General features: G+C 39.5%; 59 protein-coding genes and 1 tRNA gene (2 of these 60 running past the window's edge). 35 read left to right on the top strand and 25 right to left on the bottom strand.

Going from position 1 to position 57,671, the window contains the following annotated elements; translation table 11 throughout:
* The 8 genes from HWV58_RS18440 to HWV58_RS18405 all read left to right on the top strand — a co-directional run.
* On the top strand, positions 1 to 388 hold the 3' portion of the coding sequence (locus HWV58_RS18440) for a hypothetical protein (RefSeq protein ID WP_175635493.1). 101 nt of this gene lie to the left of the window's left edge; only the last 388 of its 489 coding nucleotides appear in the window; its start codon lies beyond the left edge, outside the window; its stop codon occupies positions 386 to 388.
* Between the two features lie 20 nt (positions 389 to 408).
* Positions 409 to 1,074: a hypothetical protein gene (locus HWV58_RS18435; protein ID WP_175635492.1), complete on the top strand. Its 666-nt coding sequence runs from the start codon at positions 409 to 411 to the stop codon at positions 1,072 to 1,074.
* Complete coding sequence (locus tag HWV58_RS18430) at positions 1,055 to 1,849, top strand: sensor histidine kinase (RefSeq protein ID WP_175635491.1); 795 nt, start codon at positions 1,055 to 1,057, stop codon at positions 1,847 to 1,849. The genes HWV58_RS18435 and HWV58_RS18430 overlap by 20 nt, the downstream gene beginning before the upstream one ends.
* A gap of 111 nt (positions 1,850 to 1,960) precedes the next feature.
* Positions 1,961 to 2,614 carry a response regulator transcription factor gene (locus tag HWV58_RS18425; RefSeq protein WP_175635490.1) on the top strand — a complete coding sequence of 218 codons (654 nt, stop codon included), beginning with the start codon at positions 1,961 to 1,963 and terminating at the stop codon, positions 2,612 to 2,614.
* Positions 2,615 to 2,874: 260 nt separating this feature from the next.
* Positions 2,875 to 3,180 carry a hypothetical protein gene (locus HWV58_RS18420; protein WP_175635489.1) on the top strand — a complete coding sequence of 102 codons (306 nt, stop codon included), beginning with the start codon at positions 2,875 to 2,877 and terminating at the stop codon, positions 3,178 to 3,180.
* A gap of 59 nt (positions 3,181 to 3,239) precedes the next feature.
* Positions 3,240 to 3,794 carry a hypothetical protein gene (locus HWV58_RS18415; protein WP_175635488.1) on the top strand — a complete coding sequence of 185 codons (555 nt, stop codon included), beginning with the start codon at positions 3,240 to 3,242 and terminating at the stop codon, positions 3,792 to 3,794.
* Positions 3,795 to 3,796: 2 nt separating this feature from the next.
* Positions 3,797 to 4,606 (top strand): hypothetical protein, encoded by an 810-nt coding sequence (locus HWV58_RS18410; protein WP_175635487.1) that lies wholly within the window; start codon positions 3,797 to 3,799, stop codon positions 4,604 to 4,606.
* Positions 4,603 to 5,022: a thiol-disulfide oxidoreductase DCC family protein gene (locus tag HWV58_RS18405; RefSeq protein WP_175635486.1), complete on the top strand. Its 420-nt coding sequence runs from the start codon at positions 4,603 to 4,605 to the stop codon at positions 5,020 to 5,022. Before HWV58_RS18410 ends, HWV58_RS18405 begins: the two co-directional genes overlap by 4 nt.
* A gap of 15 nt (positions 5,023 to 5,037) precedes the next feature.
* Here the strand turns inward: HWV58_RS18405 and obgE are convergent, their stop codons facing one another.
* Together obgE and HWV58_RS18395 are read right to left on the bottom strand one after the other, a co-directional pair.
* Positions 5,038 to 6,033 carry a GTPase ObgE gene (gene obgE, locus HWV58_RS18400; RefSeq protein ID WP_175635485.1) on the bottom strand — a complete coding sequence of 332 codons (996 nt, stop codon included), beginning with the start codon at positions 6,031 to 6,033 and terminating at the stop codon, positions 5,038 to 5,040.
* 158 nt (positions 6,034 to 6,191) lie between these two features.
* Complete coding sequence (locus tag HWV58_RS18395) at positions 6,192 to 6,782, bottom strand: adenylate kinase (protein WP_124558751.1); 591 nt, start codon at positions 6,780 to 6,782, stop codon at positions 6,192 to 6,194.
* A 414-nt stretch (positions 6,783 to 7,196) separates the two neighbouring features.
* Between HWV58_RS18395 and HWV58_RS18390 the strand changes: the two genes are divergently transcribed.
* Together HWV58_RS18390 and HWV58_RS18385 are read left to right on the top strand one after the other, a co-directional pair.
* Positions 7,197 to 7,763, top strand: coding sequence for a hypothetical protein (locus HWV58_RS18390; RefSeq protein WP_175635484.1), 567 nt, complete (start codon positions 7,197 to 7,199; stop codon positions 7,761 to 7,763).
* A 143-nt stretch (positions 7,764 to 7,906) separates the two neighbouring features.
* Positions 7,907 to 9,562 (top strand): alpha/beta fold hydrolase, encoded by a 1,656-nt coding sequence (locus tag HWV58_RS18385; RefSeq protein WP_175635483.1) that lies wholly within the window; start codon positions 7,907 to 7,909, stop codon positions 9,560 to 9,562.
* Positions 9,563 to 9,731: 169 nt separating this feature from the next.
* Here the strand turns inward: HWV58_RS18385 and HWV58_RS18380 are convergent.
* Positions 9,732 to 9,805, bottom strand: a tRNA-Arg gene (locus tag HWV58_RS18380).
* A 338-nt stretch (positions 9,806 to 10,143) separates the two neighbouring features.
* A complete protein-coding gene (locus HWV58_RS18375) occupies positions 10,144 to 11,046 on the bottom strand; it encodes an SDR family oxidoreductase (RefSeq protein WP_175635482.1) in 903 nt (300 codons plus the stop codon).
* A 161-nt stretch (positions 11,047 to 11,207) separates the two neighbouring features.
* On the opposite strand from HWV58_RS18375, the gene atpD reads away from it, so the two are divergent.
* From atpD to HWV58_RS18275, 20 genes are all read left to right on the top strand, one after another.
* Positions 11,208 to 12,710 carry a F0F1 ATP synthase subunit beta gene (atpD, locus tag HWV58_RS18370; protein ID WP_124557927.1) on the top strand — a complete coding sequence of 501 codons (1,503 nt, stop codon included), beginning with the start codon at positions 11,208 to 11,210 and terminating at the stop codon, positions 12,708 to 12,710.
* Between the two features lie 75 nt (positions 12,711 to 12,785).
* A complete protein-coding gene (gene atpC, locus HWV58_RS18365) occupies positions 12,786 to 13,031 on the top strand; it encodes an ATP synthase F1 subunit epsilon (RefSeq protein ID WP_175635481.1) in 246 nt (81 codons plus the stop codon).
* Positions 13,032 to 13,090: 59 nt separating this feature from the next.
* Positions 13,091 to 13,924, top strand: coding sequence for a hypothetical protein (locus HWV58_RS18360; RefSeq protein WP_175635480.1), 834 nt, complete (start codon positions 13,091 to 13,093; stop codon positions 13,922 to 13,924).
* Positions 13,925 to 14,435: 511 nt separating this feature from the next.
* Positions 14,436 to 15,326: a branched-chain-amino-acid transaminase gene (gene ilvE / locus HWV58_RS18355; RefSeq protein ID WP_175635479.1), complete on the top strand. Its 891-nt coding sequence runs from the start codon at positions 14,436 to 14,438 to the stop codon at positions 15,324 to 15,326.
* A 277-nt stretch (positions 15,327 to 15,603) separates the two neighbouring features.
* Positions 15,604 to 17,283 carry a dihydroxy-acid dehydratase gene (gene ilvD / locus HWV58_RS18350; protein ID WP_175635478.1) on the top strand — a complete coding sequence of 560 codons (1,680 nt, stop codon included), beginning with the start codon at positions 15,604 to 15,606 and terminating at the stop codon, positions 17,281 to 17,283.
* A gap of 45 nt (positions 17,284 to 17,328) precedes the next feature.
* Entirely contained in the window at positions 17,329 to 17,898 is a 570-nt protein-coding gene (locus HWV58_RS18345) for an ORF6N domain-containing protein (protein ID WP_175635477.1), read from the top strand.
* Between the two features lie 21 nt (positions 17,899 to 17,919).
* Positions 17,920 to 19,668 carry a biosynthetic-type acetolactate synthase large subunit gene (gene ilvB, locus HWV58_RS18340; RefSeq protein WP_175635476.1) on the top strand — a complete coding sequence of 583 codons (1,749 nt, stop codon included), beginning with the start codon at positions 17,920 to 17,922 and terminating at the stop codon, positions 19,666 to 19,668.
* 92 nt (positions 19,669 to 19,760) lie between these two features.
* Positions 19,761 to 20,399 carry an acetolactate synthase small subunit gene (gene ilvN / locus HWV58_RS18335; protein WP_175635475.1) on the top strand — a complete coding sequence of 213 codons (639 nt, stop codon included), beginning with the start codon at positions 19,761 to 19,763 and terminating at the stop codon, positions 20,397 to 20,399.
* 117 nt (positions 20,400 to 20,516) lie between these two features.
* A complete protein-coding gene (locus HWV58_RS18330) occupies positions 20,517 to 20,897 on the top strand; it encodes a glyoxalase superfamily protein (protein ID WP_175635474.1) in 381 nt (126 codons plus the stop codon).
* Between the two features lie 4 nt (positions 20,898 to 20,901).
* Positions 20,902 to 21,363 carry a DinB family protein gene (locus HWV58_RS18325; RefSeq protein ID WP_175635473.1) on the top strand — a complete coding sequence of 154 codons (462 nt, stop codon included), beginning with the start codon at positions 20,902 to 20,904 and terminating at the stop codon, positions 21,361 to 21,363.
* 96 nt (positions 21,364 to 21,459) lie between these two features.
* Positions 21,460 to 22,941 carry a ketol-acid reductoisomerase gene (gene ilvC, locus HWV58_RS18320; protein WP_175635472.1) on the top strand — a complete coding sequence of 494 codons (1,482 nt, stop codon included), beginning with the start codon at positions 21,460 to 21,462 and terminating at the stop codon, positions 22,939 to 22,941.
* Positions 22,942 to 22,997: 56 nt separating this feature from the next.
* A complete protein-coding gene (gene leuC / locus HWV58_RS18315; RefSeq protein WP_175635471.1) occupies positions 22,998 to 24,404 on the top strand; it encodes a 3-isopropylmalate dehydratase large subunit in 1,407 nt (468 codons plus the stop codon).
* A gap of 108 nt (positions 24,405 to 24,512) precedes the next feature.
* Positions 24,513 to 24,794 carry an antibiotic biosynthesis monooxygenase family protein gene (locus HWV58_RS18310; protein WP_175635470.1) on the top strand — a complete coding sequence of 94 codons (282 nt, stop codon included), beginning with the start codon at positions 24,513 to 24,515 and terminating at the stop codon, positions 24,792 to 24,794.
* Positions 24,795 to 24,882: 88 nt separating this feature from the next.
* A complete protein-coding gene (locus HWV58_RS18305) occupies positions 24,883 to 25,644 on the top strand; it encodes a methyltransferase domain-containing protein (protein ID WP_175635469.1) in 762 nt (253 codons plus the stop codon).
* Positions 25,645 to 25,790: 146 nt separating this feature from the next.
* A complete protein-coding gene (gene leuD, locus HWV58_RS18300) occupies positions 25,791 to 26,375 on the top strand; it encodes a 3-isopropylmalate dehydratase small subunit (RefSeq protein ID WP_175635468.1) in 585 nt (194 codons plus the stop codon).
* Entirely contained in the window at positions 26,375 to 27,844 is a 1,470-nt protein-coding gene (locus HWV58_RS18295) for an ATP-binding cassette domain-containing protein (protein ID WP_175635467.1), read from the top strand. The genes leuD and HWV58_RS18295 overlap by 1 nt, the downstream gene beginning before the upstream one ends.
* Before the next feature lie 64 nt (positions 27,845 to 27,908).
* Complete coding sequence (gene leuB, locus HWV58_RS18290) at positions 27,909 to 29,000, top strand: 3-isopropylmalate dehydrogenase (protein ID WP_175635466.1); 1,092 nt, start codon at positions 27,909 to 27,911, stop codon at positions 28,998 to 29,000.
* Between the two features lie 10 nt (positions 29,001 to 29,010).
* A complete protein-coding gene (locus HWV58_RS18285) occupies positions 29,011 to 30,171 on the top strand; it encodes a 2-isopropylmalate synthase (protein ID WP_124557912.1) in 1,161 nt (386 codons plus the stop codon).
* Between the two features lie 312 nt (positions 30,172 to 30,483).
* Entirely contained in the window at positions 30,484 to 31,734 is a 1,251-nt protein-coding gene (gene ilvA / locus HWV58_RS18280; RefSeq protein WP_175635465.1) for a threonine ammonia-lyase IlvA, read from the top strand.
* 159 nt (positions 31,735 to 31,893) lie between these two features.
* Positions 31,894 to 32,241: a cupin domain-containing protein gene (locus HWV58_RS18275; protein WP_175635464.1), complete on the top strand. Its 348-nt coding sequence runs from the start codon at positions 31,894 to 31,896 to the stop codon at positions 32,239 to 32,241.
* Between the two features lie 125 nt (positions 32,242 to 32,366).
* On the opposite strand, the gene HWV58_RS18270 is transcribed toward HWV58_RS18275, so the two are convergent.
* On the bottom strand, positions 32,367 to 32,927 hold the full coding sequence (locus tag HWV58_RS18270; protein ID WP_175635463.1) for a DUF4230 domain-containing protein: 561 nt from the start codon (positions 32,925 to 32,927) through the stop codon (positions 32,367 to 32,369).
* A 136-nt stretch (positions 32,928 to 33,063) separates the two neighbouring features.
* On the opposite strand from HWV58_RS18270, the gene HWV58_RS18265 reads away from it, so the two are divergent.
* Positions 33,064 to 33,477, top strand: coding sequence for a YajG family lipoprotein (locus HWV58_RS18265; protein WP_175635462.1), 414 nt, complete (start codon positions 33,064 to 33,066; stop codon positions 33,475 to 33,477).
* Between the two features lie 10 nt (positions 33,478 to 33,487).
* On the opposite strand, the gene HWV58_RS18260 is transcribed toward HWV58_RS18265, so the two are convergent.
* The 14 genes from HWV58_RS18260 to hemA form a co-directional block, all read right to left on the bottom strand.
* Positions 33,488 to 34,480, bottom strand: a complete 993-nt coding sequence (locus HWV58_RS18260) for an ABC transporter ATP-binding protein (protein WP_175635461.1) — start codon at positions 34,478 to 34,480, stop codon at positions 33,488 to 33,490.
* A gap of 169 nt (positions 34,481 to 34,649) precedes the next feature.
* Positions 34,650 to 35,435 (bottom strand): outer membrane beta-barrel protein, encoded by a 786-nt coding sequence (locus HWV58_RS18255; RefSeq protein ID WP_175635460.1) that lies wholly within the window; start codon positions 35,433 to 35,435, stop codon positions 34,650 to 34,652.
* Between the two features lie 72 nt (positions 35,436 to 35,507).
* On the bottom strand, positions 35,508 to 36,257 hold the full coding sequence (locus tag HWV58_RS18250) for a hypothetical protein (protein ID WP_175635459.1): 750 nt from the start codon (positions 36,255 to 36,257) through the stop codon (positions 35,508 to 35,510).
* Positions 36,238 to 36,807, bottom strand: coding sequence for an RNA polymerase sigma factor (locus HWV58_RS18245; protein WP_175635458.1), 570 nt, complete (start codon positions 36,805 to 36,807; stop codon positions 36,238 to 36,240). The genes HWV58_RS18250 and HWV58_RS18245 overlap by 20 nt, the downstream gene beginning before the upstream one ends.
* 394 nt (positions 36,808 to 37,201) lie before the next feature.
* Positions 37,202 to 38,359, bottom strand: a complete 1,158-nt coding sequence (locus HWV58_RS18240) for a hypothetical protein (protein WP_175635457.1) — start codon at positions 38,357 to 38,359, stop codon at positions 37,202 to 37,204.
* A gap of 134 nt (positions 38,360 to 38,493) precedes the next feature.
* Positions 38,494 to 39,048, bottom strand: coding sequence for a CopD family protein (locus HWV58_RS18235; protein WP_175635456.1), 555 nt, complete (start codon positions 39,046 to 39,048; stop codon positions 38,494 to 38,496).
* An 86-nt stretch (positions 39,049 to 39,134) separates the two neighbouring features.
* A complete protein-coding gene (gene hemE / locus HWV58_RS18230; RefSeq protein ID WP_175635455.1) occupies positions 39,135 to 40,160 on the bottom strand; it encodes a uroporphyrinogen decarboxylase in 1,026 nt (341 codons plus the stop codon).
* A gap of 193 nt (positions 40,161 to 40,353) precedes the next feature.
* Positions 40,354 to 40,869: a hypothetical protein gene (locus HWV58_RS18225; RefSeq protein ID WP_175635454.1), complete on the bottom strand. Its 516-nt coding sequence runs from the start codon at positions 40,867 to 40,869 to the stop codon at positions 40,354 to 40,356.
* Positions 40,869 to 41,573: a response regulator transcription factor gene (locus HWV58_RS18220; protein ID WP_039477978.1), complete on the bottom strand. Its 705-nt coding sequence runs from the start codon at positions 41,571 to 41,573 to the stop codon at positions 40,869 to 40,871. Before HWV58_RS18220 ends, HWV58_RS18225 begins: the two co-directional genes overlap by 1 nt.
* 8 nt (positions 41,574 to 41,581) lie before the next feature.
* Positions 41,582 to 42,448: a sensor histidine kinase gene (locus HWV58_RS18215; protein ID WP_175635453.1), complete on the bottom strand. Its 867-nt coding sequence runs from the start codon at positions 42,446 to 42,448 to the stop codon at positions 41,582 to 41,584.
* A gap of 149 nt (positions 42,449 to 42,597) precedes the next feature.
* Entirely contained in the window at positions 42,598 to 43,968 is a 1,371-nt protein-coding gene (gene hemL, locus HWV58_RS18210) for a glutamate-1-semialdehyde 2,1-aminomutase (protein WP_175635452.1), read from the bottom strand.
* Positions 43,969 to 44,145: 177 nt separating this feature from the next.
* Entirely contained in the window at positions 44,146 to 45,114 is a 969-nt protein-coding gene (hemB, locus tag HWV58_RS18205) for a porphobilinogen synthase (protein ID WP_175635451.1), read from the bottom strand.
* A 206-nt stretch (positions 45,115 to 45,320) separates the two neighbouring features.
* Complete coding sequence (hemC, locus tag HWV58_RS18200; protein WP_175635450.1) at positions 45,321 to 46,901, bottom strand: hydroxymethylbilane synthase; 1,581 nt, start codon at positions 46,899 to 46,901, stop codon at positions 45,321 to 45,323.
* 397 nt (positions 46,902 to 47,298) lie between these two features.
* Entirely contained in the window at positions 47,299 to 48,531 is a 1,233-nt protein-coding gene (gene hemA / locus HWV58_RS18195) for a glutamyl-tRNA reductase (protein WP_175635449.1), read from the bottom strand.
* Between the two features lie 396 nt (positions 48,532 to 48,927).
* On the opposite strand from hemA, the gene HWV58_RS18190 reads away from it, so the two are divergent.
* Together HWV58_RS18190 and HWV58_RS18185 are read left to right on the top strand one after the other, a co-directional pair.
* On the top strand, positions 48,928 to 49,755 hold the full coding sequence (locus HWV58_RS18190) for an alpha/beta hydrolase family protein (RefSeq protein ID WP_175635448.1): 828 nt from the start codon (positions 48,928 to 48,930) through the stop codon (positions 49,753 to 49,755).
* A 12-nt stretch (positions 49,756 to 49,767) separates the two neighbouring features.
* Positions 49,768 to 50,217: a UPF0158 family protein gene (locus HWV58_RS18185; RefSeq protein WP_175635447.1), complete on the top strand. Its 450-nt coding sequence runs from the start codon at positions 49,768 to 49,770 to the stop codon at positions 50,215 to 50,217.
* On the opposite strand, the gene HWV58_RS18180 is transcribed toward HWV58_RS18185, so the two are convergent.
* The 6 genes from HWV58_RS18180 to HWV58_RS18155 all read right to left on the bottom strand — a co-directional run bounded on the left by HWV58_RS18180 (position 50,214) and on the right by HWV58_RS18155 (position 56,693).
* Entirely contained in the window at positions 50,214 to 51,488 is a 1,275-nt protein-coding gene (locus tag HWV58_RS18180; protein WP_175635446.1) for a mechanosensitive ion channel family protein, read from the bottom strand. The genes HWV58_RS18185 and HWV58_RS18180 overlap by 4 nt on opposite strands.
* An 81-nt stretch (positions 51,489 to 51,569) precedes the next feature.
* On the bottom strand, positions 51,570 to 53,546 hold the full coding sequence (gene ispG, locus HWV58_RS18175) for a (E)-4-hydroxy-3-methylbut-2-enyl-diphosphate synthase (protein WP_175635445.1): 1,977 nt from the start codon (positions 53,544 to 53,546) through the stop codon (positions 51,570 to 51,572).
* A 52-nt stretch (positions 53,547 to 53,598) separates the two neighbouring features.
* Positions 53,599 to 54,213, bottom strand: a complete 615-nt coding sequence (locus tag HWV58_RS18170; RefSeq protein WP_175635444.1) for an RDD family protein — start codon at positions 54,211 to 54,213, stop codon at positions 53,599 to 53,601.
* Between the two features lie 86 nt (positions 54,214 to 54,299).
* Complete coding sequence (locus HWV58_RS18165; RefSeq protein ID WP_175635443.1) at positions 54,300 to 55,286, bottom strand: LiaF transmembrane domain-containing protein; 987 nt, start codon at positions 55,284 to 55,286, stop codon at positions 54,300 to 54,302.
* 5 nt (positions 55,287 to 55,291) lie between these two features.
* Positions 55,292 to 55,984, bottom strand: a complete 693-nt coding sequence (locus HWV58_RS18160; protein ID WP_175635442.1) for a PspC domain-containing protein — start codon at positions 55,982 to 55,984, stop codon at positions 55,292 to 55,294.
* A gap of 19 nt (positions 55,985 to 56,003) precedes the next feature.
* On the bottom strand, positions 56,004 to 56,693 hold the full coding sequence (locus HWV58_RS18155; RefSeq protein WP_175635441.1) for an SDR family oxidoreductase: 690 nt from the start codon (positions 56,691 to 56,693) through the stop codon (positions 56,004 to 56,006).
* A gap of 147 nt (positions 56,694 to 56,840) precedes the next feature.
* Between HWV58_RS18155 and HWV58_RS18150 the strand changes: the two genes are divergently transcribed.
* Together HWV58_RS18150 and HWV58_RS18145 are read left to right on the top strand one after the other, a co-directional pair.
* Positions 56,841 to 57,575 carry an MlaE family ABC transporter permease gene (locus HWV58_RS18150; RefSeq protein WP_124557884.1) on the top strand — a complete coding sequence of 245 codons (735 nt, stop codon included), beginning with the start codon at positions 56,841 to 56,843 and terminating at the stop codon, positions 57,573 to 57,575.
* Positions 57,575 to 57,671, top strand: partial view of an ABC transporter ATP-binding protein gene (locus HWV58_RS18145; RefSeq protein WP_124557883.1) — the beginning only. It continues 656 nt past the right edge of the window; only the first 97 of its 753 coding nucleotides appear in the window; its start codon is at positions 57,575 to 57,577; its stop codon lies beyond the right edge, outside the window. The genes HWV58_RS18150 and HWV58_RS18145 overlap by 1 nt, the downstream gene beginning before the upstream one ends.

Below are 57,671 nucleotides of genomic sequence, written 5' to 3'. Positions count from 1 at the left end.
TGTATTCTGCTATTTTTTTCCCGATACCGATAAAAAAGACAAACCTTTACAGCTGATTGCTTACGGGTACATGGCCGACACCAACCAATACAGCAGTTATTTCGACAAACTGGACGTGTACAACAATAGCGCGCTTGATTTGAGTGGCCCAATCATCATGAGTAATAACATCATTTCTCTGGCCAATATCCAATTACTCATTAACAACCCTGATGTAAATGGCGACAAACCCGATTACCTTGTATTTATCCCCAATGTAGCGCAAGGACATGTGTTCTACAACGTAAAAAGATTTAAAAGAATTGATACCGGAGATGTAGAATTGCTGTACAACAGCGATTTCGACCCAATTGAAACCAACCCTTCACCACCAGCAACAATACACTAATGCAATAACCCTCACCTCAGATGCTAAAAATATTCCAATTTGTTCTCGATTGGTCTGAAGTATGGGCATTACTAATCCCAATAACCATATTAATACTTAAAAAACAACCAGCAAAACTTACGCTGGTTGTTTCTTATGTATGGGCTGCATTGATCATTAACCTGGCAATAGATCTGGTTTGGAAATTCAGGATACTGTTGCCAGCGGCATACAATTCAAATAATTTTCTTTACAACCTGCATTCAGTAGTGCGTTTTTATTTGTTCAGTGCTTTTTTCATCCACCTCCATCAGCCTTTTCTGGTTATTGTTAAAAAGATTGTACTTATCGGTTTTACACTTTTTATTATTGTCAACTTTACTTTTTTCGAAAACTTTTTCGATTACTGGAAATTCAGCAGCCGCTTACTTTCTATCGAAGCCGCGCTCTTGCTTTTTTATGTATTACAATATTACCTGTTTAAAATAAACGATAATGTAGGCACAAAGATTACCAATAATGTTTTTTGGATCGTTACCGGACTTGGCATTTTTGTAGCGCTCAATTTTTTCATCTTTCTGCTTTACAACGAGCTTACTACGCGTTTTCAGAGCTTTGCCATTAGCTTATGGAGCGTTCATAATATATCGTACATTATTTTCAACCTGTTTTTAGCCAAAGGTTTTTATGAATCAGGAAAACAATAAAATCACCCTGATGCTGATGGCAGGCATAGCGGCCATGCTGATGCTTTTTATCAGCATTTTACTCATTTTCATTTTCATGCAACGCAAAAAACTTCAGTATAAAATGAATTTGCAGGCCCTGCAAAATGCACAGAAAAACCAGTTAATAGCAGCAGCGGTAAGAAGCGAAGAAATGGAAAAGTTACGCATTGCCGAACAACTGCATGATGAAGTTGGAGCTATTCTTGGGGCATCGAGCTTGCATTTTTATGGAATTAACTTAGATCACTGCGACGAAACAAGCAAGGAAATGTATGCCAAAAGCAAAAGTTTGCTCGATGAAGGAATCAGCAAGATCAGGGGCATATCGCATAACCTGCACTCCAACATCTTACAGGAACTGGGTTTAAAAGAAGCAATTGGCCACTTTTGCGGTAAAATTGGCCAGAGCAGTTTAATCAACATCAGTTTAGATCTTCAGGATAAGCATGGCACCAAAGCCACCCCGAACGACATCAGCATTTACAGGGTTGTTCAGGAGTTGCTCCATAACATTACCAAACATGCCAAAGCCAATCTCATCCACATTCGCTCTGCCACTGTAAGCCACCACCTGATCTTTACCATTACACACAACGGGAACGGCCTTACGCAAAATCAGTTCGAAGAACTCAGGTATATTAAAAACGGTTTGGGCTTGAAAAACATCCAGAACAGGATGATCCTGCTGAAAGCCTGTCTTAAATTTTCGCAGCATGCCGACCGCTACCTGATTGAATTAAAGATACCTGTTTAAGGGCATTTACAAAATGACATATAATTAATACAATTAAGTAGTATTACAATGTAATTTATGCGGTCGGTTTATAAAAAAATAACTAATTTTAAATGATTAAATATAATTACAATGCCTAAGATAAGGATAGCTATAGCAGACGATTACAGCATTTTTAGAGATGGTTTAAAAGTTGGTTTTACCCGCGATAAAAATCTTGAAGTGATATTTGAAGTATCAGACGGATACGAACTGATGCAACAACTCGAAGAAGTGCAACCCGATGTGATTTTGATGGACCTGAAAATGCCCGGAATGGATGGGATTGAAGCCATTAAGCTAATCAGGAAAAAATATACAAGTGATCTCAAAATACTGGTAGTTACGATGTATGACGATGTGAAATTCATCATTCACCTGATGGAAAACGGCGCTAACGGCTATCTTCTAAAAAATACCGATCCAAAAGAAATCAGAAAGGCCATTTATTCGGTACATGAAAGCGGCTATTATTTTAACGATATTGTAACCAAGGCCCTGCTCAGGAAGCTGACCATTAAAAGTCCCTCCAAACTCTCACTCAACCAGACTATAGAATTTTCGGAACGCGAACTCGACGTGCTAAAAATGATTTGTAATGAAAAAACAGCCAGTGAAATCGGCACTGAACTTTTCTTAAGTCCACGGTCTGTAGAAGGCATCAGAATGCGCATAATAGAAAAAACCGGTGTACGCAATACCGCCGGATTGGTGATGTTTGCCATTAAAAATGGTGTAATAGATTAGTTGCACCTCATTTTCCCTTCCTTCCTTCCTTCCTTCCTTCCTTCCTTCCTTCCTTCCTTCCTTTTCATATCCCCTTCCTTAATATTGCTAAGGCAAACCTTCACTTTACCCTACTAACTACGTAGAAATACTCTATTTTCTGATTGAGTATTAGCACGCTGGTATAAAAACCATTGCCTTCCGAACTTTACGTTGTGCAAACGAAGCTTCAAAACCAACGCACATAAACAATTATTTATTTACCTCAAAAAGAAAACAAAATGGCAAAGTCAGGTTTATCCAAGGCAGAACTAGCAATCCTTGATGCATTAATCGCCGATTTACAAGGCGACAATGAAATTGTTGAAGCAAATTCAGCAGCTCCCCTGTTTATTACAGCAATAGCACGTACTGCTGTAAAAGCAGTAAAAGTAACCGTTAGAGCTACCCCGGTAGTTACACAGGTAGTAGAAGCAGTGGGCGCAGCAAATGCGTTGAACGAAGCTGAAATCAGCGATCTTTCTAAAGAGGCCAACAATGGCTTATCGTTAGAAAAACTGATCGAACTCCGTAAAAAATTCAATTAATTATTTAAGGAGGGCAGTGAGACTGTCCTCCTTTTTTCTCCAATCTATTTTTTGAAAAAATGATGATGTTGAAATTAACACCTACGGCCATTTACGAAATTGTAATAACCGTTTTCCTGGCCTGCTGGTTCTTAGCCACCATATTATGCCAGTTTAAAGAAACCAGGATATCCTGGTTCATCAGGTACAAACTCGACCTCTTTAACCTGATTCCTTTGTGGACATTTTTTGCTCCCCATCCAGGCAAAAGAGACTATCACCTGCTATTCAGGGATAAGATATCAGATGAAAATTATACCGAATGGCAGGAAATGGACATTACCGAAGAGCGCACATTCTGGTCATGGTTATGGAACCCCGAAAAACGCGATAAAAAGATTTTATCAGATGTGGTGCAGAGCCTCGTTTCGAGCATACCATCCTACCGCGAAAGAACAGGCAATTTAAATTTACTCATGTTCTCTACCCCCTATATTATTGTGCTGCATGCCGTTAGCAATTACAAGCGACGTACAGCGGACTGCTACCGCCAGTTTATGCTGGCCGAATCGTCGGGTTATCAAAAAGAAACAACCCCGTCACTCATCCTATTATCTGTTTTTCATCAAATTTAGCCATGATTTTATTTAACAACATATCGCAAATTGTATTGATCATACTCAGCGTGGGTTTACTGATCTCTACCTTAGAATACCTCAAAAAAGTTCAGATATTTTCTCCCAACGGGCTGTTATCCTGGAATGTAATGCAGCTAAAGTGGACGAAAGAGAACCAAATACCTTTTCTGAAACCATTGTTTAAACTGTTCAGCGTGCCTGGCCTGGCCATGCTGTTTTTCATCAGGTGCTTACTCATAACCGGATTGTTGTTTTTTCCTTTACAAAGCACGATTGGATGGGTATTAATCAGTTTATTAGGCCTTAGCCTGCTTCTTGCTTCACTGGTTACCCATTACGGAAGCGATGGTTCTGACCAGATGAGTATGCTGATTATCATTACCCTTATTTTATGCAATATGCCAGTGCTCGCAACGAGCAAATTAAGAGATATCGGACTTTGGTTTATTGCCCTGCAGGCTTGCCTTTCGTACGCTGTTGCAGGCATTGCCAAACTGGTTTCGGCCGAGTGGCGTTCGGGAACAGCAATTAAAGATGTGTTTTCTACCAAAACCTACGGTTCGAAAAAGGCTACGCTCTTCCTACAAAAATATCCGGCAGCCAACCTTTTCTTGTGCTGGAATGTGATTATTATGGAAACTATATTTCCGCTATGCCTGTTTTTACCCTGGCCATTTGCGCTGATATTTCTGGTATGGGGATTTATCTTTCACTTTTTCACGGCAGTAATTATGGGACTAAACTCTTTCTTTTGGGCCTTTATGGCAACCTATCCGGCAATTTATTTTGTTAACCACCAAATTTCATGACAGCTGTTTTAAATACACCGAAAGATATTATTCTGTTTGATGGGGTATGCAATTTCTGTAATCGCTATATCAATTATGTTATTGCATACGATCATCGCAACAAGTTTCATTATGCGCCTTTACAGGGCAGTACTTCAGCGATGTTAAGCAAAATGCATAAAACCGATTTTGAAAAGTTCAACAGCATTATAGTGGTGAGGGAAAACGGGTTTCTTACCCAATCGAAAGCAGTACTCTATATCCTGAAAAATCTGAATACCTGGTGGTCGCCATTAATCAATCTGGCTTATCTGATTCCGAATATTGCAAGGAACTGGCTGTACGAAGCCTTCGCTAAGAAACGTTATACCTTTTTTGGACGAACAGCAAGCTGCATGCTCCCGACTGAAGAAGTTAGGAGCAGGTTTTTAACCTAAAATGAAAAGCAGTGTTTAGCCTTCAATGGCTTTCCAAAGCATATCTTTTAGCTCCAGGATATTCTTTTCTGCTACCGAAGAAATAAAAATAGAAGGTATTTTAGGCAAATCCTGTTTCATTTCAGCCATCAGTTCTTCATCAAGCATATCCGATTTCGTGATGGCCAACACATGGGGCTTTTGCATTAATTCGGGGTTGTACGATTCAAGTTCGCGCTTCAGAATTGCGTATTCTTCTTTTATCGAACGACTGGTATCGGCCGGAACCATAAAAAGTAACACCGAATTACGCTCAATATGACGTAAAAAGCGGTAACCTAAACCTTTACCTTTCGAAGCTCCCTCAATAATCCCCGGAATATCGGCCATTACAAATGATTTGCCTCCCCTATAACTCACAATACCCAGGTTAGGCACAATGGTAGTAAAAGGATAATCGGCAATTTCGGGCTTTGCTGCAGAAACTACCGAAAGTAAGGTAGATTTTCCTGCATTCGGGAAGCCTACTAAACCAACATCGGCCAAAACTTTCAATTCCAGAATGTTCCAAACCTCCTGGCCTTGTTCGCCTGGCTGCGCAAAACGCGGTGTTTGCTGTGTTGCACTTTTAAAGTGCGCGTTACCCAATCCACCACGACCACCAGCCGTTAAAATTTTGGTTTCGCCGTCTTTAGTAATCTCAAAAAGCACTTCTCCTGTTTCTGCATCACGTGCAATTGTTCCAAGGGGTACTTCTAATATTTCGTCTTTACCCTGCTTACCAAATTTATGCGAACTACCGCCTGCGCCACCATCTTCGGCAATAATGTGCTTGCGGTATTTAAGGTGCAACAATGTCCAGATATGGATACTTCCTTTAACGATAATGTGACCGCCACGGCCGCCATCACCACCATCGGGACCACCCATTGATGTTAAAATATCACGATGTAAATGTGCCGAACCCGCACCGCCTTTACCAGAACGGCAACAGATTTTTACATAATCTACGAAATTTGAACCCTGTGACATATTATTATTGTTGAAAGTTTTAATGTTTTAACGGTGCCATAACAGTTTCCGCTAAAATTAAAGAGTTATAACGTTTTAACATTATAACTCTTCTTATGTTTTTATACTTGAGCACCGAAATAATCCGGCACTTTATTCTGATGTTGCTTTGCAGCTATTTATTTAACCTCAATACCGCTGCTGAACTGATCGATCACCTCGCAAAGGTTGCTGTAAATGGTTTCAATTTCACCAATACCGTTCACTTTGCTCAATTTACCTTGTTCTTCGTAGTAAGGTAAAACATGGATAGTTTTATCGAAATATTCTGAAATCCGTTTTTTTAGTTTTTCAGCATCATCATCCGGCCGGCCACTTACTTTGTGACGTTCTGCTATGCGCTTTGTCAATTCATCCTGATCAACATCCAAAGCAATAACACCTGCAATTTTGCTTCCTTTACGCTCTAAAAATAAATCAAGTTCTTTTGCCTGAGGAACAGTACGTGGAAATCCGTCAAACACAAATCCTTTTGCATCAGGATTTTTATCCACCTCTTCTTCAAGCATTGCAATTGTAATTGCATCAGGAACTAATTCTCCATCTGCCAGCAACTGACTTACTTTTTTTCCTAATTCGGTTTCACCTTTAACGTGTGCTCTAAAAAGATCGCCTGTTGAAACGTGTACCAACTGATATTTTGCAATCAGCTTTTCAGATTGGGTGCCTTTACCCGCCCCCGGAGGGCCAAAGAGTACTAAATTAAGCATTCAGGTTGTTTAGGTTGTCTTCAAAATTAAAAAAAGCCTTATTCCTATGGCTCTATCAAAAATAACGTACAGCTTAGTTAATAATCAATTAAATAACTCTGCACATTCGAGGCTGCAAATATATAATTATTAATTTAGATGCCATTTATAATTGACAATTTATTTAAAAAAGAGCTGTTTTAATGACATTTCTCTTATCCTACAAAGATTCTTGTGCCATTTTTATATTTTACAGAATATTCTTTAGTGTGCTTGCGCTACCAGCCAAATAATCGGCTCCACTTTTAACTAAATTTTCGAATATTTATACCACAAAACGACTTTATTTTAACAAAATTTAAGTTAAAATTGGTAAAAATAGTTAAACTAAGTTAATAGTCGGATTAATAACTAAAGGCTTCTTACTTTGGTTTTATGAAAACTAAAAACATACTCCTCGCTATCCTTATCCTACTGATAAGTATAGACAAAATCCAAGCACAGGACACCCTGATCAGAAATTCAGTTTATGTCTCACCATTTGTTGGCCTTAACACCAATTTGAAAGCACCTGTTTACGGAGCTGAAGTAGGTTACGAGTTTAGGCTCAACCAAAAATGGGGCTTTACCGCCGGGATAAATATTGCTTACACACAAAAAAATTATCCTGCTTACGGCTCCGTAACACCAAAACAAAAATTTTTACAGAATGCCATGTTTGGTGGTGCCAAATATTACCTCGGAAAGTTCTACATTTCAGCTGAACTGGGATACGAAGACGCTTACAGAACCAATACCTCAAAAGATGCGGCTACAGATGTAAGCTACAGTTATGGAACCTATGCCACCAATAGTCTTTACCAGGCTTATGGTATCGGCTACCAACTCCCCCTAAAAAAGGGCGATAATCTCGAGTTCTTCGCAAAAGCAGCCCACGCTAACCAAAATACAAACTGTGTTATTGGCTTTAGGTATAGCTTCGGTCTGTTTAGAAGAAAATAACTGTTTTGGCATTTGTGCTAAACCTTTAAAAACAAACAACTATTTTGACGATTCAGTAAGTTGATTCAAAATCACAGGTGAATATCTTAAAAAAGTAAGAAGACGATGCAACCGTTAAACCAACCGTACCGTCTTCGCTTTATATGAGAAACATCACTCACCTTTTTAAAAGGCTGCTTTTAACATTAGCAGCCTTATCTATATTTTCGAATGTTAAGGCGCAACGTATTTTAACAGGGAGTGTAAAAGATTCCCAACAACATCCGATCCCATATTGCTCAATAGGCATCAAAAACAGCAAAATTGCCACCGTTGCTGACGAAGATGGAATCTTTAAACTGGTTATCCCAGACAGTCTGGCAGGCAGCAATGTAATATTCAGTGCGATAGGTTTTATCGATCAACATCTTCAGTCAAACGAATTTAAACCGGGAATAGTCATTACACTTAAGGAAAAGATATACGATATGGCCGAAGTGGACATTAAAGCAAGTAAACTGAAAGAGCGGGTTATAGGGCAGCAATCAAGGCCTATGATCACTTTCTCTAAAATGTTTGACCAGAACGTTCCAAGTATAGAACAGGGAAATATTTTTGAAATATATGACCGAACACTGCTTAAAGCCTATAACTTCTACATCATGCCCAGCTCCAGGTTCTCAGATATTACTTTAAAGCTTAATATTTACACGGTAAAAGATAATCTGCCCGACACTAACGTTTTACATAAACACATTACCTATCGGACCACCTCTACAGGCTGGCAACATATAGACCTTGCCACTCATGGGCTCAATTTTGATGGATTGGAAAAGATTGCTGTAACGCTACAACTGGTAGCTTATATACCAGACAGTAACAACAATTTTGTTTTTGGGGTTTCGGCAAAGAAAACGATAGCCAAAGACTTGCTATTCCGATATCAAAGCCAGGGAAACTGGGAAAGTAATGCCGGAACTTTCATTGCCAACCTTGATCTTAAATACAGCAACGAACGAAAGAAATTACTGCAACAGGACAAACCTGTAATAGCTGAAAAACCAGAGATAACGATGCTGGCCAGTTACTATCGTTATAAACAGGCGGCTGCAGAAAGTGGTTATGGCAAAAATAAAAAGGGTAAATACATTGATCTGGGAGATGCCCGAATTTATACAGAGGAATATGGTAAAGGCGAACCATTGGTACTTTTGCATGGCAACAACGGAAGTATAGCGGATTTCTATCGCCAAATCCCTGTTTTCGCAAAACACTTCAGGGTAATTGCTATCGATACGCGGGGACAAGGTAGAAGTACCGACTTATCGACCGGAGCCTATAGTTACGATGGCTTTGCTAACGACCTGCATAAAGTACTTACTATGATGGAGCTAAAAAAAGTGAATATAGTAGGCTGGAGTGACGGAGGCAATACTGCTTTGAGCTTTAACCTTAAACATCCGGAGTTGGTTAATAATATTGTAACCATAGGCGCTAACTTGTCCCCTTCGGGCGTATCAGATAGTTTGTTAACTTCATTCAGAAACCAGCTTGGAGCACAAACCCTACCCAAAAACCCTCGGCTGATCAGCCTGATGCTAGAACAGCCCAATATTGCCACAAAGCGATTACAAGAGATCACCAATCCTGTATTGGTTATTGCAGGAAGCAACGACGTGATTAAACCTAAGCACACCAGGCTCATTGCAGCAAATATTGGCAAATCTGAGTTACAAATTATCCAAAATGCGACACATTATGTGCCTTTTGAAAAACCGGATCAGCTCAATAAGCTTATCCTTGATTTTTTGAATCGTTAATTAACATGGTTTTAAGTGCTTAATCTGCTATCCGTGTGGACTGTTTATGATGAAACTGGCATCTACCGGATAGCTAACAGCGATCCTAAAGCCAATTAAATAATTGAAAATAAATCCTTTATGGATTATATAGAAAACAAAAAAGGAGAATTTTTCAATTCTCCTTTTGTGCACTTGTAGGGATTCGAACCCCAAACCTTCTCATCCGTAGTGAGATGCTCTATCCAATTGAGCTACAAATGCGTTTCCGTATCGTTAACGGACTGCAAAGGTATAACTTGACATTTTAATTTCCAACTATTTTCACAAAAAAAATCTTAAATTTTTATTTAAAAATATTGCTCAATGCAGCTAAAAAGCAATTAATCACTTTAAAATCAGCCAATTCAGACACATCTTTAAAGCTTAAAAAAAGTTTCTTTTTTATTCTTTAGCTATCGCCAACATGGCAATTTTAGAAACACCTTCCCTTCCGAACTCTGTTTTATTATCAAAAAACATAATTTACCAATTAGGGTCAGGAAAGATATCACCTGTTTGCAATCATATTAAACCAATTACCTAATAACCAGCGAACCAACTTATTTCACCATCTGTTGCTCCAAAATCCTTAGGCCTTCTTCAAAAGAATGCGGATTGTAACCTAAATCTTTAATTGCCTTATCCAAAATGAAACCCGTTTTAACAGGCCGTTTAGCCGTTTGGTTTAAACTAGCTGAACTGATCTCTTGCAGAAAAGATTTATCGAGCGACCAATAATCGGCAACCTTGCGTACCAAATCTGCAATACTCATATAATCTTTACCAGAAATATGATAAATCCCCTGAGCACTTTTCTCAACAGCCAAAATGCAGGCTTCAGCTAAATCTTCGGCAAGGGTGGGCATCCGCCATTGATCGTTCACCACATTAATCGGCGATGCTTTCTCTAAAGCACCTTTCGCCCAAAGCACAATATTGCTTCTGCTCATATCATTGCTTATGCCATAAACCAAAATCGTCCTGATAATTCCCCAATGTGCTTTCGATTGCCTCAGCAAATCTTCGGCTAAAACTTTCGATTCGCCATAATAACTTACCGGGTTTACAGCATCCTCTTCTTTATACGGGCCATCGGCACCATCAAATACAAAATCGGTACTTAAATGAACCAGCTGAATATTTTTTTCTTCACAAACAGATAACAAGGTTTGAACCGCATCTACATTAAGTTGATGGCAAATTTCCTTATTGGCCTCACAGGTATCCACATTAGTCATAGCGGCGGTATGAATAATCGCATCTGGCTTATATTTTTCGATAACCTGCCTAACTTGCTCCGGATTGAGAATATCCATTTCAGCGTATTCGTATCCATCTATAACAGGATAACGGTTTACTCCCTTCGAAGTCGCAATCAGTTTTACCCTGCCTTCGGCAAGAATTTTTTCGGTTATTTTCTGCCCTAAAAGGCCATTACTACCCGTTGTTAAAATGGTTTTCATCCTTACTATTTAAGCCTCGAAATTATCTATAATAATACTGTTAAAAAATTTTATAATATATATTTAAAATTCAGTAAGAATAACTTAACTTTGCCAACCGAATTGGAGCCCTTACAAACAGCTTTAATTCATTGACTGTAATAAATTTACTCACAACAGATATGCCTAACTTAGGAAAAATAGCACAAATTATCGGCCCAGTGGTTGACGTTAGCTTTGCTGATGATGCCCATCTACCTAAAATTTTTGATGCGTTAGAGATAACGAAAGAAAATGGACAAAAAATTGTTTTAGAAGTTCAACAGCACTTAGGTGAAGACCGTGTACGTGCAATTTCAATGGACTCTACTGACGGTTTAGTTCGCGGTATGAAAGTAGTTGATACTGGCGCTGCGATTAAAATGCCAGTTGGCGACCAGATTAAAGGTCGTTTATTTAATGTAGTTGGTGAAGCGATTGACGGTATCAACGCAGTTGATAAAACCGACGGTCGTCCTATCCATGCAACTCCTCCTAAGTTCGAAGATTTATCTACCGAAACTGAAGTACTTTTTACTGGTATTAAAGTAATCGATTTATTAGAGCCTTATGCAAAAGGTGGTAAAATTGGTTTGTTCGGTGGTGCTGGTGTAGGTAAAACGGTATTAATTATGGAGTTGGTAAACAACATCGCTAAAGCTTATGCTGGTTTATCAGTATTCGCAGGTGTTGGTGAGCGTACCCGTGAAGGTAACGATTTACTTCGTGAGTTTATCGAGTCAGGTGTAATTAACTATGGTGATGATTTCTTGCACTCAATGGAAAAAGGTGGTTGGGATCTGAACGCAGTTGATACTGAAAAATTAAAAGAATCAAAAGCAACATTGGTTTTCGGTCAAATGAACGAGCCTCCTGGTGCACGTGCACGTGTTGCCTTATCAGGATTAACTGTTGCTGAATATTTCCGTGATGGTGATGGTGAAGGCGCTGGAAAAGATATCCTTTTCTTCGTTGATAACATCTTCCGTTTTACTCAGGCAGGTTCTGAGGTATCGGCCCTTCTAGGTCGTATGCCATCTGCGGTAGGTTACCAACCAACATTGGCAACTGAGATGGGTTTAATGCAGGAGCGTATTACTTCAACTAAACGTGGTTCAATTACATCAGTACAAGCAGTATATGTACCTGCGGATGATTTAACTGACCCTGCACCGGCAACAACTTTTGCCCACTTAGATGCAACTACAGTACTTTCACGTAAAATTGCCGAGCTAGGTATTTACCCAGCGGTGGATCCATTGGATTCTACTTCACGTATCCTTTCTCCAGCTGTTTTAGGTGATGAGCACTACAACACTGCACAACGCGTTAAAGAAACTTTACAACGTTATAAAGAATTACAAGATATCATCGCAATCTTAGGTATGGACGAATTATCTGAGGAAGATAAATTAGTAGTATCAAGAGCGCGTCGTGTTCAACGTTTCTTATCTCAACCTTTCCACGTAGCAGAGCAATTCACAGGCTTAAAAGGTGTACTAGTTGACATTAAAGATACCATCAAAGGTTTCAACATGATTATGGATGGTGAAGTTGATGAATATCCTGAAGCTGCATTTAACTTAGTTGGTAGCATTGAAGATGCGATCGAAAAAGGTAAAAAATTATTAGCAGAAGCGAACTAAGAAACGCGCTAAGCGTTAGGTGCCAAGCGTTTTAAACGCTTTACGCTCTACGCTCTACGCCAAACTAAAAAAAGAATGAATTTAGAAATATTAACTCCAGATAAAAAAGTTTACGAAGGTGAAGTAACAGCAGTTACGGTTCCGGGTACTTTAGGCTCTTTCCAGATTTTAAAAGACCACGCTCCTATCATCTCAACTTTGGAAGATGGAGAAGTTATTATAAAAGCAAACAAAGCTGAAGAGCAACGCTTTTTTATTAAAGGTGGTGTAGTTGAAGCCATTCACAATAAAATTGTTGTTTTGGCAGAAGGTATTGCTTAAACACATTATAAGGCAATTCCTGATTTCAGGGATGAGCTTTAATAAGAAAAGCCTTTTCGATGAATTTCGGAAAGGCTTTTTTGTTTCCAATCATTATTGCCGGCTTTAATTTAAAATACCAGCAACCTAAGCGACGATTTTATCGTATCTTCTACTACTTAAGATATACGAATATGCCGCTGGTTAAAAAAATCCTGTTTGCTTTCTTCTTACTCTTTATGATTAATGAGGCTGGAGCTAAAGAATTCAGTTCCATGGCAGCCTATCTAAAAATATTCCCCGAAACTTTACCTAACGGAAAAGATGGCAACTGGCTCAAATCAGATCGCTTAAAAAATACATCGGCCTGGAATAATGCCAATAAAGTCAACATCCGGCTCGCTAATGGTTATAAAGAATATGCAGATATTGCCGAACGTTCTGCTTTTTATACCTGGTTTCAGCACCAAACAGATTCGCTGGGTTTTGAAACCAAATGGAGCTATGCAGCGGCCATCACCACTAAAAAACTAGAGAAACTTTTAACCTCACCTGCAAAGCTCACCGGAATTAGCAATTCCGAAATATGCACATTTGTAACAGAAGGCAGCCAGGTTATATTCGATGATATCTGGCATGACTTAAGATTGCTCTACATATCGAAACCACTCAGTGGGAAAGTAGCCGAAACATGGGATGCAAATTTATTATTGAAAGAACAAAACCTCATCGAACCCTACTACCAAAAGTTAAGCGCTTCAACCATTAAAAGACTCGAAAAATTACTGCGCAAAGAAAATTTCTTTTCACGCTTAATGCCAGGCTACGAGTTTGAAGGTCGTTTGTTAATCCTCCGCGACAGGTGGTATTATGGCATGAAAATGATGCACTATCAAAACCAGAAATTCCCTTAACAAACACATTCTTTTTTCTTTGTTTTTTGCCCTCATTTTTTCAAGTTTCGATAGCCTTTTAGGCATTTTAGGCAGAAAATCAGAAAATTTATAATGCAAGCATAATAATTATACCGTATACCGTTTTGATATTTGGTCTACAGCTGTCGGCATTAAATCACTAATTACACACCGATTAAGAATATTGTTTTGATTTTAAATAAAATACACAAATAATATTCCGATTTAACTTTTTTCTGATTTCTCTTGCATATTAATGAACCAAAAACTAAATTGGTTTTATAAACAATAAGATAATAATGACTATTCAAAACAACACACTTAATACGAATACTTTGGCAGCTAACGCTGGCAATATCGTGTTGTTTCCTGTCATTTTACTTAACCTCCTACTCTTAAACCTTTTAGGTAATAAGCGGGCGCAGTTTAAATAGCAGTTAAAAAACTAATATATCTGAAGCGTCCCGATACAAACGGGACGCTTTTTTTAAATAACAAAACAGAGAGTATTATGAAATACTACAATTCTAATACGATTATTTACCTTGATGGAGCTTTTGAAAAAGCTGTAAACAGCAGCACTGATTTATATGGTCAGTCGCTACATTACGGTTATGCTGCTTTTGAGGGCATTCGCGCCTATAAAACACATAATGGTAACCGTATTTTCAAAGCTGCTGCACATTTTGATCGCTTAGAGCGCTCTTGCCAATTGGCAAATATCCCCTTTCCATGGGATAAACAAGAATTAATTGATGCTACTTATAAATTACTTCAGTTAAACAAACTGAAAGATGCCTATATCCGCCCGCTGGTTTTTTGCCACCCCAACATGAAACTGAACTCGCCAAGTGGTGTTTCGATCATGATTTGTGCCTGGGAATGGGATGCTTATTCGGGCAACAAGCTTTTAAAATTAACCGTTTCTGATTACGAAAGACCAAACCCGAAATCGAGCCCTATAGAAGCAAAATTGAGTGGCAACTATGTTAATTCGATTTTAGCTACTACTGCGGCCAACATTAAAGGCTACGACGAAGCTTTATTGCTCGACATGCACGGATTTGTTGCAGAAGCATCGGGAGCGAATATTTTCGTCGAAAAAGACGGTAAACTATACACCCCATCTTTAGGCAATATTTTACCGGGCATTACCCGTGCAACTGTTAAAGAACTTTGTGCCGTTTTAGATATCGAATGTATAGAAAAGAAACTTACTGTTGAAGACTTAAAAAATGCCGATAGTGCCTTTTTGTGTGGAACAGCAACAGAAATTGCAGGTATAGCCTCGATTGATGATATTGTTTACCGCCCTTTATGGCGCGAATCTATCGGCTATACGATACAGCGTGCCTATAAAAACCTGGTATTGGAAAAAGTGAATTACGAGGTGATTATATAGTACGAAGTCAGTAAGTCGGGAGTCCGGCGAAAAAATAGAGAAATAAACAAAATAGTTCTTTGCATTTTTTAATAAGTTAGTATGTTTGTGGTTCGTAGAAAATATGAATTTAAACACAAACATTATTAGCAACATTATTATTGTCATTTCTCAGCAGAGAGGTGGATATCGTTGCGTATAATAAAAATATACAAATCGAAACCGCCTCCGAAACGAGGCGGTTTTTTTTTGCCTCAAAATATTACAACTAACAGAACCAGAATATACATTTTAAACAATGAGCGAATTAAACAAGTACAGTAAAACATTTACACAAGACCCAACACAACCGGCGGCGCAAGCCATGCTTTACGGGATCGGCTTAACCGATGCTGATATGGCTAAAGCACAGGTCGGTATTGCAAGTATGGGTTACGATGGTAACACCTGCAACATGCACCTGAACGACCTTGCAAAAGATGTCAAAGCAGGGGTCTGGAAAAATGATTTAGTGGGCTTGGTTTTTAACACCATTGGTGTAAGCGATGGTATGAGCAACGGTACAGATGGCATGCGTTACTCTTTGGTTAGCCGTGATGTAATTGCTGATAGTATCGAAACTATTTGTGGCGGACAATACTACGATGGAGTAATTGCCATTCCGGGTTGCGATAAAAATATGCCTGGTGCCATTATGGCCATGGCACGTTTAGATCGTCCGTCGATTATGGTTTATGGCGGTACAATTGCCCCAGGTCATTATAAAGGCGAAGAATTAAACATTGTTTCAGCTTTCGAAGCTTTAGGTCAAAAAATTTGCGGTAATCTTTCTGACGAAGATTATCAAGGCATTATTAAGCATACCTGTCCGGGCGCAGGTGCATGCGGTGGTATGTACACTGCAAATACAATGGCATCTGCAATCGAAGCTTTAGGCATGAGTTTACCTTACTCCTCTTCAAACCCTGCTATAAGTGAAGAAAAGAAACAGGAGTGTTTAGATGCAGGTAAGTATATTAAAGTATTGCTTGAAAAAGATATCAAACCATCTGATATCATGACGAGAAAAGCATTCGAAAATGCCATCCGTTCGATTATCATTTTAGGTGGAAGTACTAATGCTGTATTACACTTTATTGCAATGGGTAAAGCAATAGGCATCGAAATTACGCAGGATGATTTCCAACGCATGAGTGATGTAACACCGGTTCTTGCCGATTTCAAACCTAGCGGAAAATACCTGATGCAGGATTTACACCAATATGGAGGTATCCCTGCGGTATTGAAATATTTGTTGAATGAAGGTTTGTTACATGGCGATTGCTTAACTGTAACCGGTAAAACAGTAGCTGAGAATCTGGCTGATGTAAAATCGATTATGGATTACGATCAAAAAATCATTCAAAAATTAAGCGAGCCGATTAAAGCAACCGGACACTTACAAATCCTTTACGGAAACCTTGCCGAAAAAGGCTCAGTTGCTAAAATCAGCGGTAAAGAAGGCGAAAAATTTGAAGGCCCCGCACGTGTTTTTGATGGCGAGCACGATTTAATTGCCGGTATTTCGAGCGGTCGTGTTCAACCTGGCGATGTAATCGTTATTAAAAATTCAGGCCCAGTTGGTGCGCCAGGTATGCCAGAAATGTTGAAACCAACTTCAGCCATTATTGGTGCTGGTTTGGGTAAATCGGTAGCTTTAATTACCGATGGTCGTTTCTCTGGTGGTACTCACGGTTTTGTGGTTGGTCACATCACACCAGAATCATACAAAGGTGGTTTAATTGGCCTTGTAGAAGATGAAGACAGAATCTTAATCGATGCGGTTAACAACATCATCAGCCTTCAGGTTAGCGATGAAGAAATTGCAGAACGTAGAAAGAAATATGTACAACCAGCATTGAAAATCACCAAAGGTGTACTGTATAAATACGCTAAGACAGTTTCAGATGCATCAGAAGGATGTGTAACTGACGAATAATAAAAAAAATCATCCCTGAATTGAATCAATACTAAACAATACATTATGCAAATAATTAAAAGTATTCAAAACAGGATTTATGAAATCAGGGGAGAAAGAGTAATGCTGGATTTCGATCTGGCATCACTTTATGAAGTTGAAACCAAGGTATTAAATCAGGCGGTAAAGCGCAACATTAAGCGTTTTCCGGATGATTTTATGTTCAGGCTCTCTTCCATTGAATGGGAAAACATCCGGTCACAATTTGTGACCGCATCCCCAGAAAAGATCGACCAATCATCACAAATTGTGATGATAAGCCAAAGTAAAAGAAATTTAGGGATAACGCCCTATGCTTTTACTGAGCAGGGTGTGGCCATGTTAAGCGGTGTTATAAATAGTGATAAAGCCATTAACATGAACATCGCCATTATGAGAGCCTTTGTTGATGTGCGCAAAATTTTGCTGAAACAAAGCAGCATTAACGAACAATTAACAGAAATAAAAGAACGCATTGGTGAACACAATATCCAACTAAATGAACTTTATGATGCAATGGAAAATTTAATCGATGAGAAAATTGCTCAGATAAAGTGGAATGAAAGAGAAAGAATTGGGTTTAAAATTAAAGAATAATAGAACCGCAAAAACATAATTATGGAAACTGCACAAGATACAATACAACAAACCGGGGCAAAAGCAGAAACCTCAAAAACCTTTAAAGGCACAGGCTCTCAGGTTTTGTTGAATGGGTTAATTGAAGAGGGTGTTACCACCATTTTCGGTTACCCAGGTGGAGCAATCATGCCTATTTATGATGCCCTTTACGATTATGCCGATAAATTAGAACATATATTGGTTCGCCATGAGCAAGGTGGTATACACGCAGCTCAGGGTTTTGCACGCGCAAGCGGCGAAGTGGGTGTAGTATTTGCAACAAGCGGCCCAGGTGCAACCAACCTGGTAACCGGTTTAGCCGATGCACAAATCGATAGTACACCATTAGTATGTATCACCGGACAGGTATTTGCACACCTGTTAGGTACCGATGCTTTCCAGGAAACTGATGTAATCAATATTACTACTCCGGTTACCAAATGGAACTATCAGGTTACCGATGCCAAAGAAATTCAGGAGGTGTTGGCTAAAGCTTTTTACATTGCTAAAAGCGGCAGACCAGGTCCGGTTTTGATCGATATTACCAAAAATGCACAGTTACAGATTGAGGAATTTCCTGAATATGTAAAATGCAGCCATATCCGTTCTTACCGTCCGAAGCCGAAAGTTAGGCTTGAGTTTATCGAACAGGCAGCTGCTTTAATCAACTCTGCTAAGAAACCATTTGTATTGTTTGGCCAGGGAGTTATTTTAGGTAAGGCCGAAGAAGAATTTAAAGCCTTTATCGAAAAAAGCGGTATTCCAGCAGCCTGGACCATTATGGGCGAAGGCGCTATCCCAACCTCACACCCTTTAAACGTAGGGATGTTGGGTATGCACGGAAATTATGGCCCTAACGTATTAACAAACGAAGCAGACGTAATTATTGCCATCGGTATGCGTTTTGATGACCGTGTAACCGGCCGTTTAGATAAATATGCCAAACAGGCTAAAGTAGTTCACCTGGATATCGACCCTGCAGAAATTGATAAAAATGTAAAAGCCGAAGTTGGTGTTTGGGGCGATTGTAAAGAAACTTTACCGCTATTAACTAATTTAGTTAACGAAAGTAAACATGACGAATGGGTAGCCAAATTCAGGGAATACAACCAGCAGGAAATTGACCAGGTAATTACGCCTGAGCTTTACCCTACCGGCGATGAAATGACCATGGGCGAAGTATTGCGCAACATTAACGAAATTTGCGGTGGCGATGCTGTTATTGTTACCGACGTTGGTCAGCACCAGATGGTGGCCTGCCGTTACGCTAAATTTAACAATACACGCAGCAACATTACTTCGGGTGGTTTAGGTACCATGGGCTTTGGCTTACCGGCTGCAATTGGTGCTAAATACGGTGCCCCTGATAAAACGGTAATTGCCATTATTGGTGATGGCGGTTTCCAAATGACACCGCAGGAATTAGGGACCATTATGCAGTTTGGTGCCGCAGTTAAAATCCTGATCCTGAACAACCGTTTCTTAGGAATGGTTCGCCAATGGCAACAGTTATTCCACGATAAGCGTTACTCTTTTGTAAACATTACAAGTCCGGATTTTGTAGCCTTGGCTAAATCTTACTACATCGAAGCAGCTAAAGTTGATGAACGTGCTAACCTGAGGGCAGCACTCGAAACCATGATTAACCACGAAGGTTCTTACCTGCTTGAAGTTATGGTTGGCAGAGAAAATAATGTTTTCCCGATGGTGCCACAAGGCATGAGCGTAAGCGAAATCAGATTGAAATAAGCCAGACAGTTTAAAGACTAAAGTAAAAAGCAAAATAGCATCAATAACAAACCTTTGTGGCCTCGTGCCTCAATGGTTAAAAAGTTTTGAAAATGAGTACTGAAAACACAATTGAACATAAAATAGATAAGGCCGATTTAGAAGGTAAGCAGGAATATACCATTACGGTTTATGCCGAAAACCGCATCGGTTTGTTAAATAGGATTGCGATTATTTTCTCGAAAAGGAAAATCAACATCGAAAGCCTTAATACCTCTCCTTCTGAAATTGATGGTATCCACCGTTTCAACATCGTGATTCACGAAAGTTACGAAGTGGTGCGGAAACTGGCCCGTCAGATTGAGAAACAGATCGAAGTATTGAAAGTATATTTTAATACCAACGATGAGATTATCTGGCAGGAACTGGCACTTTACAAGGTTTCGACAGATGAAATTGCAGAAAGAGTAACTGTTGAGCGTTTATTAAGGCAATATGGTGCCAGCGCGGTAGTGATTCGTAAGGATTATACTGTTTTCGCAGTAACCGGTCACCGCGAAGAAACCGATGCTCTTGTAAAAGCCTTAGAACCTTACGAATTAATTGAGTTTGTTCGTTCGGCCAGGGTAGCTATTATTAAAGATAGTGCTGGTTTCCACGAAAAACTTAAAGAATTTGAAGCCTTCGAACCAGGTGAAGAATTGGTAGAAAACGAGTTTTTAGAAAAAGGTGGAAAGATTTTCACAATGTAAAACCAAAAATAAATCCGTCATTACAAGGAGGAACGACAAAGCAATCTTTTTAAGATTTTAAAATGAGATTGCTTCGGCTCACACAAGCCAGCCTCGCAATGACGATAAGTTTAGAATATGAAATGCAATAAAGCCATACCAGTTTTAAGAATATTCGATTACGATAAAGCCATCGAGTTTTACGTAAACTGGCTGGGCTTTAAAATAGACTGGGAACATACTTTTGAAGAAAACACCCCAGTTTACATGCAGATTTCACTCAACGGCATCGAATTACATTTAAGCGAGCATCATGGAGATTGTTCTCCGGGCGCAAGTGTATTTGTAGATTGTACGGGGCTGAAAGAATTTCATAAAACCTTAATTGATAAAAAATATAAATACAACCGCCCGGGACTGGAAAAAACATTTTACGGAACATGGGCAGTAACAGTAAACGATCCGTTTTATAACAAGATTACATTTAACCAAACTTTAACCGAAGCAGAAAAGCAATAACATAATGGATCAGGTATTCGAATTTATTATAAACACAAGAACGGCTTTTATTAAGTTGGTTGATAGCTTAACTATCGAGCAATTGAATAAAATCCCGGATGGTTATAACAACAACATCATCTGGAACTTTGGCCACATTGTAGTGAGTACGCAAACACTTTGTTATTTTCGTACCGGTATCTGGTCCACCCCAGATGCAGTAAAGTTTAACGAGTACTACAAAAAAGATACTAAACCAACTTATACCGTTACCGAAGCAGAAGTTGCAGAATTAAAAGCGATTGCTTTAGCAAGTATTGAAACCATTAAAGCAGATTACGCCAAAGGAATATTCACCAATACCACGCCTTTTATAACGGCAACTTATGGTGTACAATTAAACAGTATTGAAGAAGTATTGATCACCACCATCGGTCACGATAATGTGCACTTTGGCTACGCTTCTGCATTGAAGAAAAAAGTTTAAAATGGAACAACCGGCGAAATCACCTAATCAGTGTAATCAAGCCGAAGAAAGAAAATATAAACCCGATAATTAAATAGAAATTAACCAATAAAAACAATGGCAAATTATTTTAACACATTACCGCTTAGAGAAAAATTAAACCAATTAGGTGTTTGCGACTTTATGGACAGTGCTGAATTTTTAGATGGCGTTAGCGCACTAAAAGGTAAAAAACTGGTAGTTGTAGGTTGCGGAGCACAAGGCTTAAACCAGGGTTTAAATTTAAGAGATAGTGGTTTAGATGTTAGTTATACATTGCGTAAAGAAGCGATTGAAGGAAAAAGAGATTCGTGGAAAAATGCTACTGAAAACAATTTCAAAGTTGGCACTTACGAAGAATTGATCCCAACTGCTGATGTGGTAATTAACCTTACTCCTGATAAACAGCACACTGCAGTAGTAAATGCAATTATGCCTTTAATGAAAGAAGGTGCAACTTTATTATACTCGCACGGTTTCAACATCGTTGAAGAAGGCATGCAAATCCGTAAAGATTTAACCGTAATTATGGTGGCGCCTAAATGCCCTGGTAGTGAAGTTAGAGCAGAGTATGTAAGAGGTTTTGGTGTACCTACCCTAATTGCAGTTCACCCAGAAAACGATCCTCAGGGTAAAGGTTTGGCTCAGGCTAAAGCTTATTGCGTGGGTACTGGTGGTCACAGAGCTGGTGTATTAAAATCATCTTTCGTAGCCGAGGTAAAATCTGATTTAATGGGTGAGCAAACAATCCTTTGTGGTTTATTGCAAACAGGTTCTATCCTGTCATTCGATAAAATGGTAGAAAAAGGAATCGATGCGGGTTATGCTTCTAAATTGGTTCAATATGGTGTAGAAGTAATTACTGAAGCCTTAAAACAAGGTGGTATTACAGCCATGATGGATAGATTAAGCAACGTAGCTAAAATTAAAGCTTTCGAAATCTCTGAGGAGTTGAAAGACATTATGCGTCCATTGTTCCAAAAACACCAGGATGATATTATGAGTGGCGAATTTAGCCGCATCATGATGGAAGACTGGGCAAACGGTGATAAAAACTTATTAGGATGGAGAGCTGAAACAGGCGAAACTGCATTCGAAAAAACACCAGCGGGAGATGTTAAAATCGGTGAGCAGGAATATTTCGACAACTACCTTTTAATGGTTGCCTTTGTACGTGCCGGTGTTGAATTGGCTTTCGAAACCATGGTACAGGCTGGTATTAAACCAGAATCGGCTTACTATGAGTCGTTACACGAAACACCACTTATTGCCAACACCATTGCACGTAAAAAATTATTCGAAATGAACCGTGTAATTTCTGATACTGCAGAATATGGTTGTTACTTATTCGATCAGGCATGTAAACCGCTTTTAGGCGATTTCATGAAAAAAGTAGATACAGATTTAGTAGGTAAAAACTTTAACGAAGGTAAAGACGGTGCTGTAGATAACAGACAATTAATTGATGTTAACGAAGCCATCCGTTCTCACCAGGTTGAGCAAATTGGTGCTACTTTACGTAAAGCCATGACTGCAATGAAAGCAATTAAAACTGCATAATAAACACCAAACCTCGCAGTTTTTTGAACCTGCGAGGTTTAAAAAATTCATAAAAAATGTCAAAAACATTAGTAGAAAAAATTTGGGATGCACACGTTGTAAAAAGTGAGGAAGGGTTTCCTGATATTTTATATATTGATACGCACCTGATCCATGAGGTTACCTCTCCGCAGGCTTTTGATGGTTTGCGCAAAAGAGGGTTGCCTGTTTTGCGTCCGAAACAAACTGTGGCCACTGCCGATCATAATGTGCCTACCTTAAATCAGTTGTTGCCGATAAAAGAAGAGCTTTCACGTTATCAGGTAGATATGCTAACCAAAAACTGTGCAGAATTTGGAGTAGAGCTTTATGGTTTAGGTCACCCTTTTCAAGGAATTGTTCACGTAATTGGCCCGGAGTTGGGCATTACCCTACCGGGTAAAACCATGGTTTGCGGCGATAGTCATACTTCTACGCACGGTGCATTTGGTGCCATTGCATTTGGTATCGGAACTTCGCAGGTAGAGCAGGTTTTTGCCACCCAATGCCTGTTACAGTCGAAACCTAAAACCATGAAAATTGAGGTTAACGGCGAGCTGGGTAAAGGTGTAGGTGCAAAAGATATCATTTTATATATCATTGCTCAGATTTCTGCTGCAGGCGGTACAGGCTATTTTATTGAATACGCAGGTTCGGCAATCGAAGCTTTAAGCATGGAAGCCCGCATGACGATCTGTAACATGAGTATCGAAATGGGTGCACGCGGTGGTCTAATTGCTCCTGATCAAATTACTTTCGACTACATTAAAGGACGCGAGTTTGCTCCCGCAGGCGAAGAATGGGATAAAGCTTTAGCTTACTGGAAAACATTATACAGCGATGCGGATGCGAAATTTGATAGTGTTTTAACTTTCGATGCTGCAGATATTGCCCCGATGATTACTTACGGTACCAACCCAGGCATGGGAATGGGTATTCAGGAACATATTCCTGCAACCGCAGCGCAACCAGAAACTGAAAAAGTATCGTACAAAAAAGCCTTAGATTATATGGGCTTTGATGATGATGCAGCTTTAATTGGTAAACCAATCGATTATGTTTTCATCGGAAGTTGTACCAATTCACGTATCGAAGATTTGCGCGAAGTAGCCAATTTTGTAAAAGACAAACACAAAGCAGATAACGTTACCGTTTGGATTGTTCCGGGTTCGAAACAAGTAGAACAGCAAGCTAAAAACGAAGGTTTAGATAAAATTTTCGAAGCTGCAGGTTTCCAGTTACGCGAGCCGGGTTGTAGCGCCTGCTTAGGGATGAACGAAGATAAAATCCCTGCTGGTAAATATTGTGTTTCTACATCGAACAGAAACTTTGAAGGCAGACAAGGACAAAATGCCCGTACTTTATTGGCAAGTCCTTTAACCGCTGCAGCTGCTGCTGTTACCGGAAAAATTACTGACGTAAGAGAGCTCTTAGAGAAAGTTTAAAGCAAAAAGACCAAAGCATAAAGCAAAATTCGCCATTGCGAGGCAGGGCCTCTCCCGGTTTTCGGGAAAGCAATCTTAATGCAGTAGCAATGGCGAAAAAGTTAAATTATGATTTTAGAAGTTGCCATATTAAATGTAAAGCCAGATTTATCGGCCGATTTTGAAAAAGCCTTTAACCAGGCCGAAAAAATAATCAGTGCAATGAAAGGCTATATCTCGCATCAACTTAAAAAATGTGTTGAGGTAGTTGATAAATACATCCTGCTGGTGAACTGGGAAACACTAGAAGACCATACAGAAGGTTTTAGGGGCTCAGCAGCTTATCAGGATTGGAAAAAGTTATTGCATCATTTTTATGAGCCTTTTCCAACAGTAGAGCATTACGTTTAAATGAATAAGAATGATTGAGGTTTGAATGATTGAATGGTGGCATATATCATAAGATCTTACAAAACCTGGTAAAATAAAACAAGTAGTTATGCCAGAAATAGTTTGGGATGCAACATTATACGATAAGCAGCATCACTTCGTATCAGATTACGGAGCAGATGTTTTGCAATGGCTGGCGCCGAAAGCAGGCGAACATATTTTAGATGTAGGTTCTGGCACAGGTCAGCTGGCGGCACAAATTGCAGCAAGCGGAGCACTGGTTCTGGGAACCGATGCGTCTGCCGATATGGTAGCCAATGCAAAAGCAGCGTATCCCAACCTGAGCTTCGAAGTGGTAGATGGAGCAAGCCTCCCCTATCACGAAAACTTCGATGCAGTTTTTAGCAATGCTACTTTCCACTGGATTGAAAACCAGCAAGCTTTAGCCGGTGGTTTATTTAAAAGTTTAAAACCGGGCGGAAGGCTGGTAGCCGAATTTGGAGGTAAAGGAAATGTGAAAAGCATTACCGATGCCATCGCTGCTGCCGCCGGTCAGCTGGGGTTTTCGGATCAGGTGGTAACCGATTTCTGGTACTTTCCGTCCGTTAGCACCTATGCAAGCCTACTCGAATCGAAAGGTTTTGAAGTAGAACAAGTTTGGCTGTTCGATAGGCCAACCAAACTAATCGGCGAAGCAGGAATGTACGTTTGGATTAACCAGTTTGCCCAGCATGCATTTAAAAATTTAGACGAAGCACAAGCCGAATCGATAAAAAACCTGGCAGTTGAAATCCTGAAACCCGATTATTTTATTAACGGAGAATGGATAGCCGACTACAGGAGATTAAGAGTTAAAGCCATCAAAAGGTAGAAAGTGATAAGGTAGAAGGCATAAGACCCGACAGCCAAATTAAAAAATAAAACAATGTATGATGACCGGTAATCGGTGTAATCATTAAATCAGTGAAATCACCCTAACCGGTGAAATCATTTAATCTGTGTAATCATCATAAAAAAATGAAAAAGTTCACAAAATTAACATCGGCAGTAGTGCCATTAAACATAGAAAATATAGATACCGACCAGATTATTCCGGCAAGGTTTCTAAAAGCCACCACGCGCGAGGGATTTGGCGAGAACCTGTTCCGCGATTGGCGTTATAATGGCGATAATACACCAAAGCCCGAATTTGTATTGAACAACCCGACCTACAGCGGTCGCGTTTTAGTTGCCGGTAAAAACTTTGGTTGTGGCAGTAGCCGCGAGCATGCAGCCTGGGCTATTCAGGATGCAGGCTTTGATGCCGTTATCAGCAGTTTCTTCGCCGATATTTTTAAAGGAAATGCCTTAAATAATGGTTTATTGCCTATTCAGGTAAGCGACGATTTTCTGGTACAAATCTTCAAATCTGTTGATGCTAACGCACAATCAGCACTGGAAGTAGATTTAGAAAACCAAACTGTTACCATTGTAGAAAATGGTGCACAGGAATCTTTCGAAATCAATCCATACAAAAAATCGTGCTTAATAAACGGTTATGATGATATCGACTTCATCCTGGCTCAAAAACAATTAATCGAAGAATTCGAACAGGCAAGATAATGTTTAAACCATTTGTCCACATTCAGCACCTCAACCTGGCGTACCGCAACAAAGCGGTGCTTAAGGAACTATATTGGGAAATAAATGTTGGCGAAAATTGGGTTTTGTGGGGCGAAAGCGGTAGCGGAAAAACTGCTTTGGCCAAGGCAATTGCTGGCATAAATGCAGCACAGGGCAGTATCGAAATTGATTTCGATCCGCAAAGTAAATTACCTGCCGAAGTTTTATTTGTTGATAGCTGGTATCAGTTTAAAAACCTGGAAGGCGTTGCCAACTTTTATTATCAGCAGCGTTATACCAGCCAGCAGGCTAAAGATACTTTAACCGTGCATGCCGAACTGGTACATTTTGGAAAAGAAAAAGGCCTTCACTTTGATCGCGTTGAACCGATTTTAGAAGCCTTGGGCTTTTCTACTTTTGCCAGCTCGCAGTTAATCGAACTATCGAGTGGCGAGCACAAAAAATTACAGCTGGTTAAAGCTTTGTGGTTAAAACCACAGTTACTGATTATCGATCAGCCTTATACAGGTTTAGATACCGCTTCGCGCAAAAAACTGAACATCCTCCTCGATCAAATTACTGATGAGGGTGTACAATTGATTTTAATCAGTAATGATCAGGAGTTGCCATCATGCATCCACCGTTTTGCAGAAATTAAAGAGGGACAACTTGTAGCTTCATGCACCAGAGATCATACTTCGGCTACTTTTGAAGCACATAACAGGGAAATTCCTGGCTTTTTAAAAGAATCGCCGGTTTATTCGTCCGATAATATCGTTAAAATGGTTGATGTGAACATCAGCTATGGCGAAAAACAGGTGCTTAAAAACATCAATTGGGAAGTTAAGGCTGGTGAAAAATGGCTTTTACAAGGGCACAATGGCTCAGGCAAATCTACCTTGTTAAGTCTCGTAAACGGCGATCATCCACAATCGTATGCCAACGAACTGTATCTGTTTGGCAACCGTCGTGGAAGTGGCGAAAGCATTTGGGATATTAAGCAACACATTGGGCTGATATCACCAGAGTTTCATTGGTATTTCGATGCCACGGCAACTGTTTGGCAAAGTATTGCTTCGGGCTTCTACGATACCGTAGGCCTTTTTCAGCAATTGCCTTACACCAAAAGCAGCCAGGTTGATGAACTGGTTGAATATTTTGGTTTAACCGAAAATAAAAATGAGCTGCTCACCTCACTTCCATTGGGTAAGCAGCGACTGGTTTTACTGGCCAGAACCATCATTAAGAATCCCGAATTGTTAATTCTGGACGAACCATGCCAGGGTTTAGACTTGCAACAAACACAACGTTTTAACCAACTGGTTGATGAACTGTGTAGCAACGGCATGACCGTAATTTATGTTGGCCATTTTGAATCGCAGCTGCCAACCTGCCTTGAAAAAAGAATATTATTAGAAAAAGGCGAAGTAAAAGTCGTCGAAAGTTTAAATATAGAAATATTGAGCTAGACCGGAGATTTACAGGATGATTTTAAATCCTTCAAATCGAGGTTAAGCATAGGAGAATTTTAACATGAAGAAGAACATTTTAGTAATACCTGGAGATGGTATTGGCCCGGAAGTCACCACCTGGGGAAAAGCAGCATTAGAAAAAATTGCTGAAATTTTTGGTCATGAATTTGTTTTTGAAGAAGCTTTAATGGGCCACGCGGCTATTGAAGTAACTGGCGAACCTTTGCCGGATGAAACTTTAGAAAAAGCAAGACAAAGTGATGCAATCCTCTTTGGCGCAATTGGTCATGCCAAATACGATAACGACCCAAGTTTAAAAGTTAGACCTGAACAAGGTTTATTAAAAATCCGCAAAGAACTGGGTTTATTTGCCAATCTCCGCCCGATATTACTATTCGATGAGCTTCTTCAGGCATCAAGCATTAAACCTGAAATTTTAAGAGGAACAGATATTTTGTTTTTCCGCGAGTTAACAGGTGATGTATATTTTGGTGAGAAAACACGTTCAGAAGACAGAAATACAGCTTCTGATTTAATGATCTACCACCGTTACGAAGTAGAGCGTATTGCACACAAAGCTTATCAGGCCGCACAACAACGTAATAAAAGATTATGTTCAGTAGATAAAGCCAACGTTTTAGAAAGCTCTCGCCTGTGGCGCGAAACAGTTCAGGAAATTGCCAAACAATACCCTGATGTAGAAACCGAGCACATGTTTATTGATAATGCAGCCATGCAGTTAATTAAAAACCCTAAAAAATTCGACGTGGTGTTAACCGCCAACTTATTTGGGGATATTTTAACCGATGAGGCTTCGCAAATTGCTGGCTCAATGGGTATGCTCGCTTCAGCTTCGGTTGGCGAAAGCACTGGTTTCTTTGAGCCAATACACGGTTCGGCACACGATATCGCCGGTAAAGATGTGGCTAACCCGCTTGCTTCTATCCTATCGGCTGCTTTAATGCTCGAAATTGGTTTCGGACTTAAAGAGGAAGCGAAACTATTGGTTGATACCATTGACCAGGTATTGAAAGAAGGTTTCAGAACACATGATATAGCCGACCAAACTACCAACCGTTTTAAAGTGTTAGGCACAGCCGAAATGGGTAAATTGGTATTGAAATTCTTATCACAAAAATTAATCACATCCTAAACCTAAGATTATGATTCACGACCCGAACAAAGTTTATATTTTCGACACGACCTTACGTGACGGCGAGCAGGTTCCAGGCTGCCAGTTAGATACAAACCAAAAAGTAGAAATCGCAAAATCACTCGAACTTTTAGGCGTAGATGTGATTGAAGCTGGTTTTCCTGTATCAAGCCCTGGCGATTTCAATAGCGTTATCGAATTATCGAAAGCGGTTACTCATCCTATTATTTGTGCCTTAACCCGCGCCAATAAAAATGATATCGATGTAGCTGCCGATGCTTTACGTTATGCCAAAAGGCCTCGTATCCACACCGGAATTGGTTCTTCTGACTTCCACATTAAACATAAATTTAATAGCACCCGTGAGGATATTTTAGCCCGTGCGGTTGAAGCGGTAAAATATGCAAAAAAATATGTAGAAGATGTTGAATTCTATGCAGAAGATGCCGGCCGTGCCGATATCGAGTTTTTAGCCAAAATGGTTGAAGCGGTAATTGCTGCCGGTGCAACCGTAGTAAACATTCCCGATACCAACGGTTACTGCTTACCCGACCAATATGGCTCAAAAATCCTTTTCTTAAAAGAAAATGTTAAAAACATTGATAATGCGATTATCTCTGTTCACTGCCACAACGATTTAGGTTTAGCTACAGCAAACTCTATTGCCGGTTTACAAAATGGTGCCCGCCAGGTAGAATGTACCATTAACGGTATTGGCGAACGCGCTGGTAATACTTCGATGGAAGAAGTGGTAATGATTTTAAAAACGCACAAAGTGTTGGGCTTAAATACCAGCATTGATGCTACTCAGTTTTATGATATTAGCCACAGTGTGAGAAACCAGATGAACATGCCAGTGCAGCCAAATAAAGCTATTGTTGGTGCCAATGCATTTTCGCACAGCTCGGGTATACACCAGGATGGTTTCTTGAAAAACCGCGAGAATTACGAAATTATTAAACCAGAAGATGTTGGTTTTCCTGATGCCACTATTGTATTAACTGCAAGAAGTGGTCGCCATGCTTTGAAACACCATTTGGAGCGTTTAGGTCATAAATTAGAAAAAGAACACCTGGATATTGTTTACAAACAGTTTTTGGTTTTAGCCGATAGCAAACAAGGCATTAACGATACTGATTTGAACCAATTGGTTGCTTTGCATTTAGCTTAAAGCCGAAAGATTAAAGCATTAAAGTGAACTGATAGCCAAGGCGAATAGCTTATGCAATTTGAGGGGCAGTCCCCCTTGGAGGGGGCAGGGGGAGGATTTACGTTTGAAACACAAACCTTCTTTGCTAAACCTGATCCGATAGCTATCGGATAAAATTGCCGCGAAGCGTTACTTATACCGAGTTTACATTGGTAGTGAAATAAAATGTAATGCAGGACTACTGGATCCGACGGAATACCAGCTCCTGCTTTACAGAAAAATATAAGAGAACAAGTCTTAATACTTGATCCTCTAATACCTGATACTATAAAAATGAATACTACAACACCACATACACTGGATTTTAAATCTGCGAACGAAAGACTCAAAGGCGTGGTAAAACGTACCCCACTTGAGTTTAATGCCGGACTTTCTTCTTACTACAATGCCAATATTTATTTAAAAAGGGAAGATTTGCAGATTGTGCGCTCCTATAAATTACGTGGTGCATACAATAAAATCAGTTCACTTCCTCAGGAATCGTTAATTAACGGAGTTGTTTGTGCAAGTGCCGGAAACCATGCGCAGGGCGTTGCCTACTCGTGCAAAAAACTGGGTATTAAAGGAGTTATTTTTATGCCCGAAATTACCCCGAAACAGAAAGTGAAACAAACTTATATGTTTGGCGGCGACAATGTGGAAGTGGTTTTAGTTGGCGATACATTTGACGATTGCTTAAAAGAGGCTTTGGCTTACAGCGCAGCACATGCCGCTACTTTTATTCCGCCTTTTGATGATGAAAAAGTAATTGAAGGACAGGCAACTGTTGGTGTTGAAATTTTTGAAGATCTGCCAGATTTAGACATGGTAGTAATGCCTGTAGGTGGTGGTGGATTAGCTTCGGGTGTGAGCGCCTACCTGAAAACGGTTAAACCTGATGTTAAACTGGTAGGTGTTGAGCCGCTTGGTGCACCATCGATGGTTACTGCTATGGAACACGGCGGACCTTTTACATTGGAGGAGATAGATCGTTTTGTAGATGGGGCAGCTGTAAAAAGGATTGGTCATATCACTTACGAATATTGTAAGGAACTGCTCGATCAGATGCATTTGATTCCGGAAGGAAAAATATGTACCACAATATTAAAACTTTATAACGAAGATGCCATTGTAGTTGAACCTGCCGGTGCACTGTCTGTTGCGGCATTAGATCAGCTCAGAGAGCAGATTGAAGGCAAAACGATAGTTTGTATTGTGAGCGGTGGAAACAACGATATAGAGCGTATGCAGGAGATTAAAGAGAAATCTTTACTTTTCGAAGGTTTGAAACACTACTTCATCGTTCGTTTTCCACAAAGACCGGGCGCTTTAAAATTATTTGTAAACGAGGTTTTGGGTCCGCAGGATGATATTACCCGCTTCGAATTTATTAAAAAAACCAACAAAGAAAATGGTCCGGCGCTGGTGGGTATTGAGCTTTCGAACAAAAACGATTATGCGAGTTTATTACAACGCATGAAAGATTTTAAATTTGAAATTATCGAACTGAACCAGGATCAGACTCTGTTTGAGTATTTGGTTTAGCTTTGTAACCGCAAAGGGCGCAAAGTTTATCGCAGAGGACGCCAAGCCGTCATTTCGAGCGGAGTGCAACGAAGTCGAGAAATCTATCTCGAGATAGATCTCTCCATTCCGCTTTGCTCCAGTCGAGATGACGGCTTTCCTCATAAAAAAATAAAAAAAATGAACTTCAAAAACTTAACCAACAAAGCATTAATTTCCGACAGTGATATCGATTGGGAAGATTTAGGCGCTGGCGTAAAACGCAAAATTATGGCTTACGATGAGCACTTGATGCTGGTTAAGGTAGCTTTTGAACAAGGAGCCATCGGATCTGTACACAACCACCCTCACCTGCAAATGAGTTATGTTGCTAAAGGAAGTTTTGAAGTAAGTATGGGCGAGGATAAAAAAATCCTGAACGAAGGCGATATTTTCTTTGCACCTAGTAATGTTTTCCACGGGGTAGTTTGCCTCGAAGCAGGATTGTTGATTGATATCTTTAATCCACACCGTGAGGATTTTCTGTAGAAAAAGTCCATAGCATAAACTTATCGCCTTGCTGAACTTGTTTCAGCACCTCTTAACAAGAGACCCTGAAATAAATCCGATAGCTATCGGATCAGGGTGACGGTATCTGAAAATTACCTCTTACCCTACTCAAAAGTTAATCTTACATTTTTATAACCCAATCCTTCAATAATCGGTTTTAATACATTGGCCGCATTGGTTTTCGTTTGGATTAAAATATTTGATTTCTTCACCTCGGCAGCTACCTGCCTTTCGGCGGCTTTATAAGCTTCATCTACAAGGTCAGCTTCTCTGAAGAAAGCCATTTTGGTATCGTACACCCGTGAGTTTTTATGATCAATTTTTACATAACAGATTTCGGGCTGTGGTAAATTTACTACAGCTGTATCGGCATCAATACGGATATCTTCGCGGGTAATTTTAGTTAAATCGATACAACCAACTGCTTCGGCCTTAACAATGAGCAAAACACTGGCTTCGGGCAAGAAATCTGTCTTGTTTTTGTGTTCTAAAACGTCACTAATCTGATACCTAACCAGCTCCAATTTACCTATGGCCTCAATTTTCTCGACCAGGAGCTGATGTTTACTTTCTACAGTAGTATTGATACTGAATTTTTTAGCGATAAATAAATAGCCTGCAATCAAGAGGATTAACCAGGGCAAGAGGCGAATAAAGAGCTTCATATCAATTAAAAAACGGAAAATTAACAATTGTTTACCAACCTCACTGTACAATAATTAATCCATTAATAGCGTCTTGCATTTTTTGGCAGAAGATTTGTAATATGAAAATCACACACACAAATAAAAACTAATCAACATGAAAAAACTAACTATCTTAATGCTTTGCATTGCCACACTAGGTCTGGCTTCCTGCAAAAAAGACACTATTGTTCAAAATACACCGAACATCACCATTTATAAAACCATTCAGCCTAGCGCCTGGGTTGCAACCAGTGATGCTGCAAATGGTTCTTACTTATACGTAGATATTAGCGACAACAGAATTGAACAATATGAAGATGATGGTATCATTTTATCATTTGCACGTTTCAACGATGATGGTTATGATGCGCTACCTTTTACTTACGGAACTGACTCATATAGCTACAGCTCTTTCCCGGGAAGAATAAGAGTGTACTTACAGAATAGTGCCAACAGAAATTTAGCACCTGTAAGGCCAACAGCAAGCATTGGAGCCCGTATTGTACTGGTTGCTTCGTCTTCTGATTAGATAAATTTGATTAAAACTCTAAAAAACGACTAATGTTCAATTGAACGTGGTCGTTTTTTTTATGCTCTCCCCTGTTCAATTGTATGGCACGAATGTGAACGCCGTTTCTTTCAACCAGCAATTCGTCGTAAAAGCCTTTGTAATACACGTCTTTAACTTCAAAACGTCTGCTACTCCAGTTGCTACTTACTTCTGCCCATTCGGGATAAAATACAACCGTATCTTTTTGTGTTTTTAAACCTATTTTTTCGGCATCAGCAGCTGACAACACCACCGCATTACCTAAAATTTGGGCCGTATATATATGGGCCGGGTGCTGATAAATTTCGGCAGGTTTTCCGGTCTGCAAAAGTTCTCCGTTACGCAAAATCAGCAGCTGATCAGCCAAAAATAAACCATCGGCCGGATCGTGCGATACCAGGATAACGGTTACACCAGTTTCGGCCGCTATGCGTTTAATATCGGCACGCAGCTGGTTTTTGAGCAGGGCATCAACCTGACTGAAGGGCTCGTCTAAAAGCAAAACCTGAGTATCCGAAACCATGGCTTTGGCAATAGCAACACGCTGCTGTTCGCCACCGCTTAATTCTATAATCTTTTTATTTTGGAGCGGTAAAATCCGCAGATGTTCCATAATGGCCAAAGTTTTTTCGGCTTTGGTTTTCAGGTCGGTATTGGATAGTTGTGAGGCAATGTTATCGTACACCTTGGCATAGATATTTAGCGAAAAATCCTGCGTAACCATTTTCATTTGCTTATGGCCGGGAATCAGTTGTTCGTCTGGTCCTTTAACACGCTTGTCTTCGAAATAGATTTCTCCTTCATCGGTTTTCAGCAAACCGTAAATTGATTTCAGCAGGGTAGATTTTCCGCTTCCACTTTCACCAATAATGGCTACTACATCGCCTCTTTTGATCTCAAAACTTACATTTTTAATCCCGCCGGCTTGTTCTGCCTGATATTGCTTCGTTAAATTTTTAACACTGATTAGGATATTGCTCACGGGGTAAAGATAGTGAATAAGCTTAAAGCGAAAAAGGCTAAAGCTTAAAGCAAAAAATCCTGTTTCGCCTAACCGAAACAGGATCTGTTTATTTGTGTGTTGACCCCTCTGTCCTTCGGACATCTCTCCTGAAGGAGAGAATTGATTAGTCGCTTAAGATTTGGGGCGCTTAGTTTAACCCAAAAGTAACGCCGAAGCTCATGTTTTTTAAACCAGCTTGCTGCGAAGTGGTAAACATATCGTTGAAATAGTATTTGGTAAACAAGCCCAAACCACCGTACCCGAACCTGATTGTACCTCCGTAACGAACCGATTGAAAGTGGTAGCTATCGTATTGTTTCTCTTTACCACGCTCTTCACTAATTTGTTTAATCTTTCCGTTTAATAAAAAGCTCACTTCAGGACCTAATACCAGATAAAACCGTTTGCCATTTCTATTTTCAGCAGTGCGGAATTCAAAATTTAACGGAATATGCACATAACTGCTCGAGAAACGGTTTTTAGAGAAATGTACCGGCGACTGATCGGTGTAAACAAACTCATTTGAATTTTTAGCGATGGTAATATCTTTTCTTAAACGAATCAAAGTCCAATCGAAACCACCCGCCACATACACTTTAAAGTTCGAATTAAAACGGTAACCAAGTTGTAAGATATCAAAAGAGAATGTACTGGTTTTACCTCCTTTGTAGTCTAAAAAGTCGTTATTTGGCGATAAATTAAAACTTCCGTTATCAATTAACCTCGAGAAACCCAAATCAACCCTGGTAAAAGTAATTCCGCCAACAAAACGGCCTTTTTTAGCTGAATCGGCAGGTTTACTTTTTAAAATAATACCGTGACCTTCGCTGTAATCCATTTTCTTCTTGGTGGTATCTTGTTGTGCAAAAGCACCTGGAGCCATAACACCGGCAAGCCCGCTTACCAAAAGTGTTGTAAAAATCAGACGTTTCATATCTATGTGTTTGTTATGTTTAATGTTGTAATATTTTAGTGTCAGATACTGTTAACTGCCAACTGAGAACTATTATTTCTTCCGTTTGCCTATTTTAAAAGGCCCGATATTGATTGATGATAGCGAAGAATCGTCGTCATCAGTTCTAAACTGGATAAACTTATCTTTCCGCTTATCTACCTTGTTTACGATCAGGTTTACCACATCGCCCACATTACGGATATTTTTGATATTCTGCTCATCGTTATCGTTAATGGGCTCATCTGCTTTTATTGTTGTAGGGTTAGCCGCAATTACAATTTCTTTCTCGGGTTGAAAAACTGCTTCTTCAATTTTGGTTTTAATATCCTTTTTAGGCTCTTCTGTTTTAGCTATTGTAGTTTCTTGTTTTAAAACTTCGGTAGCTGTAACTATTTTTTGTTTCTCAACTGGTTTAGCTACTTTTTTAACGGTAGTTTTAGCCAAACTGGTAGCTGGCTTAATGCTAACCGGTAAAACCACTTCTGTTTTTTCAACTGGCTTAACGTTGGTTACAACCGAATCCTGAACAGGCTGTTCTACTACAACTGGTTTTACTTTAGGGGCAACATAGCTGGTTAACTGTTTAGGATTAACATGCTGTTGCTGATAAACTAAAATACCTGCTGTAACTACCAGTAATACCGCAGCTGCCGATAACCAGTAAATGGGTGTAATCCTTTTTTTCTTCGGCTCAATTTCGCTTTCAATATTGCTCCATAAATCCCTCGATGGTGTGATCTCGGCATGGTCAAAAGCATTTTTAAACAGCTGATCAAAATCCTTATCCTGTGTAGGTTGCATAACCAAATCCCTCCATTTTTATAATTTCTTCCTTTAATATTGCCCGGGCCCGCGATAACTGCGATTTACTTGCTCCTTCTGAGATACCAAGTGTTTCGCCTATTTCTTTATGCGAGTAGCCCTCTATTACATACATGTTAAAAACCATCCGGTAACCATCTGCCAGTTTTTGTATCACTTTCATCAGGTCTTGCATGCCTAAACGACTAAAATCAAATCCTGTTGAAGGCTGCTCGTAAGCTTCGTCTATTTCAACTACATTTAAGCTGCGCAGGTTTTTGCGATAACTTTCAATGGCTGTGTTTACCATTACCCTTCTAATCCAACCTTCAAAAGAACCCTCCCCCCGGTATTCCTTAATCTTCTGAAAAACTTTAATGTAACCCATTTGTAGTACATCTTCAGCTTCCATTCTATCTTTGGCGTAGCGCATACAAACGGCCAGCATTTTCGATGCAGTTTGCCTATACAGCAGCTCCTGCATCTTCCGGTCGCCGGCTTTGCAGCCTTCCATCAAATCGTTTATCGTATAGCTTCGCGTCAATTTCATTGTGTGTTTGTATATAGAAGATGGTCAATTACAAACAATGGTTGCATGGGATAGTAGAAAAAGTTAAATAAAGTTAAATTTATTTTTATAGCTACTGATTATCAACAAGATAAATAAGCAGCAGTTTCCAGAGAAAGATATAGATTTTTTATTGGAAAATGAACAGGCAGTATTTCTTGGCAGGCTGTAGTCCCGCTCCAAAGCCTCGGTTCGCTCCTCACCTTCGTGTTTTCGCTTCTATCGGGTTTAAAAACATGGGGCGGTGCTCAAAAACAATAAACCCCACAAACTTTAAAAACCTGCGGGGTTTAGAAATTATTCTAATGCCTGCGACTAAAGTCAGCGGCCATGAATAAAAAAACAAAATTTAGTTTTTCGCTTTAATCTTTCTGCTTTACTTTTCTGCTTTCTTCACCTTAAACAATTTAAAGTCCTGCTTATAGGTTAAGAAAAAGGAGTGGTTAAACTGAAGTTGTTTATCGGTATGATCAAGATCAATATGTGGTTCGAAACGAACATCCAGATATAAATGCGGGATCAATTCTTTTTGGTAAGCATAGCGCAGTGAAACAATGTTTCGGGCACTCTGCCTTAAACCCGGGCTGTATAAATTATCAGAAACTGATTCATAAAGCGGCATACCTTTAATCGAAATAAAATTATTCCCTTTCCAGTATGAGGCCACTAAACTTCCCCATTTACTTTCCACACCGGCATTAAGCCATAATCCAAAACCACCTTCATAAGCCCTTCTTTTATCGGGCGAAAGGTCTTTATACACCGCAACATAGTTATCGGTATATACCTGCTTAATATTCGTATTGATGGCTTTATGCAGTTTTAAACCTGCAGCACCATTAAATAATGTGCTAATCGGTATGTCTTTAAGCACATCAATCTGACCGCCCTGATGAAAAGCCAAAAACTGGGCAGGCACACTAAATTTCCAGCCATTACTTTCGGCAAGTGTAGTTTCGGTAGATAAACCACCAATAATTTCTTCTTTGGCCGGATCGCCTTTATAAATCATCTTTTGCCAGGCAATCCAGGCATCTAAATTAAATCTTTTGCGTTCTACCAAAAGCTGTGTACCATATTCAATTGGTGTAGTAATGGTTCTTTCGAAATCGTAAAGTGGCTCTATGTATTTATGCTGAATACCACCTTCTAAACTTCCGAAAATTAAGGTCAGGTTTCTTTTGTGGTATTTTAAACTGAATAAAGGTTTGGCATCGCTCACCCCATTTCTACCAAAATCTTTGCGAATAAAAGCTCCGGCCGTAATGGCGAGATTAGGATGCGCATAATATACAATCTGCGGCTGTAATTGTGTGCCATATAAGGTATAACCATCGTGAAAATCGTTGGTGTACTCGTAATTACGCACATAATTAAAATTGTAGAAATTAAAATGTACTTCGTTGGTTAAACTGCTGTCGGGGCGGATCCGGTTTTCGAAAGCCGATTGATTAAACTGTGCCGAAGCTAAATAAGAACAGAAGAGAAAAGATATAAAAAGCACGGTCTTTTTCAGACCTGTAGTTGTAAACATGCGATTGGATTTTATCGCTCAAATTTAGAATAGTTTTTGGTTTATTTAACCGCAAAGCTTACGAAGTTTACGAAAAGCAAACAAAGCGTCGAGTTAGATTTTTTTGCTTTAGTCTTTGGTCCTTTAGCTTTCACCTATTTCCTCAAACGATAGTTCTTATATAGCTTTACAGCAATCATAATGGCCATAGCAACCCCCATAATACCAATTAAACCATAAACCCAATTCAGGGCATTTTTAAGGATCACCACAAATACAATGGCAATCATAAAAATGGTAGCGAGTTCGCGCCATAAACGCAATTGGAAACTGCTTAACTTAAACTGATTGTTTTTAAGCTGTTTTACGATGTTTTGGCAAATGAAATGATAAATGAGTAAACCAACAACAAAAGCAAGCTTCACCCACATCCAATCGGCCTGTAGCAGCCCTTGGTTTAAAGTTAACATGGATGCTCCTGCCAATAGCGAAATAATCATTGCCGGGGTGGCGATGATTTTCCATAAAGTAGCCTCCATTTTAACAAACTGTTTCTGGAGGATACTTTTTTCTGGTTCGGGCTTGTCGTTAGCCTCGGTATGGTAAATAAAAAGACTTAAAATATAAAATAACCCAGCCATCCAGCTAATCACAAACACAATGTGCACTGCTTTGAAATATTGGTAGAATGGCAATAAGGTTTCTATCATTTTAGTTATTCTGGTTTACGTCATGCTGAACTTGTTTCAGCATCTCTTTCGTGACGTGATTTAGTGATTATCCTTGAGTTATTGAATTAATACCTAAACTCCTTTACTACTTCAATCGCATATTTTACATTATCGAAAGGAATATCTGGCATAATACCATGACCTAAGTTAAAGATAAAACCTTCCGTACCGCGCATGCGTTCAAATAATTTGTGGATTTGTGCTTTAATAACGGCTTTATCAGCGTATAAAATATGTGGATCTAAATTACCTTGTACAGCAATACCTTTTGGTAAAGCATTTTTAATATTCAATAAATCAGCATTCCAGTCCACCGAAATTACATCTGGCTTAGCTTCGGCCATAATTGGCGCAAAAACCGAACTTCCTTTACAGAAAGAAATAACGGGAATATCTTTTCTGTTTAAATTCGAAATGATTTCCTGAATGTAGCGGTGAGAAAACTCCTGGTAATCGTTCCACGATAAGGCAAGTGCCCAGCTATCAAAAATCTGGATAGCGTTAACACCGGCAGCAATCTGAAGGTTAAGATAATCGGCAGTTACTTTGGCAATTTTTGCTAAAAGCTTATGTGCCAGCTCTGGCTGGTTGTGTATAAAAAGTTTCGTTAATTTGAAATCTTTAGATGAACCACCCTCAATTAAATAGCTCATTACCGTAAACGGTGCACCAGCAAAACCAATTAACGGAATCCTCTTATCTAAACGTTGTTGAATAACTTTAATCGCGTCAGCTACATATTGTAATTCATCTAAACAATCAACATTCAGGTTTTCGATATCCTGTGCAGTACGAACAGGATTTGCAAACTTAGGGCCAACACCTTGCGTAAAACTTAAATCTCCACCCATGGCTTCGCCTGTTACCAAAATATCACAGAACAAAATAGCGGCATCAATATCCAGCAAATCAACTGGCAACATGGTTACATCTGCTGCAATTTCAGGGTTTTTACACATCTCTAAAAAAGAGTATTTGTTTTTAATCTCCCAATATTGCGGCATAAAACGACCTGCCTGACGCATCATCCACACGGGTGGGCGTTCTGTTTGTTTTGAAAATGCTGCGTCTAAAAATAAATTATTCTTCATGATTTGTATTTGGTATCTCACTACGCGTCATGCTGAATTTATTTCAGCATCTTTCTTTAATTAGATCTTGAACTGAATTCAGGATGACGGGCTGCCTAAAATTTTAATTTCGCAAAGGTATAAATAAAAAAAAAACGAAGTACCTTTTTATCGCTAAACTGGTGCTTCGTTGTTCAAAATGACAATAGTCCTATTATATTTTGCTGATTTCCTTCTCTATTTTAACGATGATATCTTTCGATCGTTGCGTTTCGGCCAGTTCTTTAGCCAGTTTAGTATAAGCTTCGGCCCGTTCCCTGTCTTTTTTACGCAAAGCTAAATTAGCCAGGTGAATCAATACGTAAGCTTTCTCATTCTTACCCCCTACCGGAAAACGGCTGGCCAATTGAAAGTGAAATTCCGCTTTATCCCAATCTTCTTCTTTCAACGCCATGTTACCTTGCATAAATTCGTAGTAACCCCTGCGGCTTTTGGCTAAACGCTCTGGTTTTGTTACCTCTGCCAGCAAGGCTTTGGCTTTACCAAATTCGTTATTTTTAAAATGCTTTGAAGCCATTAAAACCGAACTATGTTTAAAATGACTCCATATCACAAAGGCAAATAAAAGTGCCGAAAGAGCGGCCAACTGGTATTGATTGTAAAAAACACAAACCAAACCTGCCAGTACAAAAACTGCCATTAAAGCATACCTGCCTTTATTATTGTACATTAATGACTATCGGTAAATTTATAACCTACCCCACGGATTGAGTGAAAGTAAACTGGATTTTTTTGATCTGGCTCGAAATACTTACGGAAAGTTAAAATGAAGTTATCAATGGTCCTGGTTGAAGGATAAACATCGTAATTCCAAACCGTTTCTAAAATCTGCTCTCTCGAAACTGCATCGTTTTTACGCTCGATTAAGAGTTTCAGCAACATCGTTTCTTTCTTTGTTAAAGGCGTAATGGTACCATCATCATGTTTCAATTCAAATGAGTTAAAATAGATGGTTTTATCGCCAATTTTATAAGAGTTTAATTCTTTTAAATCATCAGATTTTAAACTGCGTTTAACCAAAATACCTACACGAAGAATCAGTTCTTCCAGGTTAAATGGTTTAACCAAATAATCGTCGGCTCCTTTTTTCAAACCTAAAACACGGTCTTCCGAAGTGTTTTTTGCTGTTAAAAACATAATCGGAACTTCTGCATTCTCTAAACGTATAGTTTCACAGACCTGAAAACCATCCATTTCGGGCAGCATTACATCTAATACAATCAGATTGAAGCGTTCTTCTTTAAATACTTTAAGAGCGGTTTTGCCATCTTTAACGGCGTGAACTTTATATCCTTCAAGTTCGAGGTTTAATTTAATAGCATCTAACAAGTGATCCTCGTCTTCTACCAATAGAATTCTTAATTTTTGTGACATAATTGAGATTAACTAAATGTTACTTCAAAAATACTTCCTTGTGGCAGATTGTCTTTTACTGTAATATCTGCATCATGGTATTGTAAAACCTCTTTCACAATAAACAAGCCTAAACCTGTTCCTTTCGCTTTTCTGACATTCTCGTTACCAACGCGGTAAAACTTATCAAATATCAACATTTTTTCGGCATCTGAAATACCCGGCCCTTTATCCAGCACACTGAGGTGAATATGTCCATCCACTTCGTTTAAATGCACATTTATCTCATCACAAGGATTAGAATACTTTACTGCATTTTCAATTAAATTGGTCACTACTGACGATAAGGCAAATTTGTCACCCACAAGCTGCAAATTTGGCTGAATTTTAGCATTTATGATCTGCTCGCAGCCACAAGAGTGTACTTGTAAGCGATCAGTAATTTTTGCTACCAGCTCTGAAAAATTAAATGCCTCCTTCGGGAAACTATACGAGCGGTTTTCAATCTTGGTTGCCAGCAACATATTTTCGACCAGATCATCTAAACGCTCAATATCTTTTAACGAGTTATTCAACAAAGAAACTTGCCTTGCTTTATCCAGATCTCTTTTTACAATAGTCTGTATTGAAAGTTTAATGGCTGCCAACGGCGATTTCAACTCATGTGTAATCGACATCAGGAAATTTTGCTGCTGTTCTCTTAATTTATCTTCGCGTTTTAACGATTGGTGTAAAAAATAACCGCCAATGCAAAGCAAAAATAAAAACACAGATCCCTCCCCCATAATCATCGTCATACGACTTGGCTGCAAGCGCACCACCAAAGTACCCCACGAAATGAGCTGGATTAATGCGTAAAGCAGTAACGCGTAAAATATGATTATAGATTTCTTCATTCCTTCGGTTTTTCCTTACGGTTTGATTACACTGATTTTTGGATTACACAGCTTGTTTTATTAGTCCACAGCAACCCTACTTAAAATGAGTAACAAAACCTCTTTATTCTCGGTGCAAGCTCAGCGCTCTCTGTGGTTAAACAAAAAATTTACTTCTTAAACACCAAATCCAAGGCTTCAAATATGGCACGTTTCGCTTTCTCTAGTTCGATTTTAGTATGTGCTGAAGATACAAAACCAACTTCATATCCCGATGGGCCTAAATAAATTCCTCTGTTTAATAATTCGCGGTGCATTACTTTAAATTTCTCCATGCTGCCGGCATCGATATCATCGGCCGATTGGATTTTATCTTTATCGGTAAAAGCAAACCAGAAGATAGAACCAATGGTAAACACTTTAAATTTATAATTGCGCGCAGTGGCAAAGCGCTGAATGCTGGCTACAAATTCCTGAGCCTTGTTATTTAAATCTTTATAAAAGCCCGATTTGTTTAGTTCGGTTAAAGTGGCAATACCCGCAGCCATGGCTACCGGATTACCAGAAAGTGTTCCGGCCTGGTAAACGCCCCCATCAGGAGAAATATGCGCCATAATTTCTGCACGTGCACCATACATACCTACAGGTAAACCACCTCCGATGATTTTTCCATAGGTTACGATATCTGGTGTAATGCCGTAGTGTGCTGCCGCACCTTCAAAACCAACCCTGAATCCGGTAATTACTTCATCAAAAATTAAAAGCGAACCGTTATCGGTACAAATTTTACGCAGGAACTGAATATAGGCTTCATCCTGCATAATTAAACCATTGTTTGCCGGTATACCTTCGATAATTACCGCAGCAATCTGATCTTTAAATTGTGCAAAAGCCTGCTCAATAGCAGCTGTATCATTCAATGGAACAACAATCGTTTCTTCGGCAAAAGATTTAGGCACACCTGCCGATGAAGTTTCGCCAAAGGTAACCAGACCTGAGCCGGCTTTAACCAATAACGAATCGCTGTGACCATGGTAACAACCTTCGAACTTTAAAATTTTATCGCGACCGGTAAAACCTCTTGCCAGGCGTATAGCCGACATTACTGCTTCGGTACCCGAGCTGGTGAAACGGATTTTTTCTACAAAACGGTTATTTTTGATAATCAGCTCTGCCAGTTCATTTTCCAAAGCCGTTGGTGCACCAAAGCTCATTCCGTTTTGCATTACCTCCGTAACTTTTTCGCGGATTTTAGGATTGTTATGCCCTAAAATTAATGGTCCCCAGCTACCACAGAAATCGATAAACTGATTACCATCGGCATCCCAGATAAAGCAACCATCACCTTTTTCGATAAAAAGTGGCGTACCGTAAACGGATTTAAAAGCCCTTACCGGAGAATTAACCCCGCCAGGGAAAAAGGTTTTTGATTTCTCGTACAGTTCGGCAGATTTTACCCTTGAAATATCAGGCTTACTACCTGTATTCACCGGAATATCGGCTTCGTTGCCTGAAAACATTTTTTTTAATGAATCTAACATCTTTTTAAGGTTGAAGGTTAGAAGGTAAAGGGTGTAAGGCTTAGGGCGTATAAACCCCTCAACTCTTAAAAATCTCTATCTTCTACCACAAGTTATTAAGGTTAAAGATTAAAAGGCTGAAATTAAAAGATTTTTGGGTACATAAACCCTCAACCTTAAAACCTTCTGCCTTCCACCTTAAAGCCAATCGTTATTTAAAATATCTTTAATGTGGTAAGTGGTAATAATACTTGCGCCGGCTCTTGCAAAGGCATGCATGGTTTCCATTACTACTTTCTGTTCATCTATCCATCCGCGCTCGGCAGCTGCTTTAACCATCGAGTATTCGCCCGAAACGTTATAAACCGCAATCGGCAAGTTAGTATCTTGTTTTAAGCGTTGAATGATGTCGAGATAGGCCAATCCTGGTTTTACCATTAAAACATCGGCTCCCTCCTGCTCATCCAGCTGGGCTTCGCGTAATGCTTCTAATGGGTTTCTGAAATCCATCTGGTAAGCTTTTCTATCACCTTTACTCGGCGCACAATCGGCAGCTTCTCTAAACGGACCATAATAAGCCGAAGCAAACTTAGTAGCATGGCTCATAATAGCCGCATTTACAAAGCCGTTTTCATCTAACAGATTACGGATCGCAGCAATTCTGCCATCCATCATATCCGATGGAGCAAACATATCTGCACCAGCCTCGGCATGCGTTAAAGCCATTTTGGCAATCACTTCAACCGTTTTATCGTTCTGAACGTAATCGTGTTCTAAAATTCCGCAATGCCCATGGGTAGTGTAAGAACAAACGCAAACATCGGTTACTACATATAAATCTTCACCAAATTGCTTTTTAAGCTCGCGCACAGCAGTGGGCACTAACGAATGATCGTGATACGCCGATTTGGCATCAGCCGATTTTTCGTCACCAACCCCGAACAGCATGATTTTGTTCAGCCCTTTTTTCAATCCGGCTTCTACATCTTTAACCAGGTTATCAACCGAATAATGGTTAACTCCAGGCATGGCATCAATAGCTTGGGTAACGTTAGTACCTGGCACCACAAAATAAGGGTACACAAACATATCTTTTGATAACCGGGTTTCGGCCACCATCTCTCTCACTAATGGGTTTTTCCTTAATCTACGCGGACGATGTAACATATTAATTGTATCAAGTATTTAATATCAAGGCTAATCAAGATTATAGTATCTAGTATCGAGACCTGAATATCTTTTTATTTTTTCCTTCGGGATTATTACACTGGTTTTTGGATTTCACAGCTGGTTTTCCACCGAAAGGTAATCAGCTTTACGCTTTAATCTTTCAGCTTTACGCTTTGTCCTTTCAGCTTTCTACCTTAAATCCTCTACCTCATCTCTATCCCAAACACTGCTTCAGCTAATCCAATTTCATCGGGTGAGTATGGCAAAGCATATTTTACCCCCATTTCATCAAATTTCTTACCTGTAGAGTTACCAATGGCAATTACCTGCTGACCCGGTTCCAATAAATTATCGGCGAAATAAGCATCAACGTTCGATGGACTGGTAAAAATCAGCACATCGGCATAGCTTTGGTCGATATCATCTTCAATTACGGTTTCGTAAATTGGCAGATCGATAATTTTGGCATCGGCTGGTAAAGATTTCTGGATCGACTGTAAAGAATCCTGTGCTCTTGGAAACAACACCTGTTGTCCACCAACCAGTTGCGCAAAATCTTCAGCAACTTCGGTAATATCGCCGCTTGCACCAACAAAATCGGCGAAGTGGTTAAATTTACGTAGAGCATCTTCCGAGCCTCTGCCCACTACCCCAAACTTGGTTTTCTTTGGCAATACCGGTTTCAGGTTAAAAAAGTACTCCACACTATTGCGGCTGCTGAAGAAAATCCAATCTACATGACGCAGAATAAACTGATCTAAAACCGTAACAATTGGGAAGGTACGGATTAACGAACGGCCTTCAATTTCAATATTATTATTTTCTAAAGCCCTGCGGAAATAGCTGTGTTCGCCAATTTCGCGGGAGATGAAAACCTTTGCAGGTTTTTTTCTTTCTGTATTAAATTTAGCTACGATTTTTTCGGCTAAACCTTCTGTTGTATCGGCGCGCAAGAACAAACGCTCAGGGAAGTGATCGGCCGTTTCAGCTTTTGAAGTCCAGACTTCAAATTTTCCGTTATCCTTTTGGCAATAACAGCCTAACGGCATGTGGCAACCACCTTCGAAAAGGTTTAACACTTTACGTTCAACATTTACGGTTTCTGCCGTTTCCGGATCGTGTAATTTTTGAAGCGCATCAAAAAGTTCGGTATCGTTTTCCCTGATCTGAATAGCCAGGGCTCCTTGTGCAGGAGCAGGAATAAACTCGGTAGTTTCGAGTTCTTCGATGTGCAAATCGCTCACATCAAGTCCTAAACGTTTAACACCGGCCTTAGCAATTAAAATGGCATCGTAATCTTCGTCGCGCAATTTTCCAATCCGTGTAGGCACATTCCCACGCAAATCTTCTACTTCTAAATCAGGACGCAAACCCAATAACTGGGCTTTACGGCGATTAGATGAAGTACCTACCATAGCTCCTTTTTTAAGGGATAGTTTCTGCGAAATATCTACACAATCTTTTAAAATTAACAAGTACTCGCTGGCTTCTTCGCGCGGAGGCAAAGCTGCGATAGTTAATCCTTCAGGGTGTGTTGTAGGCAAATCTTTAAGGCAATGCACAGCCAGATCAATTGTTCCGCCTAACAGCTCTTCTTCCAGTTCTTTGGTAAAAAAACCTTTGCCTTCCAGTTTATCCAATCTTAAATTCAGGATTTTATCGCCCTGTGTTTTAATGATTTTTATCTCGGCTTCAATTCCAATGGCTGCCAATTCATCTTTGATATGATTAGCCTGCCATAAAGCCAGGTCGCTACCGCGTGTTCCGATGGTTAATTTCTTCACTATTAAGATTAAATGAGCTGCAAATTTAAATTAAATAGTGGTTTATACCATGAATTGTTTAAAAATGAGACAGTGAGGTTACAGAGGGCGTAATTAAGGGGATTTCTGTGACATTAGGAGATGGTAATGCAATGTTTTGTCATTCTGAGCGCAGCGAAGAATCTTTACCATTGATGTAAAATATTACCATCTTACATCATTTAATTTTTTAGTTAAACGCTAAGTCGGCGGTAAGACCAAACTTCACAATGTGCCCTTTGATGATAAGAAGCTCGCTATTGAGATGTACGTAATAAAATGAAAGATCCTTCATTTCATTCAGGATGACAGCAATGAAGAATGACAAGAAAAATTAAGTTTTTGCGTGCTTTGCGCCTATCCTTAGCGGCCTTTGCGGTTAAACCTCCGATTGGTTAACCAAAATTTCTTTGGCCATAACCATAGGTACGCTGATGTATTTTTTCTCCATGTAGTTCATTACACGTTCTAAAACCTCGCGTGATGCTTCGTCCATCTGACTAATTTCTTCGGCAAATACACCGTTTATAGCTGTATTTTTGATTTCTTTAATCTTTCTTGGCACCTCTTGCATTGCAATTTCGATGCGACGTTGTTTTAAAACAGAGAAAAATTCGGTGATGTTGTTACTGATAATATCCTCGGCATGAACCAGCTCGTTGTAACGTTCCTGGATATTTTTACGGGCCACTTCTTTTAAAGATTCGACCTCGATGTAATGAACCGGATTGTGGTGAATTACGGCTGAGGCAACATCGTTAGGGATAGCCAAATCTACAATTACTTTTTTGCTGGTATCGCCGTTAAGCAATTTAGCATATAGTTTTTCGTCGATAATGGCCTCGGTAGAACCTGTACAGGTAATAATTACATCAAAACCCTCGTTAAAATCTTCGAGTGCAGTTAAGGGATAAGCTTTTCCGTTTAATTCTTCGGCCAAAGTTTCGGCTTTAGAAAGCGTACGGTTAAAGATCGAGAAGTTTGAGTATTTATGTTTGTTCAGGTATTTAGCAATATTCTGATTGGTTTCGCCGGCGCCAATAATTAAAATACGTGAGTTACCACACATATTTAATTCTTTTAGCTTACGGTAAGCTAATGATACAACCGAAACCGGGTTTTTTGAAATGTTGGTATGGGTATAAACTTCTTTGGCAGTTTTAACCACGCGCTCCATAATCATGCGCATGTAATCGCCGGTAAAACCTGCATCGCGACAATTTTCGTAAGCTCTGCGGATTTGTGCAAGAATTTCCTTTTCGCCAACCACCAGGCTCTCTAAAGAGCAGGATGTTCTTAATAAATGGTTAAAGGCTTCTTCGTTTTCGTAAACAGTTACATTATCCAGGAAACGCTCCATAAACTCAGCCGGAAGGCCCATGTCTAAAACAGTAAGAAACCTGGTAACAAATTCTTTGTCGGTTTTTTCTTTAGTTAAAAAAACAAACTCTACACGGTTGCAGGTACCGATATAAAAAATTTCGCTTACCGGAAGTTCTGCTTGAATATTCTTCAACCTGCTATCCAGACTCTGATCACATATAACTAACTTCCCTAAAGATTTCAGGTCGATGTGGTGATGCGTAAAAGCTATTACTTTTAAATATTCCAAGTGCTCCGTTATTAACTATTATCGGGATACAAAAGTAATACGGTTAGTGCATGTCAGCGTCATTAATCTGTAATTTACATTAATTTAGAACGGTTTTAAATAGCTGCAAAACTTTGACAATCCATTTAAAGGCTTTAAAAACAGTACTTGATATAATGCTTTCAACTAAGTCCTAGCTGGTTTCCAACCACTTTTGATCCAATATTTATATTACGAAATTATTGCCAAATGGTTGCCTGTTGCCATATTTTAATATCTATTTTTGTTATAAGCCCGCAATTGTTAAAGGAAAACTTATTAAATAATCACAGATAAGGGGGCACTTGCTACAAACATTGAAAAACTGACAACAAAATCTAATTTAGTAGGTTTATATTTAACACAACACCTTAAACGATGATTACACAAAGCAATTTTAGCCTTAGCGGTTCAGACGGAAAATTAATTATTGGCGATATTACTTTTGATGAAAAGAATCCAAATACACCTATTATTCTTTTTGTACATGGCTTTAAAGGTTTTAAAGATTGGGGCGCACACAATCTGGTGGCCCGGTATTTTGCCAGCAATGGTTACCGGTATATCAAATTTAATTTATCGCACAGCGGCGTACCAGTCGATCACCCGAAGGATGTAACCGACCTGGAGACTTTTGCCAGCAACACGGTATCGAAAGAGCTGTTTGATTTAAATGCGGTGCTCGATTTTATAGAAAAAGCCTATGGTACCGAAACCAGGGTTAATTTAATTGGCCATAGCCGTGGTGGTGGCTTATCCATTATTGAAGCCGCAAACGACCTAAGAATAGGCAAACTGATTACCTGGAGCGCTATTGCTGATTTTAGCAGTCTTTGGAAAAAAGAACAGGAAGCAGAATGGAAAAAGAACGGAAAAATCTTCGTAACCAACGCCAGAACTAAAGAGCAAATGCCATTAAATGTTACTTTGCTACAGGATTTTGAGGAAAATGCAGCTACCCTAAATATTGTTGAAGCGGCCAAACGGATTAATATTCCATGGTTAATTTTGCAAGGCGACGAAGACGTAAATGTTCCTTTCGAAACCGCACAGCAACTGGCAGATGCCAATCCGGCCAGCAGGCTGGTAAAAATTGAAGGTGCGAACCATGTTTATGGCGCTTCGCAACCTTATACGGGCGCAAACTTACCGCCGCTTTTGTTTAAGGTTTGTGAGAAGGTTTTGACTTTTTTAGGGGAGGCATAATTATAAAAAACTATGAAGACTTTAACTTCTGAACAAATTAAGGAAATTGCAGACACTATCGATTGCGGTTTTGTATGCCACTGGAACATAAAAAGTAATAAACTGATTTTTATACCAAATGACGAGGGGTTTGATCCTGATTACAACGATGCCTGGGATGATGATATAAAAGACCTGGAAACAAATTTTAGTGACTATAAAAGAATTGAACAGCCTGATTCAAGAGAATCTTTTAGAATAATGGAAAAGTTTACGGATGAACTACCTGACAATACACGTATAAAAGTTACTTTGATTGAGGCGTTAAATAAAAGAAAACCTTTCCGCGAATTTAAATACCAAATCGATAATAATGAAGATTATAGACAATTGTGGTTCGATTTTAAAAATCAAAAATTAATTGATTATGTACAGGAAAGGGTTAAAGATATTATGTTCCTAGAGAATCCTGAACATAACTAATCATCCCCTCTCCTCACAAAATTACGCATATCGCTACCGCTCGGGCTTTGGAAAATCTCGAGATCGAAATAAGGTACCGCTGCAAGTAGATGATCGAAAATATCGGCTGCTACCTCTTCAAATTTTTTCAGGCCTTTTTCTTTCGAGAATACATAAATTTCGATGGGCAAACCGTTTTCAGTAGCCTGCAGCTGGCGCACCATAAAGGTTAAATCGGTATTGATATAGGGATTGCTTTGGAGATATTTCTCTGCGTAAACCCTAAAGGTGCCAATATTAGTCATGTGGCGACCATTTACCAGGTTATTCGGATTTACAGTATGTTCTGCGTTAAATGTAGCAATATGTTGCTGGGTTTCCCTTAAATAATCTTTTAAGAAATCAATGCTTTGCAAACGCCCGATCAGTTCTTCATCGCAGAACTTGATGCTCGAAATTTTAATGTTAATGTGTCGCTTAATTCTTCGCCCTTCACTTTCTTCCATGGCACGCCAGTTTTTAAACGATTCGCTAACAATGGCATAACTCGGCACAATGGTTACCGTTTTATCCCAGTTGCGCACTTTAATGGTTGTTAAGTTAATTTCAGTTACCTCGCCATCGGCGCCATATTTCTCTACGGTAATCCAATCGCCTACCCGAACCAGATCTATAGCACTCATTTGCACTGACGCTACAAAACCTAAAATCGGATCGCGGAAAACGAGGATAAAAACAGCAGTTACCGCACCAAAACCACCAAAAATATACAGGGGCGATTCGTTTAACAGGATAGATAAAATGAGTACAAAACCTACGATGTAAAAAACAATTTTAGCTACTTGCTTATAGCTTCGGATGGGTTTATCGGCATACTTCTTCGATGATTCCATGATTGAAACCACGGCATTGAGAAAAGCATTTACGGCAAACATGACCGCTAAAACCATGTAGATTTTAGCAAAAATCAGCGCATAAAAAAGCCAGTTTTTAAAATAAACAAATACGAAGGGAACGGCATTGTAAATGATATAAGCACCAAAAATTAAGGCAAAAGCCCTGAAAACCCTAAATTCGAACAAGGCTTTTTGCCAGTCGGACTTGGTTTTAGCACTTTTAACCACGCCAATAAAAATTTGCCGGGTTAAGAAAATGGTGATGAATAAAAACAGTACTACCCCAATAATACCAGTGAAAAAATAGGCGTACACCAGCTCATTGCCAGAAAGGCCTTTGCCGCTGAGCCAATTTCGAAGTTCGTTAAAAAGGGAATGAAACTCGGGAATATTCATCAAGGCAATTTAATATTTATTGGGCAGAAAATTAAATGGTGCTGGTGGCCTATGAAAACACAGACCACGGCGCAAAAAAAATTAATTTTTCTCCACCCAGTTGCCGTCACCTTTAATGATATCGATCAATTCATCCAAAGCATAAGCAGTAGTTACGTTTTTCTTAACCACTTCTTTACCACGGTACAAGGTAATTTTATCGGGGCCGGTGCCTACATAACCGTAATCGGCATCGGCCATTTCGCCAGGGCCATTTACAATGCAGCCCATAATGCCAATTTTAATCCCTTTCAAATGGTCGGTACGCGAACGGATCAATTGTGTGGTTTCCTGCAAATCGAAAAGTGTACGACCACAGCTTGGACAGGAAATATATTCGGTTTTACTGATACGGGTACGGGTAGCCTGTAAAATACCAAAACTGGTTGAATTGATTAATGCCAGGTTCTGTATTTCGGCATCAATCCAAACCCCATCCCCGAAACCATCTGTGAGTAAAGCACCCAAATCGGTTGCAGCGTAAAGCATTAAATTATCTGCATCCAAATTCTGGTAAGTACGTTTGATAATAACCGGGATTTGAATATTCTGCTCTTGCATGGCTACAAAAAATGCCCTTTGTTCGGCCATACCGTGCGCAGCTGAAGTTTTAAGAATCAGCACTGCATGGGTTAACTGGTTAACTTTTAAACTGGTTACCTGGCTGGCATCAACCTCAACAAAATTTAAAAACTCATCTTTATGATCAGCTAAGCTAAATTCTTCCAGCGTAAATAATGGGTGACAATTCTGCTGATCTTTCAGCTTAAGCCAGGTTTGGTAATTGTAAACCTGCTTTAAGTTACCCGGAAAAGAAAACGAGGGTAGGTTATCGCCCAAATACGCTAAATCGCAAGCCTGATCGGCTAAATTATATTTATCTAAACCTGCACTGTAATTGTAACCTACAGCACTTAAGAAATAAGGATCTTTTAAATTTTCTTTCGAAACATCAATCATCACTACAGGATGGTGATGCCCGCCAATATGCTGTACAGGTGTAGTAATGAGGCGGTTGTATTCGTAAGGGGAATAAGTTGGGAGTTGAGTGTTGGGAGTTTGGACCTTTGCAGGCGACTCAAAACACTGAATTCCAGGCTCTAAACTTCTTTTAGAATACCTGTCAGCCAAAGCTTTAGCTACGGGTGCTTCAAATTCAGGATCTTCTGTTAAAGAAACGCGGATGGTATCGCCTAAACCATCTTCCAGCAGGGTTCCGATACCAACAGCCGATTTAATGCGGCCATCTTCGCCATCGCCCGCTTCAGTTACGCCCAGGTGTAAAGGGTAATTCATGCCCTCTTTAGCCATGGTTTCGACAAGTAAACGGTAAGCCTGCACCATTACCTGGGTGTTACTCGCTTTCATCGAAATAACCAGGTTATAGTAATTCTGGTCTTCGCACATACGGATAAACTCCATTGCCGATTCGACCATTCCGCGTGGTGTATCGCCGTAATGGCTCATAATCCGGTCGGACAGTGAACCATGGTTGGTACCGATACGCATGGCGGTTCCATATTCTTTACAGATTTTAACCAGCGGGATAAACTTTTTATAAATCCGGCTCAGCTCGGCATTATAAGCATCCTGTGTATATTCTATATTTTCGAATTTCTTTTTATCGGCGTAATTACCTGGGTTTACGCGTACTTTCTCCACAATCCTTGCGGCCATTTCGGCTGCATTCGGGGTAAAATGGATGTCGGCAATTAAGGGTACATCGTAGCCTCTGAAACGCAGCTCTTTTTTAATATTGGCTAGGTTTTCGGCCTCTTTTATGCTTGGCGCAGTTATACGAACGTATTCACAGCCCGATTCTACCATGCGGATGGTTTGTTCAACAGTCCCCAGGGTATCCATCGTATCGGTTGTGGTCATTGATTGGATACGGATCGGGTTATGACCACCTAAGGCGATATCGCCGATATTTACTTCGCGGGTTAAATACCTCGAATAGCTTGTTAAACTGTTGCAATATCCTCCTGCCAAATCGTGTTTTGCCAATGTTTTTTCCATCTCGGTGCAAAGATAAGTATTGTACGCAGTTTTTAATGTTGGAAAGTTGTAATTATATCAACCTGTCTTTTATCACCAAAGTATTGGCAGCTATATCATGCCAGCACTGGTTTTTCTTGTTTAAAAAGCTATAGAGATAACCAAAAAACACAGGGATAACCGATAAGATTTTGGAAAAATTACGAACCAAAGAAATACCGAAAGAAACACGGCCTCCATCCATACCGGTTACTTTAATGTTCAGCAGTTTTTTACCAATGGTAGCCTGGCTTTTAGTTGCTTCTGCAATACTGCCATAAATGAGCTTAACCACAAATATAATGGGGAAAGAAACTAAAAAAGCCATAATCCGCTGGTCTTTCCCTTCAATAAAGATATAGCTGGTTAAAATAATAACGGTATAAAAACCGAAAATAATGAAATGATCGATTACTGAAGCGAGCAAACGCTGATCGAATGCGGCAAAATATTGCGGGGCAGTTCGCTGGTAGCTGAAACCCAAAAGCTCACGCAATTCGGGGATTGCGTGAGCTTCTTTATAATCATCCATCCCGGGTTTCCGGATGAATGTATTCGGTTTTATATCTAAATCTTTAAGATCGGTTAAACTATATGGCCCCTGTGGCTTGCCATTAATTACAACTGTGTATTCTTTATTGGGGTTCATTGGTTTTCAGGTTTGTTTCGATGTTAGGCTTGTAAGATTAATGTTTAGGAATTTCCTTCCATTTCCCATCTAACATCTTCCATCCCCTAATATCTGCTCACCTCAAAGTTACTCAATCCGCCATCTAAATTGATAAAGATTTTTTTAGCTGAGGCTTTATAGTTTGCAGTTTCATACACCCCATCGCTCAGTTTAATAAATCCGTCAAAATCTTTGGCCGATAAACCGGTTTTGGTTTTAATTCTGCAACCCGAGTTGGTAGGTACCTTAATTTTCACATCGGCAACGCCCGATTTTACGACCACATCAGTAATTGGCAGCAAATCGCCAAAAGTAATATCGAGGGCTGCGGCACCACCATCAAAACGGAAAGTACGTACTTTATAATCTTTGAAATCAAAATTAGCTTCGCCAGCACCTAGTTTCATTATCACATCCCAATTGGCTGCCTTGTTTAATTTAAAGTTTACATCGTTACCTCCATCGCTAAAATTCCATTTGCCTTTTTTATCTTCCATTTTGAAAGTAAGCACGGTAGCGCTATCGGTTAGTAATTTCTTAAGTGAGAAATTACCGTGTTTTTTAGTGATATCGGCATTGATCAATTCAGCTGTTTCGCCATCGAGGTTAAATGAAATGCCACCACCCGAAATATTGAGCACGGTTTTTTTAGCATTATCTGCTTCAACAAAAGGTTCGCTCAGTTTTAGCTGATTAAAAGCGGTGTCATTATCGTTGTCACTGTCGTAATCATCATTGTGGTCGTTGTCATCTAAGTTAATGTCAACGTCTTTTTTAAAGTGATGCCCCCACCAGTTACTTCTGTCGGGCACTTGTTGTCCTTTATAAAACAGGAAGGATAAAGCAACCACTAAAACTGCAATGGAAATGATGCTTCCGGTTTGGGAGTTATTTTTATTAAACAGGATATTTACACCTGCAATGATGAGGAATATTGGCCAAAAGCTCCAGATACTACGCCAATAAAAATCAATAATACCAAAGTTTTCGAGTAGCAGTACACCGCCAATAAAAAGCAGTAAAATACCCCACATTAATCTATCTAATTTCATTTTGTTTATGCTTGAGGGTTAGTTGGAGTTGAATTATCATCTTTGTTTTCAGGCGTTTCAGGAGTAGTTTCTACAATAGTCTCTGAAAAATCGGCCTTTTTTTGTTGTTCTGCTTCCTGTTGGGTTTGAAAAGCGGCCCAATCGTTTTTTCTTTTTGATTTAGCAATTACGGCAATACCCAATCCAATAAATACCAATGGCCACATGAATTTGAACAGGTTGCGGAAACTAAACCAATAAGGTATGAAATCCAGCTCGCGCATCAGGAAGAAACAACCTATTACCAGTAAAAGCAATCCGCCTATGGTACGGCCGGTATCGTTCGATTTGTTAAAACCACTAAAGTTTGCCTGGGTTTCAAACGGTGTCTTTTGTGTATTATCAACCGGTTGTGTCCAATTGGTATTGCCCGAACCTACAGGACCTGTAAACTGATCACCAGTACCAAATGGCGCACCAGGGTTTTGCTTGTTAAAAAAATCGTTAAATTTTGAGAACCTTGCTGCCGGATCGGGATTTACCGGAACAATAATCCACATCACAATATAGGCAATTAAGCCGCCTCCGGCCATAAATATAGCCGATAGTGCAAACAATAATCTGATTATGGTAACCTCTACCTGCATATAATCTGCAAGTCCCGAAGCTACACCGGCAATCATCTTATCGTGTTCGTTTCTAAAAAGCTTCTTTTCCATAACGTTGTTCATTTTTGTGTTAAAAATCGAGCGGGGTAATTAAAACCTCATCTACGTTTACCCCTTTACTTAAGTTTAAAATGGTAAATAATGTTTCTGCAATATCGGCTGGTTGCACAAATTTTTCGTCTGGAATGGTAGTTCCTTCCCATGAAGAAGTTTTTGTTGAACCGGGCAAAAACGCAGTAACTTTAACGTTGTGAGGGGCTAACTCTTGCCGCAATACATGATTAAGACTTAACATCGCTGCTTTTGTTACACTATAACTGCCACCATTTTTTACCGGGGCTTTACTCGCCACCGAACAGATGTTAAATATATGGCCACGACCTGCTGCACGCATCTTTTTGCCTAAAAACTTACTGGTATAGTAGCCTGCATTTACGTTTAGGTTTTGCTGTTTTTCAAAGGTTTCGTCGTCCTCATCCAGCATACTGCCGGGTAAAAAAGTACCCACATTGTTTACCAGCACATCAATAAAACCTGCTTCTGCATCAGCCTGGTTTAAAAACTGATATACACTTTCCCTAACCGAAAAGTCGACCGGATAAACAGCTATCGTTCTCCCGGTAATCAACAATTCATTGCGCATGATTTCGAGTTCCTTCGCATTCCGGGCGGCGAGTACCAAATCGTAGCCATTTTCCCATAATTTAATGGCAATTGCCCTACCAATTCCTTTAGTTGCACCGGTTATTAAAGCTTTCATGTTTTTGTGGTTTAATTTTTGTTAACAAAAAACCATATTTATATTCAAAAGCACGAATATTTTTGCAATTAGCAAAGAGCGACAACTTTTTTATCGTTTCTTTGTAGTATTATATAATGATCATTTAAATTAAGCAACACCTACGGAATGAATTTTACCAATTTCGGCAGATACATCCTGCTACTTAAGTCTGTATTCAGAAAGCCGGAAAAGCTGAAAATATACCTTAAAGAGATCGTCAAACAAATGGATTATGTTGGCGTAGGTTCACTGGGGCTTATTGCCATTATCTCTACCTTTATCGGTGCCGTTATGACTTTACAGATTGCTTTCCAGCTGGTTAGCGATTTTATTCCTAAAACCATTATTGGTTCGGTAAACCGCGATTCGAGTATCCTGGAGTTAAGTCCAACCATTAGCGCTATTGTTTTGGCGGGTAAAATCGGTTCGGCCATTTCATCCGAAATTGGCTCGATGCGCGTAACTGAACAGATAGATGCCCTTGAAATTATGGGTATCAACGCACCTGGTTACTTAATCCTTCCTAAAATTATTTCGGGAATAACGATGGTACCTATGCTCGTTATTATTTCGATGTTTTTAAGCATTACCGGTGGTTACATTGGCGGTTCAATTTCTGGTGCGGTAACACCTGCAGAGTACATTCAGGGTATTACTACCGATTTTAACCCTTATACCATTACGGTAGCCCTGGTTAAAGCATTTGTGTTTGGTTTTATCATTACATCGGTACCTGCTTACGAAGGTTTTTACGTGCGCGGTGGTGCCTTAGAGGTATCGCAGGCCAGTACAAGAGCCGTTGTTATTAGCTGTATTTCTATTTTAGCCTGCGATTATATCGTGACCCAATTGTTATTGTAATGATCGAAATTAAAGATATTTATAAATCATTTTCCGGAAACGATGTGCTGCAAGGCATTTCCGGTAAGTTTGAAGAAGGTGTTACCAATCTGATTA

It is taken from the genome of Pedobacter ghigonis (assembly GCF_903166585.1).
Taxonomy (GTDB): Bacteria; Bacteroidota; Bacteroidia; order Sphingobacteriales; family Sphingobacteriaceae; genus Pedobacter; species Pedobacter ghigonis.
Note: the sequence above shows the minus strand (reverse complement) of the source record. Positions and strands in the feature narration are given on the sequence as shown.

Coding starts and splice junctions, on each gene's coding strand:
- HWV58_RS18435 (WP_175635492.1), top strand. CDS start 409: ATGCTAAAAATATTCCAATTTGTTCTCGATTGGTCTGAAGTATGGGCA.
- HWV58_RS18430 (WP_175635491.1), top strand. CDS start 1,055: ATGAATCAGGAAAACAATAAAATCACCCTGATGCTGATGGCAGGCATA.
- HWV58_RS18425 (WP_175635490.1), top strand. CDS start 1,961: ATGCCTAAGATAAGGATAGCTATAGCAGACGATTACAGCATTTTTAGA.
- HWV58_RS18420 (WP_175635489.1), top strand. CDS start 2,875: ATGGCAAAGTCAGGTTTATCCAAGGCAGAACTAGCAATCCTTGATGCA.
- HWV58_RS18415 (WP_175635488.1), top strand. CDS start 3,240: ATGATGATGTTGAAATTAACACCTACGGCCATTTACGAAATTGTAATA.
- HWV58_RS18410 (WP_175635487.1), top strand. CDS start 3,797: ATGATTTTATTTAACAACATATCGCAAATTGTATTGATCATACTCAGC.
- HWV58_RS18405 (WP_175635486.1), top strand. CDS start 4,603: ATGACAGCTGTTTTAAATACACCGAAAGATATTATTCTGTTTGATGGG.
- obgE (WP_175635485.1), bottom strand. CDS start 6,033: ATGTCACAGGGTTCAAATTTCGTAGATTATGTAAAAATCTGTTGCCGT.
- HWV58_RS18395 (WP_124558751.1), bottom strand. CDS start 6,782: ATGCTTAATTTAGTACTCTTTGGCCCTCCGGGGGCGGGTAAAGGCACC.
- HWV58_RS18390 (WP_175635484.1), top strand. CDS start 7,197: ATGAAAACTAAAAACATACTCCTCGCTATCCTTATCCTACTGATAAGT.
- HWV58_RS18385 (WP_175635483.1), top strand. CDS start 7,907: ATGAGAAACATCACTCACCTTTTTAAAAGGCTGCTTTTAACATTAGCA.
- HWV58_RS18375 (WP_175635482.1), bottom strand. CDS start 11,046: ATGAAAACCATTTTAACAACGGGTAGTAATGGCCTTTTAGGGCAGAAA.
- atpD (WP_124557927.1), top strand. CDS start 11,208: ATGCCTAACTTAGGAAAAATAGCACAAATTATCGGCCCAGTGGTTGAC.
- atpC (WP_175635481.1), top strand. CDS start 12,786: ATGAATTTAGAAATATTAACTCCAGATAAAAAAGTTTACGAAGGTGAA.
- HWV58_RS18360 (WP_175635480.1), top strand. CDS start 13,091: ATGAATTTCGGAAAGGCTTTTTTGTTTCCAATCATTATTGCCGGCTTT.
- ilvE (WP_175635479.1), top strand. CDS start 14,436: ATGAAATACTACAATTCTAATACGATTATTTACCTTGATGGAGCTTTT.
- ilvD (WP_175635478.1), top strand. CDS start 15,604: ATGAGCGAATTAAACAAGTACAGTAAAACATTTACACAAGACCCAACA.
- HWV58_RS18345 (WP_175635477.1), top strand. CDS start 17,329: ATGCAAATAATTAAAAGTATTCAAAACAGGATTTATGAAATCAGGGGA.
- ilvB (WP_175635476.1), top strand. CDS start 17,920: ATGGAAACTGCACAAGATACAATACAACAAACCGGGGCAAAAGCAGAA.
- ilvN (WP_175635475.1), top strand. CDS start 19,761: ATGAGTACTGAAAACACAATTGAACATAAAATAGATAAGGCCGATTTA.
- HWV58_RS18330 (WP_175635474.1), top strand. CDS start 20,517: ATGAAATGCAATAAAGCCATACCAGTTTTAAGAATATTCGATTACGAT.
- HWV58_RS18325 (WP_175635473.1), top strand. CDS start 20,902: ATGGATCAGGTATTCGAATTTATTATAAACACAAGAACGGCTTTTATT.
- ilvC (WP_175635472.1), top strand. CDS start 21,460: ATGGCAAATTATTTTAACACATTACCGCTTAGAGAAAAATTAAACCAA.
- leuC (WP_175635471.1), top strand. CDS start 22,998: ATGTCAAAAACATTAGTAGAAAAAATTTGGGATGCACACGTTGTAAAA.
- HWV58_RS18310 (WP_175635470.1), top strand. CDS start 24,513: ATGATTTTAGAAGTTGCCATATTAAATGTAAAGCCAGATTTATCGGCC.
- HWV58_RS18305 (WP_175635469.1), top strand. CDS start 24,883: ATGCCAGAAATAGTTTGGGATGCAACATTATACGATAAGCAGCATCAC.
- leuD (WP_175635468.1), top strand. CDS start 25,791: ATGAAAAAGTTCACAAAATTAACATCGGCAGTAGTGCCATTAAACATA.
- HWV58_RS18295 (WP_175635467.1), top strand. CDS start 26,375: ATGTTTAAACCATTTGTCCACATTCAGCACCTCAACCTGGCGTACCGC.
- leuB (WP_175635466.1), top strand. CDS start 27,909: ATGAAGAAGAACATTTTAGTAATACCTGGAGATGGTATTGGCCCGGAA.
- HWV58_RS18285 (WP_124557912.1), top strand. CDS start 29,011: ATGATTCACGACCCGAACAAAGTTTATATTTTCGACACGACCTTACGT.
- ilvA (WP_175635465.1), top strand. CDS start 30,484: ATGAATACTACAACACCACATACACTGGATTTTAAATCTGCGAACGAA.
- HWV58_RS18275 (WP_175635464.1), top strand. CDS start 31,894: ATGAACTTCAAAAACTTAACCAACAAAGCATTAATTTCCGACAGTGAT.
- HWV58_RS18270 (WP_175635463.1), bottom strand. CDS start 32,927: ATGAAGCTCTTTATTCGCCTCTTGCCCTGGTTAATCCTCTTGATTGCA.
- HWV58_RS18265 (WP_175635462.1), top strand. CDS start 33,064: ATGAAAAAACTAACTATCTTAATGCTTTGCATTGCCACACTAGGTCTG.
- HWV58_RS18255 (WP_175635460.1), bottom strand. CDS start 35,435: ATGAAACGTCTGATTTTTACAACACTTTTGGTAAGCGGGCTTGCCGGT.
- HWV58_RS18250 (WP_175635459.1), bottom strand. CDS start 36,257: ATGCAACCTACACAGGATAAGGATTTTGATCAGCTGTTTAAAAATGCT.
- HWV58_RS18245 (WP_175635458.1), bottom strand. CDS start 36,807: ATGAAATTGACGCGAAGCTATACGATAAACGATTTGATGGAAGGCTGC.
- HWV58_RS18240 (WP_175635457.1), bottom strand. CDS start 38,359: ATGTTTACAACTACAGGTCTGAAAAAGACCGTGCTTTTTATATCTTTT.
- HWV58_RS18235 (WP_175635456.1), bottom strand. CDS start 39,048: ATGATAGAAACCTTATTGCCATTCTACCAATATTTCAAAGCAGTGCAC.
- hemE (WP_175635455.1), bottom strand. CDS start 40,160: ATGAAGAATAATTTATTTTTAGACGCAGCATTTTCAAAACAAACAGAA.
- HWV58_RS18225 (WP_175635454.1), bottom strand. CDS start 40,869: ATGTACAATAATAAAGGCAGGTATGCTTTAATGGCAGTTTTTGTACTG.
- HWV58_RS18220 (WP_039477978.1), bottom strand. CDS start 41,573: ATGTCACAAAAATTAAGAATTCTATTGGTAGAAGACGAGGATCACTTG.
- HWV58_RS18215 (WP_175635453.1), bottom strand. CDS start 42,448: ATGAAGAAATCTATAATCATATTTTACGCGTTACTGCTTTACGCATTA.
- hemL (WP_175635452.1), bottom strand. CDS start 43,968: ATGTTAGATTCATTAAAAAAAATGTTTTCAGGCAACGAAGCCGATATT.
- hemB (WP_175635451.1), bottom strand. CDS start 45,114: ATGTTACATCGTCCGCGTAGATTAAGGAAAAACCCATTAGTGAGAGAG.
- HWV58_RS18190 (WP_175635448.1), top strand. CDS start 48,928: ATGATTACACAAAGCAATTTTAGCCTTAGCGGTTCAGACGGAAAATTA.
- HWV58_RS18185 (WP_175635447.1), top strand. CDS start 49,768: ATGAAGACTTTAACTTCTGAACAAATTAAGGAAATTGCAGACACTATC.
- HWV58_RS18180 (WP_175635446.1), bottom strand. CDS start 51,488: ATGAATATTCCCGAGTTTCATTCCCTTTTTAACGAACTTCGAAATTGG.
- ispG (WP_175635445.1), bottom strand. CDS start 53,546: ATGGAAAAAACATTGGCAAAACACGATTTGGCAGGAGGATATTGCAAC.
- HWV58_RS18170 (WP_175635444.1), bottom strand. CDS start 54,213: ATGAACCCCAATAAAGAATACACAGTTGTAATTAATGGCAAGCCACAG.
- HWV58_RS18165 (WP_175635443.1), bottom strand. CDS start 55,286: ATGAAATTAGATAGATTAATGTGGGGTATTTTACTGCTTTTTATTGGC.
- HWV58_RS18160 (WP_175635442.1), bottom strand. CDS start 55,984: ATGGAAAAGAAGCTTTTTAGAAACGAACACGATAAGATGATTGCCGGT.
- HWV58_RS18155 (WP_175635441.1), bottom strand. CDS start 56,693: ATGAAAGCTTTAATAACCGGTGCAACTAAAGGAATTGGTAGGGCAATT.
- HWV58_RS18150 (WP_124557884.1), top strand. CDS start 56,841: ATGAATTTTACCAATTTCGGCAGATACATCCTGCTACTTAAGTCTGTA.